The sequence below is a fragment of the Halomonas sp. E19 genome, from assembly GCF_052439355.1.
In the GTDB taxonomy this organism is placed as follows: domain Bacteria; phylum Pseudomonadota; class Gammaproteobacteria; order Pseudomonadales; family Halomonadaceae; genus Halomonas.
Genome location: NZ_JBNFWU010000001.1, coordinates 1367955 through 1425152, shown reverse-complemented (window position 1 = coordinate 1425152; position 57198 = coordinate 1367955). Strand labels below are relative to the sequence as shown.

Annotated in this window: 42 protein-coding genes, 1 tRNA gene and 21 pseudogenes (1 of these 64 cut by a window edge); 38 read left to right on the top strand and 26 right to left on the bottom strand. The window is 63.4% G+C overall.

The window, feature by feature from the left end; all coding sequences use genetic code 11:
- The 8 genes and pseudogenes from ectB to yidD form a co-directional block, all read left to right on the top strand.
- Window positions 1-132, top strand: partial view of a diaminobutyrate--2-oxoglutarate transaminase gene (ectB, locus tag ACUDAL_RS07650; protein ID WP_444677714.1) — the end only. Its footprint begins 1134 nt before the window's first position; only the last 132 of its 1266 coding nucleotides appear in the window; its start codon lies beyond the left edge, outside the window; it ends in the stop codon at window positions 130-132.
- 107 nt (window positions 133-239) lie between these two features.
- The gene (locus ACUDAL_RS07645; RefSeq protein WP_444677713.1) at window positions 240-638 is read left to right on the top strand and encodes an ectoine synthase; all 399 of its coding nucleotides are present in this window, start codon (window positions 240-242) and stop codon (window positions 636-638) included.
- 299 nt (window positions 639-937) lie between these two features.
- Window positions 938-1786, top strand: coding sequence for a putative ATP-dependent zinc protease (locus tag ACUDAL_RS07640; RefSeq protein WP_444677712.1), 849 nt, complete (start codon window positions 938-940; stop codon window positions 1784-1786).
- A gap of 32 nt (window positions 1787-1818) precedes the next feature.
- Window positions 1819-3323, top strand: a pseudogene (locus tag ACUDAL_RS07635) (UUP1 family membrane protein).
- 3 nt (window positions 3324-3326) lie between these two features.
- Window positions 3327-4288, top strand: a pseudogene (locus ACUDAL_RS07630) (alpha-L-glutamate ligase-like protein).
- A gap of 69 nt (window positions 4289-4357) precedes the next feature.
- Window positions 4358-4810, top strand: coding sequence for a transcriptional repressor (locus ACUDAL_RS07625; RefSeq protein ID WP_444677711.1), 453 nt, complete (start codon window positions 4358-4360; stop codon window positions 4808-4810).
- A gap of 45 nt (window positions 4811-4855) precedes the next feature.
- Window positions 4856-5305, top strand: a complete 450-nt coding sequence (gene hisI / locus ACUDAL_RS07620) for a phosphoribosyl-AMP cyclohydrolase (protein ID WP_444677710.1) — start codon at window positions 4856-4858, stop codon at window positions 5303-5305.
- A gap of 3 nt (window positions 5306-5308) precedes the next feature.
- Window positions 5309-5659 (top strand): membrane protein insertion efficiency factor YidD, encoded by a 351-nt coding sequence (yidD, locus tag ACUDAL_RS07615; RefSeq protein ID WP_444677709.1) that lies wholly within the window; start codon window positions 5309-5311, stop codon window positions 5657-5659.
- A gap of 18 nt (window positions 5660-5677) precedes the next feature.
- Here yidD and ACUDAL_RS07610 read toward each other — a convergent pair whose 3' ends face one another.
- Window positions 5678-6103, bottom strand: a complete 426-nt coding sequence (locus ACUDAL_RS07610; protein WP_444677708.1) for a SufE family protein — start codon at window positions 6101-6103, stop codon at window positions 5678-5680.
- A gap of 28 nt (window positions 6104-6131) precedes the next feature.
- Window positions 6132-7258: pseudogene (locus ACUDAL_RS07605) on the bottom strand (tyrosine-type recombinase/integrase).
- 320 nt (window positions 7259-7578) lie between these two features.
- On the opposite strand from ACUDAL_RS07605, the gene ACUDAL_RS07600 reads away from it, so the two are divergent.
- Window positions 7579-8601 (top strand): DNA-binding protein, encoded by a 1023-nt coding sequence (locus ACUDAL_RS07600; RefSeq protein WP_444677707.1) that lies wholly within the window; start codon window positions 7579-7581, stop codon window positions 8599-8601.
- 100 nt (window positions 8602-8701) lie between these two features.
- Here ACUDAL_RS07600 and nfuA read toward each other — a convergent pair.
- A pseudogene (gene nfuA / locus ACUDAL_RS07595) lies at window positions 8702-9291 on the bottom strand (Fe-S biogenesis protein NfuA).
- Between the two features lie 248 nt (window positions 9292-9539).
- Here nfuA and metH point away from each other — a divergent pair.
- The 4 genes and pseudogenes from metH to ACUDAL_RS07575 form a co-directional block, all read left to right on the top strand.
- A pseudogene (metH, locus tag ACUDAL_RS07590) lies at window positions 9540-13236 on the top strand (methionine synthase); the annotation flags it as partial.
- Between the two features lie 227 nt (window positions 13237-13463).
- Window positions 13464-15114, top strand: a pseudogene (locus ACUDAL_RS07585) (nitrite/sulfite reductase).
- The gene (locus ACUDAL_RS07580) at window positions 15107-15334 is read left to right on the top strand and encodes a hypothetical protein (RefSeq protein ID WP_444677706.1); all 228 of its coding nucleotides are present in this window, start codon (window positions 15107-15109) and stop codon (window positions 15332-15334) included. The pseudogene ACUDAL_RS07585 and the gene ACUDAL_RS07580 overlap by 8 nt, the downstream one beginning before the upstream one ends.
- On the top strand, window positions 15331-15639 hold the full coding sequence (locus ACUDAL_RS07575) for a DUF934 domain-containing protein (protein WP_444679335.1): 309 nt from the start codon (window positions 15331-15333) through the stop codon (window positions 15637-15639). Before ACUDAL_RS07580 ends, ACUDAL_RS07575 begins: the two co-directional genes overlap by 4 nt.
- A 52-nt stretch (window positions 15640-15691) precedes the next feature.
- On the opposite strand, the pseudogene smrA reads toward ACUDAL_RS07575, so the two are convergent.
- Window positions 15692-16284 (bottom strand): annotated as a pseudogene (gene smrA / locus ACUDAL_RS07570) (DNA endonuclease SmrA).
- Window positions 16285-16422: 138 nt separating this feature from the next.
- On the opposite strand from smrA, the gene ACUDAL_RS07565 reads away from it, so the two are divergent.
- From ACUDAL_RS07565 to pdxH, 7 genes and pseudogenes are all read left to right on the top strand, one after another.
- On the top strand, window positions 16423-16860 hold the full coding sequence (locus ACUDAL_RS07565; RefSeq protein WP_444677705.1) for a gamma-glutamylcyclotransferase family protein: 438 nt from the start codon (window positions 16423-16425) through the stop codon (window positions 16858-16860).
- Between the two features lie 223 nt (window positions 16861-17083).
- Window positions 17084-17452, top strand: a complete 369-nt coding sequence (locus ACUDAL_RS07560; RefSeq protein WP_444677704.1) for an ArsC/Spx/MgsR family protein — start codon at window positions 17084-17086, stop codon at window positions 17450-17452.
- Window positions 17425-18044 (top strand): annotated as a pseudogene (gene wrbA / locus ACUDAL_RS07555) (NAD(P)H:quinone oxidoreductase). The gene ACUDAL_RS07560 and the pseudogene wrbA overlap by 28 nt, the downstream one beginning before the upstream one ends.
- Entirely contained in the window at window positions 18041-18442 is a 402-nt protein-coding gene (locus ACUDAL_RS07550; RefSeq protein WP_444677703.1) for a DUF2069 domain-containing protein, read from the top strand. Before wrbA ends, ACUDAL_RS07550 begins: the two are co-directional and overlap by 4 nt.
- A 126-nt stretch (window positions 18443-18568) precedes the next feature.
- Window positions 18569-19285, top strand: a complete 717-nt coding sequence (locus tag ACUDAL_RS07545) for an AzlC family ABC transporter permease (protein WP_444677702.1) — start codon at window positions 18569-18571, stop codon at window positions 19283-19285.
- Entirely contained in the window at window positions 19282-19632 is a 351-nt protein-coding gene (locus ACUDAL_RS07540) for a branched-chain amino acid transporter permease (protein ID WP_444677701.1), read from the top strand. The genes ACUDAL_RS07545 and ACUDAL_RS07540 overlap by 4 nt, the downstream gene beginning before the upstream one ends.
- A gap of 79 nt (window positions 19633-19711) precedes the next feature.
- Entirely contained in the window at window positions 19712-20353 is a 642-nt protein-coding gene (gene pdxH, locus ACUDAL_RS07535) for a pyridoxamine 5'-phosphate oxidase (RefSeq protein WP_444677700.1), read from the top strand.
- A gap of 73 nt (window positions 20354-20426) precedes the next feature.
- Here the strand turns inward: pdxH and ACUDAL_RS07530 are convergent.
- Window positions 20427-23172, bottom strand: a pseudogene (locus ACUDAL_RS07530) (bifunctional acetate--CoA ligase family protein/GNAT family N-acetyltransferase).
- A gap of 110 nt (window positions 23173-23282) precedes the next feature.
- Between ACUDAL_RS07530 and ACUDAL_RS07525 the strand changes: the two are divergent.
- The 5 genes and pseudogenes from ACUDAL_RS07525 to ACUDAL_RS07505 all read left to right on the top strand — a co-directional run bounded on the left by ACUDAL_RS07525 (window position 23283) and on the right by ACUDAL_RS07505 (window position 27031).
- Window positions 23283-24217 (top strand): annotated as a pseudogene (locus ACUDAL_RS07525) (histone deacetylase family protein).
- 83 nt (window positions 24218-24300) lie between these two features.
- Window positions 24301-24931 (top strand): annotated as a pseudogene (locus ACUDAL_RS07520) (helix-turn-helix domain-containing protein).
- A gap of 60 nt (window positions 24932-24991) precedes the next feature.
- Window positions 24992-25312: a DUF1244 domain-containing protein gene (locus tag ACUDAL_RS07515; protein WP_444677699.1), complete on the top strand. Its 321-nt coding sequence runs from the start codon at window positions 24992-24994 to the stop codon at window positions 25310-25312.
- Complete coding sequence (moaB, locus tag ACUDAL_RS07510; protein ID WP_444677698.1) at window positions 25309-25830, top strand: molybdenum cofactor biosynthesis protein B; 522 nt, start codon at window positions 25309-25311, stop codon at window positions 25828-25830. The genes ACUDAL_RS07515 and moaB overlap by 4 nt, the downstream gene beginning before the upstream one ends.
- Window positions 25823-27031, top strand: a complete 1209-nt coding sequence (locus tag ACUDAL_RS07505) for a molybdopterin molybdotransferase MoeA (RefSeq protein ID WP_444677697.1) — start codon at window positions 25823-25825, stop codon at window positions 27029-27031. Before moaB ends, ACUDAL_RS07505 begins: the two co-directional genes overlap by 8 nt.
- A gap of 12 nt (window positions 27032-27043) precedes the next feature.
- Here ACUDAL_RS07505 and ACUDAL_RS07500 read toward each other — a convergent pair.
- The 6 genes and pseudogenes from ACUDAL_RS07500 to ACUDAL_RS07475 form a co-directional block, all read right to left on the bottom strand.
- Window positions 27044-27615, bottom strand: a pseudogene (locus ACUDAL_RS07500) (acyl carrier protein phosphodiesterase).
- A gap of 4 nt (window positions 27616-27619) precedes the next feature.
- A complete protein-coding gene (locus ACUDAL_RS07495; RefSeq protein ID WP_444677696.1) occupies window positions 27620-27973 on the bottom strand; it encodes a TusE/DsrC/DsvC family sulfur relay protein in 354 nt (117 codons plus the stop codon).
- Window positions 27973-28263, bottom strand: coding sequence for a sulfurtransferase complex subunit TusB (gene tusB / locus ACUDAL_RS07490; protein ID WP_444677695.1), 291 nt, complete (start codon window positions 28261-28263; stop codon window positions 27973-27975). The genes ACUDAL_RS07495 and tusB overlap by 1 nt, the downstream gene beginning before the upstream one ends.
- 41 nt (window positions 28264-28304) lie before the next feature.
- Window positions 28305-28684, bottom strand: a pseudogene (gene tusC / locus ACUDAL_RS07485) (sulfurtransferase complex subunit TusC).
- Window positions 28685-28694: 10 nt separating this feature from the next.
- Entirely contained in the window at window positions 28695-29087 is a 393-nt protein-coding gene (gene tusD, locus ACUDAL_RS07480; protein ID WP_444679334.1) for a sulfurtransferase complex subunit TusD, read from the bottom strand.
- A gap of 68 nt (window positions 29088-29155) precedes the next feature.
- Window positions 29156-29824, bottom strand: a complete 669-nt coding sequence (locus ACUDAL_RS07475; RefSeq protein ID WP_444677694.1) for a Bax inhibitor-1/YccA family protein — start codon at window positions 29822-29824, stop codon at window positions 29156-29158.
- A 256-nt stretch (window positions 29825-30080) separates the two neighbouring features.
- Between ACUDAL_RS07475 and ACUDAL_RS07470 the strand changes: the two genes are divergently transcribed.
- The 3 genes from ACUDAL_RS07470 to nhaD all read left to right on the top strand — a co-directional run bounded on the left by ACUDAL_RS07470 (window position 30081) and on the right by nhaD (window position 32451).
- A tRNA-Ser gene (locus tag ACUDAL_RS07470) sits at window positions 30081-30170 on the top strand.
- Window positions 30171-30306: 136 nt separating this feature from the next.
- Window positions 30307-30849: a YaeQ family protein gene (locus ACUDAL_RS07465; protein ID WP_444677693.1), complete on the top strand. Its 543-nt coding sequence runs from the start codon at window positions 30307-30309 to the stop codon at window positions 30847-30849.
- Between the two features lie 123 nt (window positions 30850-30972).
- Window positions 30973-32451 (top strand): sodium:proton antiporter NhaD, encoded by a 1479-nt coding sequence (nhaD, locus tag ACUDAL_RS07460; RefSeq protein ID WP_444677692.1) that lies wholly within the window; start codon window positions 30973-30975, stop codon window positions 32449-32451.
- A 205-nt stretch (window positions 32452-32656) separates the two neighbouring features.
- Here nhaD and ACUDAL_RS07455 read toward each other — a convergent pair whose 3' ends face one another.
- Window positions 32657-32851 (bottom strand): hypothetical protein, encoded by a 195-nt coding sequence (locus ACUDAL_RS07455; RefSeq protein ID WP_444677691.1) that lies wholly within the window; start codon window positions 32849-32851, stop codon window positions 32657-32659.
- A 103-nt stretch (window positions 32852-32954) separates the two neighbouring features.
- Window positions 32955-34659, bottom strand: a pseudogene (locus ACUDAL_RS07450) (potassium/proton antiporter).
- 396 nt (window positions 34660-35055) lie between these two features.
- Between ACUDAL_RS07450 and ACUDAL_RS07445 the strand changes: the two are divergent.
- Window positions 35056-36093 (top strand): ABC transporter substrate-binding protein, encoded by a 1038-nt coding sequence (locus ACUDAL_RS07445; protein WP_444677690.1) that lies wholly within the window; start codon window positions 35056-35058, stop codon window positions 36091-36093.
- An 8-nt stretch (window positions 36094-36101) separates the two neighbouring features.
- Here the strand turns inward: ACUDAL_RS07445 and ACUDAL_RS07440 are convergent, their stop codons facing one another.
- The 3 genes and pseudogenes from ACUDAL_RS07440 to ACUDAL_RS07430 all read right to left on the bottom strand — a co-directional run bounded on the left by ACUDAL_RS07440 (window position 36102) and on the right by ACUDAL_RS07430 (window position 39630).
- A complete protein-coding gene (locus ACUDAL_RS07440; RefSeq protein WP_444677689.1) occupies window positions 36102-36881 on the bottom strand; it encodes an alpha/beta fold hydrolase in 780 nt (259 codons plus the stop codon).
- Window positions 36882-36908: 27 nt separating this feature from the next.
- Window positions 36909-37580, bottom strand: a complete 672-nt coding sequence (locus ACUDAL_RS07435) for a 7-cyano-7-deazaguanine/7-aminomethyl-7-deazaguanine transporter (RefSeq protein WP_444677688.1) — start codon at window positions 37578-37580, stop codon at window positions 36909-36911.
- Between the two features lie 140 nt (window positions 37581-37720).
- Window positions 37721-39630: pseudogene (locus tag ACUDAL_RS07430) on the bottom strand (propionyl-CoA synthetase).
- Between the two features lie 342 nt (window positions 39631-39972).
- On the opposite strand from ACUDAL_RS07430, the gene ACUDAL_RS07425 reads away from it, so the two are divergent.
- The gene (locus ACUDAL_RS07425; protein WP_444677687.1) at window positions 39973-40293 is read left to right on the top strand and encodes an ArsR/SmtB family transcription factor; all 321 of its coding nucleotides are present in this window, start codon (window positions 39973-39975) and stop codon (window positions 40291-40293) included.
- Between the two features lie 11 nt (window positions 40294-40304).
- Here the strand turns inward: ACUDAL_RS07425 and ACUDAL_RS07420 are convergent, their stop codons facing one another.
- The 3 genes from ACUDAL_RS07420 to ACUDAL_RS07410 are packed head-to-tail and all read right to left on the bottom strand — an operon-like array spanning window position 40305 to window position 41343.
- Window positions 40305-40775 carry a S49 family peptidase gene (locus ACUDAL_RS07420; protein WP_444677686.1) on the bottom strand — a complete coding sequence of 157 codons (471 nt, stop codon included), beginning with the start codon at window positions 40773-40775 and terminating at the stop codon, window positions 40305-40307.
- Window positions 40772-41143, bottom strand: a complete 372-nt coding sequence (locus ACUDAL_RS07415; protein WP_444677685.1) for a hypothetical protein — start codon at window positions 41141-41143, stop codon at window positions 40772-40774. Before ACUDAL_RS07415 ends, ACUDAL_RS07420 begins: the two co-directional genes overlap by 4 nt.
- Entirely contained in the window at window positions 41125-41343 is a 219-nt protein-coding gene (locus ACUDAL_RS07410; RefSeq protein WP_444677684.1) for a hypothetical protein, read from the bottom strand. Before ACUDAL_RS07410 ends, ACUDAL_RS07415 begins: the two co-directional genes overlap by 19 nt.
- A 143-nt stretch (window positions 41344-41486) precedes the next feature.
- Here ACUDAL_RS07410 and ACUDAL_RS07405 point away from each other — a divergent pair, with 143 nt between their 5' ends.
- Complete coding sequence (locus ACUDAL_RS07405) at window positions 41487-41798, top strand: SCP2 sterol-binding domain-containing protein (RefSeq protein WP_444677683.1); 312 nt, start codon at window positions 41487-41489, stop codon at window positions 41796-41798.
- A 116-nt stretch (window positions 41799-41914) separates the two neighbouring features.
- On the opposite strand, the gene nudC is transcribed toward ACUDAL_RS07405, so the two are convergent.
- From nudC to ACUDAL_RS07385, 4 genes and pseudogenes are all read right to left on the bottom strand, one after another.
- A complete protein-coding gene (gene nudC / locus ACUDAL_RS07400; protein ID WP_444677682.1) occupies window positions 41915-42706 on the bottom strand; it encodes an NAD(+) diphosphatase in 792 nt (263 codons plus the stop codon).
- Window positions 42693-43465: pseudogene (gene dnaQ, locus ACUDAL_RS07395) on the bottom strand (DNA polymerase III subunit epsilon). The gene nudC and the pseudogene dnaQ overlap by 14 nt, the downstream one beginning before the upstream one ends.
- Before the next feature lie 16 nt (window positions 43466-43481).
- A pseudogene (rnhA, locus tag ACUDAL_RS07390) lies at window positions 43482-43972 on the bottom strand (ribonuclease HI).
- The gene (locus ACUDAL_RS07385) at window positions 43965-44738 is read right to left on the bottom strand and encodes a methyltransferase domain-containing protein (protein WP_444677681.1); all 774 of its coding nucleotides are present in this window, start codon (window positions 44736-44738) and stop codon (window positions 43965-43967) included. Before ACUDAL_RS07385 ends, rnhA begins: the two are co-directional and overlap by 8 nt.
- A 197-nt stretch (window positions 44739-44935) precedes the next feature.
- Here ACUDAL_RS07385 and gloB point away from each other — a divergent pair, with 197 nt between their 5' ends.
- The 6 genes and pseudogenes from gloB (at window position 44936) to ACUDAL_RS07355 (ending at window position 52645) form a co-directional block, all read left to right on the top strand.
- Window positions 44936-45703: a hydroxyacylglutathione hydrolase gene (gloB, locus tag ACUDAL_RS07380; protein ID WP_444677680.1), complete on the top strand. Its 768-nt coding sequence runs from the start codon at window positions 44936-44938 to the stop codon at window positions 45701-45703.
- A 61-nt stretch (window positions 45704-45764) separates the two neighbouring features.
- The gene (locus tag ACUDAL_RS07375; RefSeq protein WP_444677679.1) at window positions 45765-46925 is read left to right on the top strand and encodes a transglycosylase SLT domain-containing protein; all 1161 of its coding nucleotides are present in this window, start codon (window positions 45765-45767) and stop codon (window positions 46923-46925) included.
- A 91-nt stretch (window positions 46926-47016) separates the two neighbouring features.
- A pseudogene (locus tag ACUDAL_RS07370) lies at window positions 47017-48851 on the top strand (extracellular solute-binding protein).
- Between the two features lie 30 nt (window positions 48852-48881).
- Window positions 48882-49954: pseudogene (locus tag ACUDAL_RS07365) on the top strand (microcin C ABC transporter permease YejB).
- A 24-nt stretch (window positions 49955-49978) separates the two neighbouring features.
- Window positions 49979-51055 (top strand): annotated as a pseudogene (locus ACUDAL_RS07360) (ABC transporter permease).
- Window positions 51048-52645 (top strand): annotated as a pseudogene (locus ACUDAL_RS07355) (ABC transporter ATP-binding protein). The pseudogenes ACUDAL_RS07360 and ACUDAL_RS07355 overlap by 8 nt, the downstream one beginning before the upstream one ends.
- Window positions 52646-52700: 55 nt before the next feature.
- Here ACUDAL_RS07355 and ACUDAL_RS07350 read toward each other — a convergent pair.
- A complete protein-coding gene (locus tag ACUDAL_RS07350) occupies window positions 52701-53396 on the bottom strand; it encodes a pseudouridine synthase (RefSeq protein WP_444677678.1) in 696 nt (231 codons plus the stop codon).
- Entirely contained in the window at window positions 53396-54211 is an 816-nt protein-coding gene (locus tag ACUDAL_RS07345; RefSeq protein WP_444677677.1) for an amidohydrolase, read from the bottom strand. The genes ACUDAL_RS07350 and ACUDAL_RS07345 overlap by 1 nt, the downstream gene beginning before the upstream one ends.
- A gap of 150 nt (window positions 54212-54361) precedes the next feature.
- Between ACUDAL_RS07345 and rarD the strand changes: the two genes are divergently transcribed.
- A complete protein-coding gene (rarD, locus tag ACUDAL_RS07340) occupies window positions 54362-55300 on the top strand; it encodes an EamA family transporter RarD (RefSeq protein ID WP_444677676.1) in 939 nt (312 codons plus the stop codon).
- Window positions 55301-55428: 128 nt separating this feature from the next.
- On the opposite strand, the gene ACUDAL_RS07335 is transcribed toward rarD, so the two are convergent.
- Window positions 55429-56967, bottom strand: a complete 1539-nt coding sequence (locus ACUDAL_RS07335) for a methyl-accepting chemotaxis protein (protein ID WP_444677675.1) — start codon at window positions 56965-56967, stop codon at window positions 55429-55431.
- Between the last annotated feature and the right edge of the window lie 231 nt (window positions 56968-57198).

Genomic DNA, 57198 nt, shown 5'->3' with positions numbered 1-57198 from the left:
GGGCTGATCATCGAGACCAGCGGTCAGGATGGTGAAGTGGTGAAGTGCCTGTGCCCGCTGACCATTCCCGATGAGGATCTGCTCAAGGGGCTGGATATCCTCGAGGAGAGCGTCAAGGAAGTTGTCGGCTGAGGGGTGGCAACACAACAAGCAGCGCGATCGGCTGCCACGGCAGCCGATCGTTGCAATATTATGTTTCGAACTTTTGTTTCGATATTTTGAGCGGAGCTACGTGAACCATGATCGTTCGCAATCTCGAGGAAGCGCGCAAGACGGACCGACTGGTCAAGGCGGAAACCGGCACCTGGGACAGCACGCGGCTGGTACTGGCTGGCGATGGCGGTGGGTTTTCCTTCCACATCACGCGTATCTACGAAGGTACCGAGACCCACATTCATTACAAGCATCACTACGAGTCGGTCTACTGCATCGAGGGTGAAGGCGAAGTCGAGACCCTGGCCGACGGCAAGATCTGGCCGATCAAGCCGGGTGACATCTATGTGCTGGACCAGCATGACGAGCATCTGCTGCGCGCCCACAAGACCATGCACCTGGCCTGCGTGTTCACGCCGCCGATCACCGGCAAGGAAGTGCACCGCGAGGACGGTTCCTACGCACCGGCGGACGATGGCTCCTGACCCGAAGCGAATGTCCCGCCAATGAAACCCCGGCATGCCGCCGGGGTTTCTCGCTTGCAGGGTTTCTTGGTCGCAGGCAAGGCGTTCCCGGCATGGCCAGGGTTGGTGATGTCTATAGCAAAGTGCGCATAATGTATATTATGTTAAATGATGAATTCGCCAAGGCGTTGGACAAAACCGTAGCTTAATCCTTATCATCTCTCGTCACTTTCTTGCGCTAGGCTGGGTTGTGCCTCTCCCGCCGTTTCGCCTCGTCACCCATCGTTCTCGGTTCTGTCCCCGGAGGTTTTTGATCCATCATGCGACCACGCACGCTGCTGACACTCGCCCCCTGGTTGCTGACCTCCTTGGTACTGACAGGTTGCGCCGTTGCTCCTCAGGCAGAGCCCGAGCCCACCCTAAGCCCGGATGCCTTCGAGGCCCGCATGCAGCAGCTCGAACAGCAGCTCGCCCTCAGCTGCGATCGCCTCGATGACCGCCTGAAGCGCCAGGATCTTTACCAAGACACGCTGTTCCGCGAACTGCGTGACTCCGGCGCCACGCTGCGCGAGATCAACTTCAACCTGGCTCGCCTGGAGCAGCGTGGGGAAGAGCCTATCGTGGTCACGGCTGAATGCCGCGAAGAGATCAGCGAAACGCTCAACGACAAGGAGCTCGTTGGGCGTTCGGAGTGGATCGGCCTGCCCGACGTGGGCACCTATCTTCGGGCGCGGATCGATTCCGGGGCCAACACTTCGTCCCTGTCGGCCAAGGACCTGACACGCTTCGAGCGCGATGGTGAGGACTGGGTGCGCTTCCGCCTGGGGCTGACCGACGACGATGTGGTGGTGGAAGGCGTCAAGAATGAGTGGATCGAGCGGCCGGTGATTCGACGCGTGCGCATCGTGCAGGCTTCCGGCAGCGAAGCTCGCCCGGTCGTGAGCCTGATGATGACCCTGGGTCCAATTCGCGAGCAGGTCGAGTTCACCCTCAACGATAGAACGCACCTCAACTATCCGGTACTGCTCGGGCGCCGCTTCTTGATGGATATCGCCCTGATCGACGTGGCCGAAACCTACCTGCATCCTCGACCTGAATTTCCCGGCGGGCGGCCCGCCTCGGAAGCCGCCGAGGACGAAATCGTCGACCGAGACGATGACGAGATCTAAATCCGCAGCCCACGCCTGACCAAGGACGCTTCATGTCGCGCTTGCCTTTCTACCTTATCGTGGGCCTGCTGCTGGTGCTGGGGTTGGCACCAGCCTGCATCGTCACATTCAGCTCGAGGTTCCCTGGACACCGGGCGAACAGCGTCTGGTGTGGGAGGTGGAGGCCGTGGTCGATTTCACCGCGCTCGGCTCTCCGGTACGGGTCGACCTCGCCCTGCCCTCCCACCAGCGTGGCTACCGCATTCTGACCGAGAACACCGCCTCCCCGGGGTACGGCCTCTCCTTCCTGCAGGATGAAACCGGTCGCCGCGCCCAATGGTCGATTCGCGAAGCCGCCGGTAGCCAGCAGCTCTACTACTCCGTGCGCCTGCAGGTGACCGAGGACCGGCGGCGCCAGAATATCCGCCCCCCGGCGCTGCGCGACATCAGCTGGGAGCGCCCCTACGACACCGCCGCCGCCAATGTGATCGAGCGTGCCTGGGCCCGCAGCGCTGACCCTTATACCTTCGCCCGTGAGCTGATCCACGAACTCAGCGGCGAGCGCCAGGGCGAGAATGCCCGCCTGCTGCTGACCCAGTTCGAGCGCAGCCCACTGGTGGTAAGGCTGCTCAACGAGGCCGGCGTACCGGCACGCGAAGTGAGCGGGCTGCTGCTGGACGACGGCCGTCGTCGTCAGACGCTGACCCCATGGATCCAGGTGTTCGAGAACGACGAGAGCTGGACCCTGTTCGACCCGATGACCGGTGCCCAAGGCCAGCCGGAGAACCTGCTGCTGTGGGAAACCGGCGGGCGGGCGGTGCTGGAGGTCCAGGGCGGGACCAATTCACGCGTGACGTTCTCGATGCTGTCGCGCAGCCAGCCGGCGGCGGCTGCCGTTCGCAGCCAGCTGGCTGACGACACCCTGCTCAACTTCTCGATTCACAGCCTCCCGCTCGAAGAGCAGGCGCTGTTCCAGACCATCCTGCTGATCCCCATTGGCGCGCTGGTGGTGGTGTTCCTGCGCATCCTCGTCGGGATCAAGACCTCGGGCACCTTCATGCCGGTGCTGATCGCCCTCGCCTTCATTCAGACCACGCTGCTGACGGGGCTGATCGGCTTCCTGCTGATCGTCTCGGTCGGCCTAGTGATCCGCAACTACCTGTCGTACCTGAACCTGCTCTTGGTGGCACGAGTCTCGGCAGTCATCATCACGGTGATCGCCATCATCTCGATCTTCTCGGTGCTCTCGTACCGGGTGGGCCTCAACGCCGGTCTGACCATCACCTTCTTCCCGATGATCATCCTGGCCTGGACCATCGAGCGCATGTCGATCCTGTGGGAGGAGGAAGGACCCAAGCAGGTGCTGATCCAGGGCGGCGGCAGCCTGGTCACCGCGGTGCTGGCCTACCTGGCGATGAACAACCCGTGGATACGGCACATCACCTTCAACTTCCTGGGCGTTCAGCTGATCATCATGGCGATGATCCTGCTGATCGGCAACTACACCGGCTACCGCCTGCTCGAACTGCGGCGGTTCAAGCCCGTCACCGAGGATTGAGCCATGTGGGCAAGGCCAGGCCAGCTCCTTCGACGCGGCATCATCGGCATGAACCGCCGCAACATTCGCTACATCGGCCGCTACAATAGCCGGCGGCTCTACCCCTGGTGGATGACAAGCTGAAGACCAAGCTGCTGGCCGAGCAGCATGGCATTACCACCCCGGCGCTGATCGGCACGGTGACGACCCAGTTCGGCATCAAGGGGCTGCAGGAGATGATCGCGGGGCATTCCGGCTTCGTGATCAAACCGGCCAAGGGCAGCGGCGGCAAGGGCATCCTGGTGATCGAGCACGTCGAGAATGAAGGCTACATCAAGCCGAGCGGCGTGCGCCTCGAGCTGGAAGACCTGCACCGGCATATCTCCAATATCCTGTCGGGCCTCTATTCCCTGGGCGGCACGCCTGACGTGGCGATGATCGAGGCGCTGATCAACTTCGATGTCCAGCTCTCCGAATACACCTACGAAGGGGTGCCCGACATACGGGTCATCGTCTTCTTGGGGTATCCGGTGATGGCCATGATGCGACTTTCCACGGCCGCCTCCGACGGCAAGGCCAACCTGCACCAGGGCGCGGTGGGCGTGGGGCTGGACATCGCCACCGGAACCGCGGTGCGCGGCGTGCAGTTCGACCGCTCGCGACGCGACCACCCCGATACCGGCCATGAGCTGGCCAGCCTGCGCATTCCGGACTGGACCAATCTGCTCAAGCTGGCGTCGGGCTGCTACGAGATGACCGGACTGGGCTACCTGGGCACCGACATGGTGATCGACCAGAACCGCGGCCCGATGCTGCTTGAACTCAATGCGCGCCCCGGCCTTGCGATCCAGATGGCCAACGGCGAGGGGCTGCGCCCTCGGCTGGACCTGATCGAAAAGCAGCCGCCCGGCCTTGATGTCGAGGCGCGAGTGGCCTTCGCGCAAGCGCATTTTGCCCGTCGCGGCGAGCTCAAGCCCGCCGTATGAGCCGGGCGCTGGTGACTGCCTGGCGCAACGCGTAGAATGCCTACTTGTCCTGAACCTGCCGGTTTCCTCATGACCGACTCCAGCGCCCTGCTTGTGCAGGCGGAAAGACAGTGCCAGCGAAATGGCGTGCGTTTCACCCCCATTAGGCGGCGAGTGCTCGAGATGATCGCCTCGACCGCCGGCGGCCTGAAGGCCTACGATCTGCTTGATCGCCTCACCGTCGAACATGCGGCGGCGCGCCCACCCACCGTCTATCGCGCCCTCGACTTCCTGATCGAGCAAGGCTTTGTGCATCGCATCGAATCGCTGAATGCCTATGTCGCCTGCCCCTGCCCCGAGCACAGGCATGGCTTCCAGCTGCTTATTTGCCGCCATTGCGGGCGCGTGGAGGAACTGCACCTGGACGAGGTGAATAGCCAGCTCAGCGAGCATGCACGCGCGCTCGGCTTTCGCGTGGAGCGGCAGACCATCGAGCTACTGGGCAGCTGCCAGCACTGCCTCGGCCAGGCGGTAAATGCATGAGGCTGATTCGGCCTGCCAGCTTTCAGTAAGAATAGGAATGACGACATGACCACCTTCAAGGCGCTTGAACGCGGCAGCCAGGGCGAGACTCACCCGCTGGAACAGGTACTCGATGCGGCGCTGTTCAACGCCGAAGGACTGATTCCCGCCATTGCTCAGCAGTACGACACCGGCGAAGTGCTGATGATGGCCTGGATGACCCGCGAAGCGCTGGAAGAGACGCTGGCCACCGGGCGTGTCTGCTACTGGTCGCGCTCCCGAGGCAAGCTGTGGCGTAAGGGCGAGACTTCGGGCCAGCAGCAGCAGCTCAAGGCAGCCAGCCTCGACTGCGACGGCGATACCCTGCTGCTGCAGGTCGACCAGACGGGGCCGGCCTGTCATACCGGTCGGCGCAGCTGCTTCTATGTGGCGCTGGAAAAACCCGCGGCAAGGATCAGCAGCGATCCCTTGATCGACCCCGAGCAGCTCTACCCCACTGCTACTGCGGCGCGCTGACGGATGCCCTGCCTTGCCGCCTGGCTGTATCGTCTGGGTCGGCTGGCCGGGCGCGGACTGGGGCTCGTTCTGATCGGCCTGGTTCGTATCTATCAGTGGGTAGTGAGCCCCCTGCTGGGGCCACGCTGCCGTTTCTGGCCCAGCTGTTCGCACTATACCGTGGAGGCCATCCAGGTCCACGGCCCGCTGCGCGGAGGCTGGCTGGCCGCCAGACGTATCGTGCGCTGCCACCCCGGCAGCGCAGGTGGCATCGATCCGGTGCCGGGCGGGCCTAGCGAGCGGCTCTGTCGCGACGATCCCGAGCTCGACCAGCACTTTCGCTGCCGCCATGGCCAGCATCCCGAAAAACGCTGACCCGCCTACAGGCTTCGCTCAGGCGGCTTCGCTCTCCGCCACCTCGTAGATCTTTGCCAGCATGGCATGCAGCCCGTTGCTACGTGTCGGCGACAGGTGCTTGTCCAGCCCCAGGTCCTGCAGGAAGTGGGGGCTGGTCGCACGGATTTCTTCCGGCGGGCGGTCGTTGTAGATGCGCATCAGCACGGCGATCAGGCCAGAAACGATGGCGGCATCGGAGACCGCCTCGAAGTGGATCACGTCACCGTCTCGGCGGTGGTGTACCCAGACGTTCGACTGGCAGCCCTGAATCTTTAGCTCCGGGGTTTTCCACTCTTCGGGGAACGGCGGCAGCTGCTTACCCATGTCGATGATGTACTGATAACGATCCATCCAGTTGTCGAACAGCTCGAACTCTTCCCGTAAGGCCTGCTGGGCCTGCTCGGCCGTGGCTTCGGTGGTCATGTTGCCTCCCATGTTGGCTTGATCGCCATTATACCGATTCGTCGGCCCGGCCGGGCAAGCCATGGGCGGACTGCTGGCGATGCCACTCCTCGTCCTCCGTGTGCAAGTACCTGGCCGTGGTATCAAGGCGAGCATGGCGTGCGGTGCTGGCGAGATAGCGCAACTCCACGCCGGCCTGGGCCTGGTGGGTCAGCGCCGTATGTCGCAGCCAGTGGGGTGTGGCGGCGCGCAGCCTGGCCACCTGGGCCATGGCCGGCTCACCCGCTTCCGCCTTGAGTGCCTCGGCGGCCTCGCGGAAGGTATCGCGTATCAGCCGGTAGAGCTGGTTGTCACCCAGCCCGCGGCAACCATCCAGTCCCCGCAGCACGGGACCCTCCTCGCCTGGCCGCGGCAGCGCCACAAGCCCAAGTACGGTTCGCCATTCGCCTAGCAATGCCAGCATGTCGGCGGGCACCGGGATGCGTGCTACCTTCCCCCCTTCCCCACTACCCGCCACCACCAGCGCCCTTCACGCTCGAAGAAATCACCCATCTCGGCCGTTGCCATCTCGCTGAGGCGGGGTGCCAACAGGTAGGCAAAGCCGAAGAGAATGCGCCGCCGCTGCCAGGCATAGCGTTGCCGCCCGTCGCTTTCGTCACTAAGCGGGCGTTCCAGCCACTGCCATAGCCACTCCCATAGCGGCCGTTCGAGGTAGCGCTCGATGCCTGCCTGGCGGTTGTCGAGCCGGCGGCGCTTGTCGCGCATAAGTCGGAAGGGGTTGTGCTCGACCCACCCCGCCTCAACCAGCCAGGCAAACAACCCCTGCAGGATCACCAGGCTCTGTCGACGACTGGCGGGCGACAGCGGCCCGCGGAACGGGCGCCAGTCCGGCGCATGGCGCGGCCGCGGCGGCCCGATCCAGCGCTCTTCCGGCATGGGGGCAGCCAAGAAACTCTCGAATGCATCCAGGTCATAACGGCGCAGCTGTGCAAGACCGCGACCTTGTGGTTCGAGCCACAGCAGCAGACGTTCGGCTTCACGGCGATAGGCACGCAGCGTCTGCGGGCTGGCACGAAACTCCGCCAGCCACTGGGCCACAGCTTCGGCATCGCTGCGGGCTGCAATACGCTGGGCCTCGCCCTGTCGGTACGAAGGTGAAACTCTATTTGAATCAATTACCTGGGAATAATTTACGGCAGTGATAACCGGCCTTTTCGCATCTCTTTCTGGCTTGTCTGGCGGCACCATCTGCTGGGCTCCTTAAACGCTGTGCCCTTAGTCTCAGGTGTAGCGAGCATTAATTCAAGATAAGGCGGGTAATCTTGAATTTATTGCCGAGCATTATTCGTAATTACATATTACGTATAATGTAATTTACTTCCCCTTTCGTCGAATGGCGCTATGCTGCGATTTGCGGGCGCAGGGAAGTGAAACAACAAGCGACGCCTGCGGCATAACTCAAGGAGCAAGCGCTTGTTCTTTCAAGGAGAGCCGTGATGGCACGCAGCGGTGTGCAATATGAAGACGTTCAGCGGGCAATCGAGGCCCTTCAGGCCAAGGGGGAAGCGCCGAGCGTGCAGAAGATTCGTGAAGTATTGGGAACCGGCAGCTTCACGACCATCAGCGATCATCTGCGCGAATGGCGAAACCGTCGTGAAACCAATCGCGAGAGCCCGACTCCCCTGGCATTGCCGGAATCCGTACAGCGGCTCGTCGAAGGGCTATGGGGCAAGGCGCAGGAAGAGGCCGGCGAGGCCCTTGGCCGCTATCGTGAAGAAGCGGATCGCCAGGTCGCCGACGCCAAGGAGGCCATGCTCAGCGCCCAGCGGCTGGTCGAAGATGCCGAGCAGCGCGAAACCGCGCTGGCGGCACACCTGGCCGGCACCGAGCAGCGCCTGGAGCAGCGCAGCGCCGCTTTGGCGAAGGCCGAAGCCGAGCGCGAGCAAGCGCTGGAGCGAGCCAGCCAGCTAGCCGAGCGACTGACCCGCAGCCTGCAGCAGCTTGATCAGCTCCAGGTCGACAGCGAGCAGCAGGCGCAGGCCTACCAGCAGGGGCTGGCCGAGCGGGACGCCCAGCACCAGGCTCGTCTTAACCAGGAAGAGCAGCGCCATGAATCGGCGGAAGCCCGCCTGATGGGGCTGCTCGACGAGGCGCGACAGGAGCGGCTGTCGAACGAGAAGCGACACCAGGCAGCACTGCAGCAGATGGAAAAGCGCCAGGAAGCCCTGCAGCGACAGCTGCACGAGACGCAGGCGGTGTTGGCGCAAGAAGAGAAGCGTCATCGGGAGACCCAGTGGGCCAAAACCCGCGCCGAAGAGCGAATCGATACGCTACGCCACGAGCACTCGCTGCTGCAGGCGCGCATCGATGACCAGAAGCGTCATCTCGATGAGCAGGCGGGGCGAATCCGGGCGTTGGAGCAGGAACTGTCGCGGCGCATCTGGCAGGAGCCGGGCGAGCGGCACCGCGAGGAGGCTGCGGAAAGCTCGGAGACGGAGCCCTCCGCAACCGAGCGCTGAGACTCTTCGGGATGCTTTCAGCGTTTAGATTCTTTCAAGACACTCGGAGTCTATCCTCATGGCGCCTCTGGTGCGCCATGAGGGTGCTGCGATGAGAAGCTCAGCGGTAGTAGGCGTTGCTGGTGTCGGTGTGATCGGTGACGTCGCGGATGCCGGCGAGCTCGGGAATGCGCTCCATCAGGGTTTTCTCCACCCCTCCTTCAGCGTCAGGTCGACCGCAGCGCAGCCCTGACAGCCGCCGCCGAAGGCGAGGATGGCCACGTTGTCGTCGGTCAGCTCGATCAGCTTGATCTCGCCGCCATGGGCCGCCAGCCCCGGGTTGATCTCGCTGTAGAGAATATAGTTGACCCTGTCTTCCATGGGGCTGTCGGCATTGACCTTGGGCATCTTGGCGTTGGGTGCCTTGATGGTGAGCTGCCCGCCCATGCGGTCGGCGTTGAAGTCGACCACCGCCTCCTCGAGGAAGGGAATGCTGTTCTTGTCGACGAAGACCTTGAGCTTGGTGAAGCCCAGCGCCTGATCGGTAGGTTCTTCCTCACCGGGACGACAATAGGCAAGGCAGGTTTCGGCGTAAGGGGTACCCGGCTGGGTGATGAAGATGCGCACCGCGATTCCCTCGACGTTCTGCTTCTCGAGCAGTTCGGCAAGGTAGTCCTGGGCGCTGTCGGTAATCTGGATGATCTCGCTCATGCTGTTCTCGCTGGTCGGGCCGGCGCCGTCGGTGCCGACCATAGGTGACATGCCTAGTATGGTAAGCAAAACCCCGGCACGACACAATCCCGACCAATTTGGTCGGTTTTTGATCAGCCCTGCCCCCAGGGCCCTGTTTTTGCTACCATGAGCGGCCAAACTGACCGCACCTGACAAGACGCCCTTCCTCAAGGCGCCCCTGCGGTCGACCCTATGGACCGTGATTTCGCTGGAGACCGACTCGACCCATGGCCGCCCAACCCTCTGCACTGACCGCCTCTCTCACCGAGCGTCTCGGCGAGCGCATCCTCATGCTGGATGGCGGCATGGGTACCATGTTGCAGAACGCCCGACTCGATGAAGCCGACTTTCGGGGCGAACGCTTTCGCGACTGGCCTTCGGACCTGAAGGGCAACAATGACCTGCTGGCGCTGACCTGCCCCGAACTGGTGGCGCGTATTCACCGACAGTATCTGGAGGCCGGCGCCGACATCATCGAGACCAACACCTTCAACAGCACTCGCCTCTCCCAGGCCGACTACGGCATGGAGGCGCTGGTGGTTGAACTTAACCGCGAATCGGCACGCCTGGCGCGTGAGGTGTGCGATGCCGTGGCGGCCGAGACCGGCGTGCCGCGCTACGTAGCCGGCGTACTTGGCCCGACCTCGCGCACCGCTTCGCTGTCGCCCGATGTGAATGACCCGGCCAAGCGTAACGTCACCTTCGACGAGCTGCGTGACAATTACTATGAAGCCGCCGAAGCGCTGATCGAGGGTGGCGCCGACCTGATCCTGATCGAAACGATCTTCGATACACTCAACGCCAAGGCGGCCATCTTCGCCCTCGAGACCCTGTTCGACGATCGCGGCGAACGGCTCCCGGTGATGATCTCGGGCACCATCACCGATGCCTCCGGGCGCACCCTCTCGGGCCAGACCACCGAAGCCTTCTGGAACTCGGTGCGCCATGCCAAGCCGCTCTCCGTCGGCCTTAACTGTGCGCTGGGGGCCGAGGAGCTGCGCCCCTATCTGGAAGAACTTTCCAACAAGGCCGATACCTTCGTCTCCGCGCACCCCAACGCCGGGCTACCCAACGAGTTCGGCGAGTACGACCAGACCCCGGATGAGATGGCAGCCATCGTTGCCGAGTTCGCCCAAAGCGGCCTGGTCAACATCATCGGCGGCTGCTGCGGCTCGACCCCGGAGCACATCGCGGCGATCCACGCCGCGATTCGGGACGTAGCGCCACGCAAGGTGCCCGAACGGCCGCGGGCGTGCCGCCTGTCCGGCCTGGAGCCGTTCAACATCGAGAAGAGCTCGCTGTTCGTCAACGTCGGCGAGCGTACCAACGTCACCGGCTCGGCGCGCTTCAAGCGCCTGATCGTCGAGGAGGACTTCACCACGGCACTGGAGGTGGCGCTGGACCAGGTCGAGAACGGCGCCCAGGTCATCGACATCAACATGGACGAGGGCATGCTGGAATCGCAGGAAGCGATGGTGCGCTTCCTCAACCTGATCGCCGGCGAGCCCGACATCGCTCGTGTGCCGATCATGATCGACTCCTCCAAGTGGGAGATCATCGAGGCCGGCCTCAAGTGCGTTCAGGGCAAGGCGGTGGTCAACTCCATCTCGCTCAAGGAGGGCGAGGCGTCCTTCATCGAGCAGGCCACGCTGTGTCGCCGCTATGGCGCCGCGGTGGTGGTCATGGCCTTCGACGAGACCGGCCAGGCCGACACCTTCGCACGCAAGACCGAGATCTGCCGGCGTGCCTATGAGCTGCTGGTCGAGCGGGTCGGTTTCCCGCCGGAAGACATCATCTTCGACCCCAACATCTTCGCCATTGCCACCGGCATCGAGGAGCACGACAACTACGCCGTCGACTTCATCGAGGCCACCCGCTGGATCCGCGAGCACCTGCCCCACGCCATGGTCTCGGGCGGTGTGTCCAACGTGTCGTTCTCCTTCCGCGGCAACGACCCGGTGCGCGAGGCCATCCATTCGGTCTTCCTTTACCACGCCATCCGCGCCGGCCTGACCATGGGCATCGTGAACGCGGGGCAGCTGGCGGTCTATGACGACCTGCCGGAGGAGCTGCGCGAAGCGGTCGAGGACGTGGTGCTCAACCGCCGCAGCGACGGCACCGAGCGCCTGGTCGACCTGGCTGAAAAATACAAGGGCGACGGCAGCGGTGCGGCGAAGAAGGAAGATCTCGAGTGGCGCTCCTGGCCAGTCAACAAGCGCATCGAGCATGCGCTGGTGAAAGGCGTGACAGCATTCATCGAAGAGGATACCGAGGAGGCCAGATCGCAGGCCGCACGCCCCATCGAAGTGATCGAAGGGCCACTGATGGACGGCATGAACGTGGTCGGCGACCTGTTCGGCGCCGGCAAGATGTTCCTGCCTCAGGTGGTCAAATCGGCGCGGGTGATGAAGCAGGCGGTGGCCTACCTCATTCCTTATATCGAAGCCGAGAAGAGCGAGGACAGCCAGGCCAAGGGCAAGATCGTCATGGCCACGGTGAAGGGCGACGTGCACGACATCGGCAAGAACATCGTCGGCGTGGTCCTGCAGTGCAACAACTACGACGTGGTCGACCTCGGCGTCATGGTGCCGGCGGAGAAGATTCTGCAGACCGCCCGTGAGGTGAGCGCCGACATCATCGGTCTCTCGGGGCTGATCACACCCTCGCTGGACGAGATGGTCCATGTGGCCAAGGAGATGCAGCGCCAGGGCTTCACGCTGCCCTTGCTGATCGGCGGCGCCACCACCTCCAAGGCACACACCGCGGTGAAGGTCGACCCCCAGTACGCGGAGCCGGTGATCTACGTGGCCGACGCCTCGCGGGCGGTGGGCGTAGCCGGCAAGCTGCTCTCGCCGACGCTGAAGCCCATCTATGTGGCCGAGATCAAGGCAGAGTACGAACAGGTGCGCGACCGCAACGCCAAGCGCCGTCCCAAGGCCGCGGACCTGAGCTACGCCGAGGCGCGACAGCGCAAGCTGCCCATCGCGTGGGATAGCTACACGCCGCCGCGCCCCGCCGTCACCGGACTGATGACATTCACTGGCTACGATATCGAAGAGCTGCTCGAGCGCATCGACTGGACGCCCTTCTTCATGAGTTGGGAACTGGCGGGCAAGTACCCGAAGATTCTCGACGATGCCGTGGTAGGTGAGGCGGCGCGCAACCTGTTCGCCGATGCCCAGCGCGATGCTGCGCAAGCTGATCGACGAGAAGCGCGTCGAGGCGCGCGGGGTAATCGGCCTGTGGCCGGCCAACAGCGTCGACGATGACGTCGTCGAGGTATATGCGGACGAGACGCGCAGCGAGGTGATCGAACGACTGCACCATATTCGTCAGCAGACCACCAAGAACCGAGACGGCGTCTGCTACAGCCTGGCCGACTTCATTGCGCCGAAGGAGAGCGGCAAGCCCGACTGGATCGGCGGCTTTGCCGTGACCACCGGGCACGGCGTCGAGGCGCTGGCGGAGCGCTACAAGGCCGCCGGTGACGATTACAACGCGATCATGGTGCAGGCGCTGACAGATCGCCTGGCCGAGGCCTTCGCCGAGCGCATGCACGAACGCGTGCGTAAGGAGTTCTGGGGCTACGTGCCCGACGAAACGCTCGACAATGACTCGCTGATCGCCGAGAAGTACCAGGGTATCCGGCCGGCACCAGGCTACCCCGCCTGTCCCGACCATACCGAGAAGCGCACCCTGTTCCGCCTGCTCGACGCTACCGAGAACGCCGGCATCGAGCTGACCGAAAACTTCGCCATGTGGCCGGCCGCGGCGGTATCGGGCTGGTACTTCTCGCATCCACAGTCGAAATACTTCTCCACCGGCAAGATCACCCGAGACCAGGTCGAGGCGCTGGCGCAGCGCAAAGGCATGACCCTGGAAGAGATGGAGCGCTGGCTGTCGCCGGTGCTCTCCTACGACCCGCCTGACGAGGAAGACGTCGCCCGTGCCGCTTTCGTCACGGGCTTCGCTCCCTTGCGGCCATTGCCCGAAGGCGCATCGCGCTCCGGTAGAGGCGATGCACCGAGGTTGACGTCTTATATTACTTTTCGTATAAAAAATATGAAGATTTATTCTTTCATAGAATAATGCTGGGGCGTTAAGGTGCTCCCTGACGCTTCGCCAATCCCCTAAGCAGCAGGACCGGCTGAATGTATCGCTATGACACCCATGACCAGACCCTGGTCAATGAACGCGTTGCCCAGTTCCGTGACCAGATGAATCGCTATCTGGCCGGACGCCTGAGCGATGAGGAATTCCTGCCGCTGCGCGTGCAGAACGGGCTCTATGTCCAGCGCCACTCGCCGATGCTGCGCATCGCCATCCCCTACGGCATGCTGGCGTCCTACCAGCTGCGCAAGCTGGGGGACCTGGCGCGCGACTACGATCGTGGCTATGGCCACTTCACCACCCGTACCAACCTGCAGCTCAACTGGCCGAAGCTGGAGACGGTGCCCGACATGCTGGCCGAGCTGGCCAGCGTGCAGATGCATGCCATCCAGACCAGCGGCAACGACATTCGCAATACCTCGACCGACCAGTTCGCCGGCGTAGCCGAGGATGAGGAGGTCGATCCACGCCCCTGGTGCGAGCTGATTCGCCAGTGGTCGACTTTCCACCCGGAATTCACCTACCTACCGCGCAAGTTCAAGATTGCCGTGACCGGTGCCGCTGAGGATCGCGCCGCCATTCAGGTTCATGACGTGGGGCTGCGCCTGTGGCGCGACGACAAGGGCGAGGTGCGCGTGCGCGTGCTGGCCGGTGGCGGCCTGGGCCGCACGCCGATGATCGGCGAAGTGGTGCGCGACGACCTGCCGTGGCAGCACCTGTTGACCTACCTGGAGGCGCTGGTTCGCGTCTATAACCAGTTCGGTCGCCGCGACAACAAGTTCAAGGCGCGCATCAAGATTCTGGTCAAGGCGCTGGGCGTCGAGGAGTTTCGTCGCCGGGTCGACGCCGAATGGGCGCACCTGAAGGATGGCCCGCAGACGCTGACCCACGAAGTGGTGGAGGCGATGCAATCACACTTCGTCGACCCGGATCGTCGCGCCATCGGCGCAGAGGCGATGGCCGAATTCGAGCGCCTGCGCGGCGAGAATCGTGCCTTTGCGCGCTTCGTTACCAATAACGTCCAGGGGCACAAGGTGCCGGGCTACAAGTCGGTCACGCTGGCACTCAAGCGCCGCGGCCATTCGCCGGGCGACCTGACCTGGGAGCAGATGCATCAGGTGGCAGACCTGGCCGACGAGTTCAGCTACGGCGAAATCCGCGTGACTCATGAGCAGAACCTGGTGCTGGCCGACGTGGCCGTGGATCGGCTCGAGGAGCTCTGGCATCGCCTGGAAGCGCTTGGTCTGGCCAACCCCACCGTGGGCACCCTGGCCGACCTGATCTGCTGCCCGGGGGCGACTACTGCTCCTTGGCGAATGCCAAGTCGATTCCCGTCGCTCAGGCGATCCAGGAGCGGTTCGAGGACATCGACTACCTCTACGACCTGGGGCCGCTGGAACTCAACATCTCTGGCTGCATGAACGCCTGCGGTCATCACCACGTCGGCCATATCGGCATTCTCGGCGTCGACAAGAAGGGCGAGGAGTGGTATCAGATTTCGCTCGGCGGCGCCCAGGGCAACGACTCCTCGCTCGGCAAGATACTCGGCCCTTCCTTCGACCGTGAGAGCGTTCCCGAGGTGATCGACAAGGTCCTGCAGGTCTATGTCGGCGAGCGTGCCGAGGAGAGACCTTCATCGAAACCTATCGCCGAATCGGCCTCAAGCCTTTCAAGGAGCGGGTATATGCCTGATCAGAACGCTGCGACGCGCCCTTTCATTCGTGACGGTCAGCCGGCCGAGGACCGCTGGGTGTTGATCCGCGAGGATGAGGCCGTGCTGCCGGATGCTCCGGCGATCGTGCCGCTGGCGCGCTGGCAGGCGCGGGAAGAGGGCCGTGTGCTTGCTCCCTGGCTTGCCAGCGGCACCGAGCTTACGTCTGAGCTGGCCGCGGAGCTGGCTGAGGCCCCCTGATCGCCATCGACTTTCCGAAGTTCACCGACGGTCGCGGCTACAGCGTCGCTCGCCTGCTGCGCGAACGCTACGGCTACACCGGTGAGATTCGCGCCATCGGCGATGTGCTGGTCGACCAGGTGTTCTTCCTGACCCGCTGTGGCTTCAATGCGCTGTCGCTGCGCGAGGATCAGTGGGTCGAGGACGCTCTGCATGCCCTCAACACCTTCAGCCGCGCCTACCAGCCGGCGGTGGATGTGGACGAGCCGCTGTTCCGCCAGCGCATGCGCGATGGTGTGAAACGCGCCGAGCCGGCTCTCGTCTAAGCGCCGCCAGCCTGCCGCACAAGCCGCACTCTACCGGCTTGTGCGGCCCTTCTCATCCTCGGCGCTTCTGCTGCCGTTCGCGATTCTCCGCCTTCGCCCGCGCACTCTTGCGTAGCATCACCCAGGTGGCACCCAGCCCACCGTCGGCTGGCTGCGCCGAGACGTAGGCCTGCACCTCATCGAACTGGGCCAGCCATTTGGCCAGGTAGGAGCGCAACACGTTGGCGGCACTGTCGACCTCATGGCCGCGGCCGTGCACGATCAGTACCGAGCGCAGGTCATGGGCGTAGGCTTCATGGATGAACGATGGCAGCATCCGGCGACACTCGGCCAGGGGCGGCGCAGCAGGTGCAGGCGCGACTGCGCGGTATAGCCGCCATGGCGCAGGCGATCGACGACGCCGTGCTGGATGCCGTCGCGGCGAAACTCCATGGGGTCGAACGGCGGTAGCAGTTCGACGAAGTCATCCGACAGGAAGCTGTCCTGGCCCAGCTCCGCCTGGGCGCTCTCGCGGCGGGCAAGCTGGGCCTCCGTGGGGCGACTGCGGCGCGGGCCCGGGCTGGCTCGATTGGTGCCCCTGCGCAGCGGCTTCACATCGCCCACCAACGCCCTGAAGTCCTGGTCCTCGAATGCCGACGGGTTCATGGGCTACCTCCGCTGTGATCAAGGCTGGGAAGTGACACGACTAGTCATCCTAGCAGAGCGCTAACCAAGGTTAGAACAACCGGACATGGCCGCCGTCGGCGTGGCAGGATAGCGAGGACTTCATTGCAAGGAATGCGCATGCGCCCCCGCCCACGCGATATCGTGCTGAGCCTGCTTGTCCTCCTGCTGGGAGCGCTGAGCTGGCTGTGGCTTACCATGCTGAGTCCCTTCACCTATGATCGCCCCGCCCACCTGCCTGAGGTCGACGAAGGGCCTCACGCCGTGTTCGTCTACGGCACCCTGCGCCTGGCCCCCGTTCGCTGGCTGGTGATGGGGCGCGCCGGAGAGACCGAACCGGCGGTACTCGCCGGCTTCCGCCGCGATGGCCTCGACCTGGTCGAGGCGCCGGGGAGCGAACCGCAGGTGAGCTGGTCATCGTGTCTGCCGAAGAACTCGAGCAGTTGGATCGCTACGAGCGACTGGGCATTCGCTACCAGCGCGTGCCCTGCAGCTCGCCGATGGTCGCACCGCCTGGGTTTATCGCCGCTTGAACGACGCCGAGGCTCCCGCCGGTGAAGGCGCCGGCGGCTAGAAAGGTGATGACTACGCATGAGCATGAGAGAGATTCAGGCAAGCACGGCAAGGCAACCAAGGCGCTGATCGCAGGGCTCCCTTCCCTGGCTGCGGTTGTGGCCGGCAAGGCTGCCCTTCTACAATGCCGGTACCTTTCAAGGAACGAGGAGTCTCGCATGGCCATTACGCTTTACCACAACCCCGCTGCTCCAAGTCACGCCAGGCATTGGCGCTGCTGGAAGAGCGCGGCGCCGACGTGACGGTGCGACGTTATCTCGACGAGCCGTTGAGCGAGGACGAGCTGCGTGACCTGATGTCGCGGCTAGATGCCGACGGCGAGGCGCTGGTGCGTACCCAGGAGCCTGAATGGCAGCAGGTCGAGGAGGACAACCTGCAGGACCAGGAGCAGGTGATTCGTGCTATCGTCGCCCATCCCAAGCTGCTGGAGCGCCCCATCGCCGATGATGGCAAGCGGGCCGTGATCGGTCGTCCCCCGAGGACGTCCTCGCCCTGCTCCATGCAGACGACTGATCTCCGTTCTTTCTGGCCGGCTACTCTGGAGCAACGATGCGCGACTCCCTGCCCTACGTGTTGATCCTCTACTACTCACGCCACGGTGCCACGCGAACCATGGCCGAACAGCTGGCGGCCGGCGTTGAGTCGTGCTCCGGCATCGAAGCCCGCCTGCGCACCGTGCCCCCGGTATCGCCCACCTGCGAGGCCGTCGATCCCGAGATCCCGGCCGAAGGGGCCATCTATGCCGAGCTGGATGATCTGCGTCACTGCGCCGGACTGGCGCTGGGCAGTCCGACCCGCTTTGGCAACATGGCGGCTCCCTTGAAGCACTTCATCGACTCGACCAGCGCGCTGTGGCTCAACGGCGCGCTGGTAGATAAGCCTGCTACCGCCTTCACCTCCACCTCGAGCCTGCACGGGGGCAGGAGACCACGCTAATCTCTATGCTGCTGCCGCTACTGCACCACGGTATGGTCTATGCGGGACTGCCTTACAGCGAAATCGAACTGATGTCCACGACATCAGGCGGCACTCCCTATGGTGCCAGCCACCTGGCGGGGCAGCGCAACGACCAGCCGCTGACCGACACCGAGCGTTCGCTGGTGCGTGCCCAGGGCAAGCGCCTGGGCCGGCTGGCCCTGGCGATGACCAGCCTGAGGGAGCCGTCATGAGGCGATGGGTGGAATCCCTGGAGGCGCGCCATGGGCTCGACCCGCTCACCGAGCGCAGCCGCCAGCTGGTGCTGGGTAGCTACGTGGTACTGCTGGCCCTGCTGATCTGGAGCGGCCTGGCCATGGAGGCCGGTACCAACCCGCTTACGCCTATCCTCATCCGTGTCCTGCCGTTGGTCCTCTTCCTGCCCTCCATTCTGGGTCGACGCCCGCGTGGACATGCCTGGCTCGCCTTCGTCAGCCTGCTCTACTTTATCCAGGGCGTAATGGTGGCGACCCTGCCCGGTCAGGGCGTGCTTGGCATTGCTGAGGCGCTGGCGTCGCTGGGTCTGTTCACCGGCTGCATGTTCTATGCGCGTTTCCGCAGTCGACAGATGAGAGAGAACGGAAATCCCTAAACTCCTGGCTGGGTTTACTACGAAGTTGGAAAATAACGATGGTATCCACTGGAATTTGGCCCAACGTGCCATAAAATAGGCCGCAAGGCACGTTGCCACCGGCGTCGCACAAGGAGGCCGCCCCCAGTGTCCCCATCGCTTTCCCCTTCCGCTTGGCGCAGCGCCGGCGCGCGTACGGTGCCGGTCATGTTCGGTTACCTGCCCTTGGGTGCCGCCTTCGGCATCCTCGCCATCGAGCTCGGCATGCCTTGGTGGGCCGCCCTGCTCATGTCGCTATTCATCTATGCCGGAGCAGGGCAGTTTCTTGCCGTCGCACTGCTCGCGGCCGGTGCCGGCCTGGTGGAAGTTGCCGTGGCCACGCTGATGCTCAATTCCCGCCACCTCTTCTATGGCTTATCCCTGATCAAGCGCTTCCAGGGCGCGGGCTGGCGCAAGCCATATCTGATCTTCTCGCTCACCGACGAGACCTATTCCCTGCTAACCACCCAGCCGGCAGCGGAACAGCGTGACCATGGGCTGGCGTTTCGCATCAGCGCGCTCAACCAGCTGTGGTGGGTGTTGGGTACGCTGACGGGCGTCATGATCGGCAGCGCGCTCGATTTCGACAGCCGTGGCATCGAATTCGCCCTGACGGCGCTGTTCATCGTCCTGACGCTTGAGCAGGCGCGGCGTTTGCGCCAGGGCCTGCCCTTCGTGATCGCCTTGCTGGCCGGCGTAGGCGCCATCCTGCTGGTGCCGGACCAGCACATGCTGCTGACGGCCATCGCCGCCGCCAGCCTGATGCTGCTGGCGCACTACCACCACGGTCAGCGCGGCGCTCGGGACGAGGTGCCGACTGTATGAGCGCAATAGAGCTGGGCATCTTCATCGCCGTCTGCGCAGTGGCCACGCTTGCCACCCGCCTGCTGCCCTTCGTGGCCCTGGCGCGCCAGGCCGATCACCCCCTCATCCTGCACCTGGGACGCTACCTGCCCCCGGCGATCATGCTGATTCTGGTGATCTATGCGCTGCGCGACTTCCGCCCCTTGATCCAGGCAGAACTCAACGTCGGGCCCAACGGGCTCCCTATGCTGGTGGCCTCGCTGGTGGTGGCGACACTGCACCTCTGGCGGCGCAATGCTCTGCTGTCGATCATGGTCGGCACCGGCGCCTATATGCTGATGGTGCAACTGGGCTGGGCCGTCGCTTGAGCCGTTCGGCCGGCAGGTTTGCGCTTGTGATGGACAGCCACAGCGGCGACCATAGACAAAAATTCGAAAGGAGAACGCCATGACACGCAATATTGCCGACATTCGCCGCGATTACGAAGGCGGACGGCTCGAAGAGGGCCTGGTTCCCGCCGATCCGCTGGTGCTGTTCGATGAGTGGATGGCCCTGGCCGTGGACTCGGAAGGCGACGACGCCAACGTCATGACTCTGGCGACGGTGGACAGCCAGGGGCTTCCCCATGCCAGAATCGTGCTGCTCAAGGGCTACGATGAGCGTGGCATGGTGTTCTACACCAACTACCACAGTCACAAGGGCAGCGAATTGGCCAATGTGCCGCATGCCGCCCTGGTGTTCTGGTGGCCCTCGCTGGGCCGCCAGCTGCGGGTCGAAGGCCTGGTGGAGCAGGTCAGCGAGGAGGAATCGAACGTCTACTTCGACAGCCGACCCCGCGCCAGTCAGCTTGGCGCCTGGATCGCCACCCAAAGCGTGGTCATTCCGGACCGCCACTGGATCGAAGAGCGGCAGCACCGCTTCGAGCAGGCCTACGAAGGCCAGGAGATTCCACGGCCGGGCCACTGGGGCGGCTATCGGGTCATGCCGCAGATGCTCGAGTTCTGGCAAGGCCAGCCCAGCCGGCTGCATGACCGCATCCGCTACGAGCAGCGCGACGGACGCTGGTCCTCCTTCCGCCTGGCTCCCTGACGGGTTTTACGCCAGGCGCCTCTGATGGCGCCTGGCGGCATAGACTGGAGGTGTCAGGCGCCACCCGCAGGGCTCAATCGGGCAGGCTTTCCAGGCGTAGCCGCTGCCACTCGCTCTGGGGTTCGTTCAGGCGCATCACCGCATCGACGACTTGCTCTTCCATGTTGTAGCGACAGGTGAAACCCAGATGCTTCATCAGGGCGCGCATCGGGTGGTTGTCGACCATCACCTTGCCGATCATCTCCAGCGTGCCGATGCTCCTACAGTAGGCGATCATCTTGTTCATCAGCAGGCTGCCGAGCCCCTGCCCGGCCATGTCGTCGCGCACGATGATCGAGAACTCCGTGCGGATGTTGTCGGGGTCGTTCCAGACGCGCACCACGCCTAACATCTCCTTGCCGCCTTCTTCCTTGTGATGCTCGGCGATGAAGGCCATCTGGCGGTCATAGTTGATATGCGACAGGATCGACAGGTCGCGCTGGCTCAAGTCCGACTTGTTGTGGAAATAGCGGAAGCGGATGCTCTCCTCGGAGAGCTGCGCGTGGAAGCTGGTGATCAGCGGAGCGTCTTCGGCGCGTATGGGGCGCACCTCCACCTGCATGCCGTTGCGCAGGGTGGTCCATTCGCGCAGCTCTTCCGGATACGGCATGATCGCGAAGCGCGCCGGGTGGCCAAGGTCGAGGGCGAAATCCACCGCCACCAGGCCGTCACGATTGAGCAGCAGCGGATTGAGCTCCAGGCCCCGCAGCTCCAGCAGATCGGAGGCCATCTGCGAAAGCTTGACCAACAGCTGGCACAGCCGGGTAAGGTCGCGTTCGGGATGCGAGGAGTGCTCGCGGATCAGCCTGGCCGCATGGGTGCGGCCTATGACGTCGGCCGCCAGCGTCATGTTCAACGGCGGCAGCGCCACTTGGCGGTCGGCCAGCACGTTGACCTTGTAGCCGCCGATTCCGAACACGATGAGCGGGCCGAACACCGGGTCGCGGGTGATCCCGGCACACAGCTGCATCGAATGCTTGCCACGCTGCATGGGCTGCAGGCAGTACTCGCGAATCTTTACCGGAGGGAATTTTTCGCGCAGCTTGTCGCCCAGCACGACCAGTCCTTCCGCCACCTGCTGGGCGTCATGCAGGTCCTGCATCAGCCCGGCCGACAGCTTGTGCGGATGCTTGCGATAGCGGAACGGTCGACAGTTGCCTTCGTGCACGATCTTGAGCGCCCAGGGCCCTCGAACGCCTGGCTGGCCTCGGCGGCCTCTTCCGGCGTATGCACGTAGCGGCTGGGCGCGGTGGGGATACCGTAGGCTTCGAGCACCTTGGCCGTTTCGGAGTGCGACAGAGTCTCGCGCCCTTCCGCTCTGGCCTGCTCGATCAGCTGGCGGCACTGGGCGCGGATATCGGCGGTGGTGGAAAACGGCAGGCTTGGTGGAGTCTCCTGCAGCAGCGCTTGCACCCGCTGGTAGTCCACCATGTGCATGAAGGCCTTGACCGCCTTTTCCGGCGATACATAGGTCGGAATGCCCGCCATGCTGCATTCATGGCGGGCATACAGGGCCCCTTCCAGCCCCATCCAACTAGTCAGCAGGTTGCGGCGAAAGCGCTTGCGGTTGGCGATGATCGCCTGGGCCGTGACCTTCGACGGCGCCAAGCGCGTGGGGGCGTGAACGACCAGTACCGCATCGACATTTGGGTCTCCGGCCACAATCTCCAGCGCCTCGACCATCTTTTCAGGGTGCCGTTGCCGCCTAGGTCCACCGGGTTATCGCCCGGCTTACTCATGTCGAAGTCGCCCTTCCTCAACGCCCGACGCGTCTCATCGCTGAAGCGGGCCAGCCGACCGCCCGAGCTGATCAGCTTGTCGATCGCCAGCATGGCGGGCCCCAGGCCGTTCGACACGATGGCCAGCCGGTCGCCCTTCAGCGGCTTCATCTGGGACAGCGTCATCAGCGCGTCGAAGAGTTCGTCGGAATCGTTGACCCTGACCACGCCCGCCCGCGACAGCGCGGCGTCGAACACCATGTCGCGGTTGGCAATGCCCGGCGTGGGCGGCAGGTTGGTCAGGTCCGACTCCGGCGTACGTCCGCTCTTGATCGCGAGCACCAGGCGGTGGCGCGAGGCGTCGCGCAGCGCGGTCATGAAGTGCTGGGAGTCCTGGATACGCTCCAGGTGCAGCAGGATCGCCTGGGTGGGGGCGTACTGATTGATGTAGTCGATGAGGTCGGGAAGCATCACGTCGACGCTATCGCCGACCGTGATCAGATGCGAGAAGCCGATGCCGCGGCCTGCCGCCCAGTCGATCATGGCATTGCCGAGCATGCCCGACTGACCGAGGTAAGCGACCTTGCCCGGCTTGACCGGCTGGCTGGCATAGGAGGCGTTGAGCTTGCGGCCCGGCACGATCAGGCCCATGCACTCCGGCCCAAGCACCCGGATACCCGACTCCATCGCGGCGCTGAGCATGCGTTCGCGGATCGAGCTCTCGCCCTCTTCGGCATCATCGAGATCCGATCCGCCGGACAGAACCAGGGTCGCCTTCACGCCGATGCGCCCGAGCTGGCGAATCAGCTTTGGCAGGGTGGGCGCGGGCGAGCAGATCACGGCAAGGTCTGGGGCTTCCGGCAGGTCGCGGACACGCGCCACGCAGGGCTGTCCGAACACGCTTTCGTACCCTCTCAGGTTGACAGCCCAGAGCGTCCCCGGGAAGCCTGCTTCCTGCAGGTTGCGAATCACGATGCCACCGATGGAGTGGGGCTTCTCCGAAGCACCGATCACTGCGATGGTGCGAGGTTCGAAGAAGTGCCGCAAGAACCGGGTACTCAAATCGCTCCCTCCGCCTGGTCAGGTTTTCCTACTCTGTGTACGACTTATTGACAGTGTTATGCAAGGGGTTACGCGGATTATGGTGATCCAAGTCACTCTGGAGCCACCCAATGATCACGGCGTATATCACTCACCCTCACTGCCACCTTCATCATATGGGTCCGGAGCATCCCGAAAGCCCCTTGCGCCTAGAGGCCATCAGCGCCCGCCTGGCGCTGAGTGGCCTGCTGCAGCAAACCATGCAGTCCGACGCCCGAGAAGCGACCGAGGAGGAGCTTGCCCGTGTGCATCCGCTGCGGCATCTGCGCGCGCTCGACAAATGCGTGCCCGAAACGGGGATCGTAACGCTCGACACCGACACCATGATGAATCCGGACAGCCTCGAAGCCGCACGCATGGCGGCGGGCGCGGTGATCCGTGGCGTCGACCAGGTCTACCGCCGCCAGGCGGATAATGTCTTCTGCGCTGTCCGCTCCCCGGGGCATCACGCCGAGGCTACCGACGCCATGGGCTTCTGTTTCTATAACAACGTGGCAGTCGGGGCCGCACACGCCAAGGCGAAATACGGGGCACGGCGCATTGCCATCCTCGATTTCGACGTCCACCAGTGCAACGGCACTATCGATATCTTCAAGAACGACCCGGAAGTCCTGATCTGCACCAGCTTCCAGTTCCCTTCTATCCCTGGCGCTACCTGCGCAGCGAATGGCAGAACGTGGTCAATACGCCGCTGGAGGCCGGCACCGACAGCGCCGCCTTCCGCCGCGCGATCGAGGATGACTGGCTGCCGGCGCTGCATGCCTTCAAGCCGGAGCTGGTGCTGGTCTCGGCCGGCTTCGATGCCCACCGCGAAGACGCGATGGCCGAACTCTGCCTGGAAGACGAGGACTTCTATTGGGTCACCCGCCTGGCCCTCGACATCGCGGCACTGTATGCCGACAACCGCCTGGTTTCGGTGCTGGAGGGCGGCTACGACCTCGACTCGCTGAGCCGCAGCGCCGAAGCGCATGTCAAGGCGCTGCTTGGCCTGCCCTTCGAGGATTGACATGCGGCGGGAGTCAGCCAAACAAGGCACGGCAGGCGTCTTGTGGTAGGCTTCGGGGAAATCTGTTTCCTATAGTGAAATCCATGCCCGCCAAAACCGACCAGCAGGCCGCGCTGAAGATTGCTGCCGGCCGCAAGCCCTTCGTCGAGCCCCTGCGTCTGGGTGAGCGACTCAAAGAGATTCGCCTGGCCAATCACTGGACACTTGAGGATGTCAGCCAGCGCACGGGGCTGGCTCGCTCGACTCTGTCGAAGATCGAGAATAATCAGATCTCGCCGACTTTCACCGCCGTGCAGAAGCTCATCAACGGCCTCGGCATAGACCTGCCCCAGCTGCTGACACCGCCACGCGTGCAGCCGCGCACCATGGGGCGCCGCGACCTGACCCGCCAGGGTGAGGGGCAGCATCATCCGACCCCACCTATGAGCATGAACTGCTCAGCTGTGAATTGGCCCAGAAGCGCATGATTCCTTCAAGACGATCGTGCGTGCGCGTCATTTCGATGAGTTCAGCGAGTGGGTTCGCCACGACGGCGAGGAATTTCTGATGGTGCTGCAGGGCGAGATTCAGCTCTATACCGAATTCTACGAGCCCTTGCAGCTCGCCCAAGGCGACAGCATCTACTTCGACAGCGACATGGGACATGCGCTGGTCTCCGTCAGCGAGGAAGATGCCGTCGTGCTGTCGGTCTGTACTCGCGGGGATGCCGCCTGACCCCGGCCCGTCTGCCTTCGGCAGTTCGCGCCGCAGCCATGCAACACAAGGAGCGACACCATGCAGCATCTCGACGATGCCACCCGTACCCAGCTCGAAGCCGCCGCGTTCCGTCGCCTGCTCAAGCACTTGGACGCCAACAAGGACGTGCAGAACATCGACCTAATGATCCTTGCCGATTTCTGTCGAAATTGCCTGGCGAAATGGCTGGTTGCCGCCGCCGAGGAGCGTGACGTCGCGCTCGATGACGAGGCGGCGCGTGAGCATGTCTACGGCATGCCGTACGCCGAGTGGAAGTCGCGCTACCAACAGGATGCCACGCCGGAGCAGCTGGCGGCCTTCCAGGCACGGCAGGCTGGCAAGCAGGAAGACAAGTCATGAGCGAGGCGATGATTCCGCTGCGTATCGCGGTGCTGACTATTTCGGACACCCGCGATCTCGGCAGCGACAAGAGCGGTGCCCTGCTGATCGAAAGCCTGACGGAAGCGGGTCATCGGCTCGTCGAGCGGCGCATCGTCATCGACGACATCTACCAGATCCGCGCGGTGGTGGCCGAGTGGATCGCCGACCCGCAGGTTCAGGTCATCCTGACTACCGGCGGCACCGGCTTCACCGGGCGGGATTCCACGCCCGAGGCGGTGTCCGTCCTGCTGGACAAGCGTATCGAAGGCTTCGGCGAGCAGTTCCGCCAGCTTTCCGCCCAGGAAATCGGCAGCTCCACCATCCAGAGCCGCTGCCTGGGCGGCCTGGCCAACGCCACGGTAATCTTCTGTCTGCCCGGCTCCAGCGGCGCCTGCCGCACCGCCTGGGAAGGCCTGCTGGCCGAGCAGCTCGACAGCCGCCACAAGCCGTGCAATTTTGCCAACCTGGTGATTCCCGAGCGAGGCCAGCATGGCTGAGCTGCAGTCCGTCGAAGCAGCGCTGGCCGCGCTGCTTGACCAGCTCGTGCCCGTGGAGTCGGAAATCGTGCCCTGTGAGCTGGCAGCACAGCGCGTGCTGGCCGATGAGGTCATTGCACGGCTCGACGTGCCGCCCTTCGCCAACAGCGCGATGGACGGTTATGCCTTGCACCACGCAGACGCTGGCCAGACCCTCCCTATTGCCCAGCGCATTGCAGCTGGGAGCGTTCCGCAGCCGCTGGCACGGGGAACCTGTGCCAGGATCTTTACCGGCGCCCCGCTGCCGCCAGGCGCCGACTGCGTGGTCATGCAGGAAAAGGCCGAAGCCGCCGGCGAGGCGGTGATGATGCCTGCCAACGTGCCGCTCGATAACAACGTTCGCCACCGGGGCTGCGACGTGACCGCTGGCAGCGTGCTGCTCGGCCGCGGCCACCGCCTGAACGCCGCTGCCCTCGGCCACCTGGCCAGCCAAGGTATTGCCAAGGTGGCGGTACGCCGCCGCCCCCGTGTTGCCCTGCTCACCAGCGGCGACGAGATCGTCGAGCCCGGCCGACCTTTGTTGCCGGGCCAAATCTACAACAGCAATCGACCGATGCTGAGCGAGCTGTTGCAACGCTTCGGCGCCGAACTTACGTTCGTCGCCAGCATGCCCGACGACGCCCAGGGTACCCGCAATACCCTCCGGCACGCGGCGGAGCTAGCCGATGTGGTGGTCACCACGGGCGGAGTCAGCGTGGGTGAAGAGGATCACGTCAAAGCGGCCATCGAGGCGATCGGTCGGCTCGACCTCTGGCGTCTGGCACTGAAGCCCGGCAAGCCGCTGGCGCTGGGGCGCCTGGAAGACAGCCGCGGGCGCGAGGTGCGATTCGTCGGCCTTCCCGGCAACCCCGTTTCCAGCTTCGTTGCTGCCTGGCTGTTCCTGCGTCCGCTGCTGGGCGCTCTGCTCGACTGCCCCGAACTCGCCAACCTGCCTACGCTCAAGGCGCGTGCCGGCTTTGCCACACGTACTGGGCCGCGGCGGCACTACATGCGTGTGGCCCTGGCCATGGACGATGACGGCATCACGGCACAAGCCTACGCCGACCAGGGCTCGGGCGTGCTCTCGTCGTGCGTCGTGGCCGACGCGCTGGCCGTTATCCCGGCAGACAGCCGGGTCGAGGTGGGCGACCCGGTCTCCTGCCCGTGGCTTCGGGCCGACTGAAGCGCGGGTGGCTCAGGCCCCGGGGGCGACCTCGAGCTCGGCGGCAACCGCCGGCCAGAGCTGCATGAAATCCTCTCTCAGCTGGTCATAGTCCGCTTTCAGCCAGGGAACGAGAGCCTCCAGGTGATTCGGTCCCGACAGGCGCTGGCCGATGCCGCTGACCGCCCGGCAGGTGAACGCAAAATCGGAATAGCGATGCAGCCAGTCCTGTGCGATCAGGGCCGGAATCATGCCCGCCAGTCGCGCCGGCGCTGGCCGCTGACGTAACACTCGGTAGCTGCGAGCCACCAGCTCGGATTCGCGGCGGTGCAGCGACAGCTGGCGTGCCACGAAATGGTCCCATACCAGGTCGAGCGCGATACCAGCGTAACGACGATGCGGGTGAGGGCACGACGACGCGCCGAGAGCACCGTGGGATGTGCATCCACGAAGGCATCGACCCGGCGGTGATGGCGTATCCCCAGGGCCACGTCCTGCGGCCAGGCAGAAAGGTCGCTGCCCTTGACCCCGTCGGCGATCAGGTTGCCGTAAAGGAAGGCATCGCTCCCTGCACGGGCCAGCCAGGCATGGGCAAGAAAGTTCATCGCATCAGAGGCAGTTGGCCGGCTTGGGCAGCCCGGCCAGACGTGCCGCGACCTTGGCCGGGCTATCGGGAAAAAGCGTCAACAAATGCACCGAGCGGCCCTTTTCGGGGCCTAGCGCCTGACCCACCGCCTTGACCAGAGGGCGCATGGCGGGTGCCGCCTCGTAGCGCTGGTAGAAGTCGCGCAGCACCCTAATGACCTCCCAGTGCTCTTCGGTCAGCGCCCGCCCCTCCTCTGCGGCAAGAGCCTTGGCCACGTCCGGCGTCCAGTCGGCGAGGTCAACCAGGTAACCTTCTGGGTCGAGGGCAATCGGGGAGCCGTCGACATCGAGATAACGATCGGTAGCGGTAGAAGCCATCAGAACCAGCTCACTGTCTTGTCGGCTTCTTCGGTCAGGGTCACGAAGCCATCGACGTCCACCACCTGGACGCCTGCATCGCAGCGCCCCTCCAGGCCACGGGCGACGAGATCTTCACGCAGGGCAAAGATGCGACCTTCTACCGCCTGAAAATGGGGAACCTGTGTAGCCAATGCCCCGAGCACGCCATCCTCGACCAGCAGCAGGCGGTCATCGGGTCCCATCCCGGCCAGCGCATCGCGATAGGCGAGACTGGTGCCAGGCGAGCGGTTCAGTATGTGTAGGATCATGGGCTGCCTCGCATCGTGCTGATGTGCCGGATCGTAAGACGTCAGAACGTCAGGACCAGGGCATGCCCGTCGATCAGCCGGGCAATGGCCGCACTGTCGACCAGGTGGCAGGCAAGCGACAGGTCCTGTACCGAAAGGGCCTGTGCGGCCCTGGCCGAATCGTCCACGTAGATCGACTCGATGTCGTACATGGCCAGCATGTCGAGCGTGGCGGCCGTACCTTTCTGGCCCAGAGCTCCCGGGCCTTGGCCTTTGGCCAGCGCCGCCACGCCATCCCCTGGAACAGCAAGCTTACCTGCTGCCCGAACGCCGCGGCGACCAGGGCGGCGTCCAGTCCTTCACGTAACCAGCTGCTGCCATGGGGCGCATGCCGAAGCACGACCAGCAGGTCGCCGTACCGGGCCGCATCTCGTTGGCTCATGGCGGCCTCCTCAGGGCGCAAAGGTGACAAGGCGATCAACCTCCTGACCCAGACCAATCAACTGGCCAAGGCCGGTCAGCTCGAAGGGCGCTTCGACGCTGTGGCCGCTCTTGCCGTGTCGCAGCGCCTCGCGCTCATCGAGCAGGCCGCGGCGCAGCGCTGCGGAAATGCAAACCTGTAGCTGGGTGCCATGCGCCTGGTGCAGTTCGCACCAGGCATCGTAAAGGTGCGGTTCGTCCTGCGGCGGCGCGGCCAGTCGGGCTGCGTTGTACACCCCATCATGATAGAAGAACACGGCCTCAAGAACGTGTCCTCTGGCAAGCAGCCCGGAAGCAAAGCGCAGCGCGGAATGGCTGGCCTGGCTGCTGTAGGGCGCCCCTTGGACGAGTAAGGCATATCGCATGGAGAAAGCTTCCATCAAAATGCGCAGGCCCGCTTGTGCGGGGCCTGCGAACAGCTACCGCTTTGCGATCAATCGTTGCTCATGATGCCGAGCAGTGCCAGCAGGCTGACGAAGAGGTTGTAGATCGAGACGTAGAGCGTGATGGTGGCAAGGATATAGTTGGTCTCGCCGGCGCGGTGCACAATCTCGCTGGTCTGGTAAAGGATGGCCGCCGAGGCGAACAGCACAAAGCCAGCCGAAACCATGAGCATCAGGGTCGGGATCTGGAAGATCAGCCCCGCCACCATGGCCAGGATCAGTACGATGGCACCGGCCATGAGGAAGTTGCCGAGGAAGCTGAAGTCCTTCTTGCTGACCAGCGCCACGGCGGAAAGGCCGATGAAGGTCAGGCCGGTCATGGCCAGTGCATTCATGATCAGCGCCGCGCCGTTGGGCAGGGCCAGGTAAGCGCTGAGAATGGGGCCGAGCGTGAAGCCCATGAAGCCAGTAAAGGCAAAGGTTGCCAGCAGGCCGGCGGCCGAATTGGCAGTCTTGTGGACCAGGAACATCAAGCCGTATGCGCCGATGAAGAACACGAAGATGTTCATCCGTTCGACGCCCATGGCCATGGCGGCACCCGCTGTGACGGCGGAGAACAGCAGTGTCATCGCCAGTAGCGCATAGGTATTGCGCAGCACCTTGTTGGTGCTGACGGCTTGGGACGAGTGCTGGGCCACATGTGTGTCGTGGTAGGCCATTGATCCAGAGCTCCCTGTGGTTGATCTTTGTTGATCTCTGCAGTGGACCAAGAATGCCGTTCGTTGGTTCCCGACGCAACCCCTTAGTACTGCAAGGATCAACGCCTGATCATCGCAAGCACTTGCGGCAACTGTATACCGTCGTCTTGTTGCCTTGCCGGCGGTTGCCGGCCTCGACTGGCGCTTTCTTGGGCGGAGCCTGGCGCGAACCCCTTGACCTACAGAGCAAAACTGGTAATATTCGCCCCCGTGAGCCGGAGGGATGGCAGAGCGGTTGAATGCACCGGTCTTGAAAACCGGCAAGGGTTAACGCCCTTCCAGGGTTCGAATCCCTGTCCCTCCGCCATTACATGAAGAAAAGCCACTGTCATCAGTGGCTTTTCTTTTTCTGGGGGTTATTCCCAAGCATGGCGGTCTGGCCACCGCTTGCAAGGTGGCGTTGGCAAAGGCTGGGCGAATCCCTTTTTCAGGAGGCTCCCTGAATGGCACTGAAAGCCACTATCTTCAAGGCAAGGCTCCAGATAGCCGACATGGATCGCCATTACTACGGCGAGCATGCCCTCACTCTCGCCCGCCACCCCTCGGAGACCGACGAGCGCATGATGCTGCGCCTGCTTGCCTTCGCTCGCCATGCCGAGGAAGACCTGGCCTTCGGCCGCGGCGTCAGCGCCGACGATGAGCCAGACCTTTGGCTGAAGAACCTGAGCGGCGAGATCGATCTGTGGATTCAGCTTGGCCAGCCGGAAGAGCGTGAGGTACGACGCGCCTGCGGCCGGGCCAAGCAAGTCGTTCTCTACACCTACAGTGGCCAGGGCGCCAGGATCTGGTGGGAGCAGCTTGGCAACAAGCTCGCCGGGCTTGCCAACCTCTCGATCTACGATATTTCGCCGGAGAGCATGTCGGCGCTGGGGCAGTTGGCGGCTCGCAGTATGGTTCTGAACATAACGCTTCAGGATGGCGCGCTCTGGGTGAGCGATGACAAGACGTCTGTTGAGGTGGAACTTCACGCACGCCTGGCCCATTGACGGATACCTATACCTTCGTCGCAAATTTTCTAGATTGTTAGCCGCCTTATCACTATTGCAGTGCAATAACGCATGTTAAGATTTTGGGGTTTTTCCCTCCCCTTTCCATGCAGGAACGACCCCATGCCGACTGGCAGCTGCTACCTCCCCAGACTTCGGGCGCAAGCCCGGTGGTCGAGTCTTCTATTGCTGTTATTTCTTGCTATTACGTTCAGTCCCGATGCCTTGGCTGCAACAGGCTCGCTTGACTTAACGGGCTCCACGGTGGGCCTGATCGCCGTCGCCATCTTCGTCCTGGCTTATGCGCTGGTCATGGGCGAAGAGAAATTGCACATGCGTAAATCGAAGCCGGTGCTGGTGGCGGCCGGTCTGATCTGGGCCATGATCGGCTGGGTATATGTCCAGTCGGGAATGCCTGCCGACGCAGAGCACGCCTTTCGCGAAACGCTTCTCGAGTTCACCGAGTTGATGCTGTTCCTGCTGGTGGCGATGACTTATATCAACGCCATGGAGGAGCGCCGCGTCTTTGATGCCCTGCGCTCCTGGATGCTACGCAAGGGCTTCAGCTACCGCCAGCTGTTCTGGATCACCGGTGGGCTGGCGTTCTTTATTTCTCCCATCGCCGACAACCTGACTACCGCCATGCTCATGTGCGCCGTCGTCACCAAGGTGGCCGAAGGTGACCGACGCTTCATTAACCTATGCTGTATCAACATTGTGATCGCCGCCAACGCGGGCGGAGCCTTCAGCCCCTTTGGTGACATCACCACGTTGATGGTGTGGCAGGCGGGCATCATCCAGTTCTCGGAATTCTTCACCCTGTTGCTGCCGTCACTGGTCAACTTCCTGATCCCGGCCTCGGTGATGAGCTTCTTCATCAAGGCTCACCGGCCGGAAGGCGTATATGAGGATGTCTGGCTCAAGCGCGGAGCCAGGCGCATCGTGCTGCTGTTCCTGCTGACGGTGGCCACGGCCGTGGCCTGTCACACCCTGCTGCATCTGCCCCCAGTGCTGGGCATGATGACGGGACTTGGCTACCTGCAGTTCTTCGGCTACTACCTGCGCCGCAGCCTGCCACGCTCGATAGAGCGCAAGCGCGAGCGCTACACCCGGCGAGGAGACGAACGCAAACTGGCCCAGTTGGGTAGCGTCGTGCCTTTCGATGTCTTCAACCGCGTCGCACGCGCTGAATGGGATACGTTGCTGTTCTTCTATGGCGTAGTGATGTGTGTCGGAGGACTGGGCTTCATGGGCTATCTAGGGCTGCTTTCCGAAACCCTTTATACGGGCTGGAGCGCCACCTGGGCCAATATCACGCTGGGGGTGATTTCGGCCGTGGTCGATAACATTCCGGTCATGTTCGCCGTGCTTACCATGCAGCCGGAGATGTCGCACGGCCAGTGGCTGTTGATTACCCTGACCGCCGGCGTGGGGGGCAGCCTGCTCTCGATTGGCTCGGCGGCAGGAGTCGCCCTGATGGGCCAGGCAAGAGGAAGCTATACGTTCATGGGGCATTTGCGCTGGGCACCGGTGATCCTGCTGGGCTATATCGCCAGCATTGTCGTGCACCTGTGGCTGAATGCGGCAAGCTTTGCCAACTAAGGCTCCTGCCAATGACTGCGCCCGGCTTAGGCCGGGCGCAGTTGTTTCGAGGGTCTTTACAATTGTGGCTTTGCGAATGGGTCTTGCCGTTAGCAGGCTTGTAAAACGGTTTCGTCGAATGAGGCGTGGCTAAGTCGCCACGGTCAATCGAGTAAAGCCGGTCCTGCCTTTTGCAGCAGAAACGCCCATGCCCCAATGTATAACGTCAGAAAATGAGCATCAGCAGGCCAATGACCACAAGCAGGCCAATGAGAAAGATGATACCGGCTGTGCTGGCGAGAAATTTGAGCATGGTGTGACTCTCCTTGTCGCTGTGAAACGTCGTTGCGGGAAACGTTGAGGCATCCAGGCCGTGGCCAAAGGCTCGTTGGTTCTGCCGACACGACACTGCGAGTGGCATCGGCCATGTTCCGCTGTTCCCGGTTCGGCAGGCGTCGATGCAGCTGCACGAAGGCTCACCCTGAAGATAGAGCCCACCCTAGGGGGCGCAAGCGAAGCGGCGGTTAGTAAAGGCGCAGCCCGACCCGAGTGATCCGGTTACCTTCCATGGCACTGACGACCCAGTGGATGCCATGCCAATCCACGTCATCGCCGACCACCGGGTGGCCTCCGACTCGCAGCGAAACAAATTCCGCCAGCGTCATTTCGCTCTCTCCCGGGCTCAGGGTCAGGCCGTATACAGCGGCGATATCGCGCATCAGGGCATCCCCATCGAAGGTGAAGGTGCCGAAGAAGGCCCGCTCCTGCTTCAGCTTGGCGTTGCCGCTGAACAGGCGATTGAGCGCCGGCAGATCATGGCTACGCCCGATCACGCAGATCACATCCCCCACCTTCAGCCGGGTGCTGCCCTTGGGGTGCAACATGGCGTGCTCGCGAAACAGGGCGGAGATCACCGCGCCGGAAGGAAAGCGCAGCAGGCGTATCGGCACGTCGTCGAGGTCTTCGTTGTCCACGACATAGACGAACATCTCGAAGTCGTTTTCTGGCAAGATGCCCAGCGGCCCGCGGTGATTGGGCGAGACGCCCAGGGGCACCTCGACGCGCATCCAGCGGGCCATCAGCGGCAAGGTCCCTCCCTGGATCAGCAGCGACATCAGTACCACCGCAAAGGCCACGTTGAAATAGAGCGCGGAGTTCTCGACCCCCCGATGACCGGGAAAATCGCCAGCACGATGGGTACTGCACCGCGCAGCCCCACCCAGGAAATGAAGCCGATCTCTCGCCAGCGGAACTTGAAGAAGGGCTTGATGGTGATCAGTACCGCCAGGGGGCGCGCAATGAAGATCAGCGCCAGAGCCACCAGCGAGGCCGGCAGGGCAAATTCCAGCAGCCCCGATGGACTGACCAGCAGGCCCAGGATGAGGAAGAGTCCGATCTGGCTCAACCACGCCAGGCCATCGTGCACAGGCAGGATGAAATTGAGGTGACGACCGGGCTGGTTGCCGATCATCAGCCCGGTGAGGTAGATGGCCAGGAAGCCTGACCCGCCGAGCAGGCTGGTCAGGCCGAAGACGCAGAAGCCAAGCGCCAGGGCCAGCAGCGAATAGAGCCCAGGCGCCAAGTCGAGCGAGCGCAGCAGCTTGGCGCTCAGCCAGCCGCCCCCAGGCCGATGACCAGGGCCAGGCCGAACTGCGATACCAGGAACAGTACCGTCGAGGCTGCGCCTCGAATGTCCCCTACCAGCATTTCGACCAGCAGCAGCGTGAGGAAGATCGCCATGGGGTCGTTGGTACCCGACTCGATCTCTAGGGTGGCGCTGACGCGTTCGTTGAGATGCACGCCGCGCCCACTGAGCATCGAAAACACGGCCGCCGCATCGGTAGAACCGACGATGGCACCCACCAGCAGTCCCTGGATCAAGGTCAAGTCAAAGACCCACATGGCGATCAGGCCGACTACCGAACTGGTGACGAAGACCCCTAGCGTAGCCAGCGACAACGCGGGCCTGAAGCCGACGCGGAAGGTGGTGAGGCGCGTGCGAAGCCCGCCATCGAGAAGGATCATGGCCAGCGCCAGGTGACCGATCAGGAAGGCTAGCGAATAGTCATCGAATTGAATGCCCAGCACGCCGTCTTCACCCGCCAGCATACCGAGCCCAAGGAAAATCAACAGCAAGGGCAGCCCGACCAGGGAGGAGAGGCGACTGGCAAGTACGCTCAGGGCGATCAGGAAGCCCGAGAGCAGAAAGAGCGTGTTGATCGTATCCATACCGTTCCCCGCTGGCGAAGGGGTCATTATGACATGCCACACCCGCCGGCACAGGGGTAGCTTTGCTAGCCAGCGAGGAGCAGGCGACGCTAAACTGCCGTTTTACGAAGATTTACACTGGCGCCGGAGACCCGCCATGGGCAGTCCACCTCATGCTCGCTGCTACCATTTAGGGCGCCTTGCTGCGCTGCTGCTGCTGTGCTTGCAGCTGACGCCTGCCGTCGCCGAAATGGAAGGCGAAGCAGCGCAGGCTCTAGCGGTCCCGCAGGCCAGTCAGGAGAGTGAATCAAGGCTTGCCACCGGGCCGCTGCCGACGGAAGCCTTGGCCTCTCCGCCGCCCACGCCTCTGGTTGCGGTGCCCCCGTAGTCGACGGGCCCTCGTTCCTCCGCCTGCTCGTGCCCAGCGCTGCGCTGAGTGCAAGGCCAGCCGAGAAGACAATACTCGAAGACGCGCCGGCCACCGTGGCAAGCCCTGAAGTGCCACTGGTGATCAGCGCGCCCGCCGAACCACTGGTGCCCCCGCCGGTTAAAAGGCTGGAGGTGACGCTTGACTGGTACCCGGGCCCTGAACACGCCTTGCTGCTCATCGCGCGCGAAAAGGGTATGTTCAAGCGCCGCGGGCTGGAAGTCGCCCTGGCCACCCCCGCCGACCCCAGCGTACCGGCGAAGCTGCTGGCGGCCGGCAGGACCGACCTGGTCGTCGGGCGCCAGACGCAGCTGCACCTGCTGGCCGACCAGGGGCTTCCGCTCGTTCGCGTGGCTACCCTGGTCGACACGCCCATGGCAGGCCTGGCCTTGCGGGAATCCGTCCTAGCGGGCTCTCCCTCCGAAATCAGTTACGAGACGCTGACCTTCGGCTATATCGACCAGGACGGCCGTGACATTCTGCTGGCACGCGCCCTTGCCCACTTGATGGATATCAGCGCGGCCCTCGACCTGGTCGAGACGCGCGAGGTCAACTACGGTGTGCTCACTGCGCTTCGTGAAGGCGAAGTAGGCGCCATGCTGCTGCATAAGCGCTTCCTGCCACCGCGCCAATGGGCGGACGAGGGCATCGCGACCCGACTGCTGCCCGTTGAGGAACTGGGCCTTCCGCCGCATGATGGGCTAATCCTCATGGCCAATCGCGACCAGATCAACGGCAAGCGCGACGCCATACGGTATGTGGTCGCCGCACTGGAAGAGGCCGCCATGTGGATCGTTAACCATCCTGAGAAAGCCTGGTCGATCATGGCGGAAGCGGAGCCCTTGCTGAATGACCCCAACCTGCGTGAAACCTGGAAGGACATCATGCCGCGGCTGGCATTGCGCCCCGCCGCGGTCGACCTGGGCCGGTATCGGCGCTTCGACCACTATCTGCTGGAGGCGGGCCTGCTGGAGCGAGGCACGCCGGCAGAACGCCTGACTGTCGATCTCGACGGCCAGGCGCCCTGAGCAGCGGGTTACGCCCGCTGCTGCGCCAGGAAGGCGTTGACTTCGGCCTGGAAGGCCTCAGGCTGCTCGGCATGCAGCCAGTGCCCCGCCTGCTCCAGCGTGCGAATTTCCGCCTGGGGCAGCACCGCCAGGATCTCCGGGCGCATCGCGTCGGTCACGTAGTGGGAGCGCCCGCCCCGCAGCAGCAGGGTTGGCCCTTCATAGGCTCCCTCACCGGCCGGCCCCTGCATGATATCGCTGTACCCCGCTTCGATCTGCCGCAGGCCGATACGCAATTCAAGGCCCTGCTCGCCGCGCTCCAAATTGGTGGCAAGGAACAGCCGCGTCGCGCGGTCCTCAACGTGCTCGGCCAGCAGCTCATCGGCCTCCCGCCGCGACGCCGGCTTGCCCGCGTCGACGGAGCGAAGCCCGGCGAACACGGCGTCATGGCCGTGGGAATAGGGCAGAGGCGCAATGTCGGCCACGATCAGCGAGGCCACCCGCTCAGGAGCCAGTCGTGCCAGGCTGATTACCACCTTGCCGCCCATGGAGTGCCCGAGAAGGTGGGCGCGCTCGATAGCCAGCGAATCCATCAGAGCCAGCAGGTCCCCTGCCATCTGCGCATAGTGCATGCCCTCGGCATGGGGTGAGCGACCATGGTTGCGCAGGTCAACGGCCACGACGCGCCGCGCCTGCTGCCACTGCTTGACGTGGGAGCGCCAGTTGTCGGCGCTGCCCAGCAGCCCATGGACCACCACCAGCGGAATGCCCTCTCCTCCGGTATCGGTAAAAGCGAGTTCGACCGTCATGCATGTCTCCCTGGGTCGGTTGTGGGGTCAGGTGCGCTGGGGTGTCAGCTCCTGCTTCCCGGTGAGGTCTACCAGCCGGCGGCTGAGCCATGCCAGCAGCACGCCGTAAAGCGGCAGGAAGAACAGCAGGCTGATGGCGAGCTTGATCACATAGTCGACCACGGCGATTTCCATCCAGTTGGCCGCCATGAAGGGGTCGGGGCTGCGGTAGAAGGCCATCGAGAAGAAGGCCGCCGTATCCGCCAGGTTGCCGAATACGGTCGATACCGCTGGCGCCACCCACCAGGCGCGCAGTCCGCGCAGCCGGTCGAACACCTGAACGTCCAGCAGCTGACCCAGGACATAGGCCATGAAGCTGGCCAGGGCAATACGTGCCACGAACAGGTTCCACTCGCCCAGCGCCTCAATCCCCGCATAGCCGCCGCGGGGAAATACCACGGATACGACGTACGAGATGATCAGTGCCGGCAGCATGACGCGAGTAATGATAGCCCGCGCCGGCTCCTTGCCGAACAGGCGTACCGTCAGGTCGGTGGCCAGGAAGATGAAGGGAAAGCTAAAGGCTCCCCAGGTGGTATGAAAACCGAATAGCGTGAAGGGAAGCTGGACCAGATAGTTGCTGGCGGCAATGACGACAATATGAAACGTGACAAGCAGCGCAACGCAGCGTCGCTGCTGCACTTCGGTCAGGACGAACATGAGCTTTCCTTTTTTGCGGATGAGGGGTAAGGGAACCCTCGGTTTCTCGAGGCGCGGATTATACGCACTGCCGTGGAGCGTGGCCAATCCACCCTGACGTGAAACGCCGCCCCGGGGGCGGCGTTGCAATCCCGGCAGGCTCAGACCTGGCGGGCTTGGTGCGCGGCTCCGATTTCGCGCGCCTTCATGGCTTCGTGAACATCCTGCAGGCTCGCCGGGTCATCAATGGTCGACGGTACGCCGAATTCCTGGCCATCGGCGATATTGCGCAGCAGCTTGCGTAGGATCTTGCCCGAGCGGGTCTTGGGCAGCCGGTTCACCACCAGCACCTGCTTGAAGCAGGCGATCGGGCCGATCTTGTCGCGGACCAGTGCGATCAGCTCGTTTTCCAGCGCCACTTCATCGCCGTCGAAGCCATCCTTGGGGATGACCAGCCCGACCGGAAGCTGGCCCTTGAGCGCGTCATGGATGCCGATCACCGCGCACTCCGCGACGGCCTTGTGGGCACCAACGACCTCTTCCATCTCGCCGGTCGAGAGGCGATGGCCGGCGATGTTGATCACGTCATCGGTGCGGCCCATGATGAAGAGGTAGCCATCCTGGTCGAAATAGCCGCCGTCACCGGTCAGGTAATAGCCCGGGTAGGCCGCCATGTAGGCACTGTGGAAGCGCCGTGGGTCTCCCCATACACCGACCAAGCATCCGGGCGGCAGCGGCTGCTTGATGACCACGCTACCCTGCTCCATCGCCTTGGCTTGCTCGCCTTCGCGATCGAGGATCTGCACGTCGAAACCGGGCACCGGCACCGTGGCACTCCCGGCCTTGGTCGGCATCGGGTCGAGGCCATGCAGGTTGGCAGCGATCGGCCAGCCGGTCTCGGTCTGCCACCAATGGTCGATCACCGGCACGTCGAGCAGGTCATCGAGCCAGTGGAAGGTCGGCGGATCGAGGCGCTCGCCGGCCAGGAACAGCGCCTTCAGGCAGGAGATGTCGTACTGCTCCAGCAGCTTGCCGTCCGGGTCCTCCTTCTTGATCGCCCGGAAGGCGGTCGGGGCGGTGAAGAAGCTCTTGACCCGGTATTCGCTGATCAGTCGCCAGAACGCCCCAGCGTCGGGTGTCTTGACCGGCTTGCCTTCGTAGACGACCGTGGTGCAACCGCGCAGCAGCGGGGCGTAGACGATGTAGGAGTGCCCCACCACCCAGCCCACGTCGGACGCCGAAAAGAACACGTCGCCCGGCGCCACGTCGTAGATCGCTTCCATGGAGTAGTGCAGCGCCACGGCATAGCCGCCGGTGTCGCGCACCACGCCCTTGGGCTTGCCCGTGGTGCCCGAGGTATAGAGTACGTACAGCGGGTCGGTTGCCTTTACCGGCACACACGCTGCCGGCGTGGCCTGGGCCGTGAGCGCCGCCCAGTCGTGGTCTTTTTCGCCCAGCGCCGCCTGGAGCTGTTCCCGCTGCAGCACGACGCAGGCCTGGGGCTTGTGCTCGCTCTGCTCGATGGCAGCATCGATGATGGGCTTGTAGGAGATGACGCGATCAACCTCGATACCGCACGATGCCGCCACCACCACCTTGGGCTGTGCATCGTCGATACGCACCGCCAACTCATGCGGGGCGAAGCCCCCGAATACCACCGAATGGATCGCACCCAGGCGGGCACAGGCATACATTGCCACCAGCGCTTCCGGCACCATCGGCATGTAGATGACCACACGGTCGCCCTTCTCGACCCCGAGCGACTGCAATGCACCGGCGAACAGGGCCACCTCGTCGCGCATTTCGCGATAGGTCAGGGTGCGCTTCTTGCCGCTGACGGGGAGTCCCAGTAAATGGCCGGCTGATCGGCGCGACCATTATCCACATGGTGGTCCAGGGCGGCATGACACAGATTGAGTTCGCCGTCGACAAACCAGCGGGCATGGCCTTGGTCATCGTAATCAAGGATCTTGCTGGGCGGAGTGAACCAGGGTATGCGACCCGACTGCTCCTGCCAGAAGGCTTCAGGCTGATCAATCGACTGACGAAAGGTGGCGTTATAGGTTGTCATGAGCGTCTATCCAGCATCGTGGCGTTACAGGAATTGTTGACACTCTAGAGAAATCCTGAGGAATTACCTTCATACCATCGGCTAATCTGGCGCTCTCCTCCCTTTATCCAACCTAAATTGTCGACAATATTGCAGCTATCGAGACGCACCTTGCACCACTTAAGTTGAATCTTCGTTTGACAGCCGTCGCTTCCCTATCAATGATAACTAAATCAGTAATGGCATGAATCATGTGTGCTGCACCCGAGCTGAAGCAGGAGCACCGGCCAGCAGCGCCTGCCTTCACGCCATTGACACGTCATTCGCCTGGGGAGCCCTCCGGGCCCGTTCGAGGAGATGACCATGAGCACTTCGCACAGCGCAGCGACGCGTCTTCTCGCCGCCGGCGACCCGGCCATCGACCAGGCCACCGCGCTGCTGAAGGCGCTGGCCAACGAAAACCGATTGCGCATCCTGTGCCTTCTCGACGACACGGAGCTCTCGGTCACCGAGCTCAACCAGCGCCTAGCGCTTAGCCAGTCCGCGCTTTCCCAGCATCTGGCGATTCTCCGCCGCGAAGGCCTGGTCAACACGCGAAGGGCATCGCAGACCATCTACTATTCGCTGCTGGGCGAACAGGCACGCAAGGTGGTGGAAACGCTGGCCAGACTCCAGCAGCTCTAGCGCACGGCGCATCACTTCTTTTCCCAGCGTCCCGCGTCAAGGCGCTCCAAGATGCGCTCCAGACCTGCCTCGATGCCATTGGACACCGCCATGCCCAGTCGCCCTCCCAGGTTATTGCGCGCCTCCAGCCGGACGCTGAGCACACGCGCTTGCGGCAGGCGTGACATCAAGTAGGCCTCGCTGGTACCCAGCGCATCGATCATGCCCTTTTCCAAGGCATCGCGACCGTACCAAATCTCGCCGGTAGCAACAGCTTCGATATCCAGCCCCGGTCGATGCCTGGCGACATGCGCCTTGAAAAGTTGGTGGGTGTGCTCCAGGTCGGACTGGAACTTATCCCGTCCCTCGTCGGTATTCTCGCCGAACACGGTCAGGGTGCGCTTGTACTCACCAGCGGTCAGCAATTCGACGTCAATATCGTGGCGCTTGAGCAGGCGATGCAGGTTGGGCAGCTGGGCAACGACGCCAATCGAGCCAATCACGGCGAAGGGGCAGCACGCAACTGGTCGGCGGCACAGGCCATGAGATAGCCGCCGCTGGCGGCGACCTTGTCCACGCATACCGTCACGGTGAGACGGGCCTCCTTGAGCCGTTCCACCTGGGCGGCGGCCAGGCCATAGGCGTGTACCAGCCCGCCTGGCGACTCCAGGCGCAGCACCACCTCGTCACCATCGCTCGCCGCTGCCAGCACGGCCGAGATTTCTTCGGCGAGGCGCTGCACCCCGTTGGCCTTGATGTCACCGCGAAAATCAAGCACCCACACGGTCGCCCTCGGCTTCGCCTGCTCTTTCGAGGCCTTGAAACGCTGCTTGTCGTCGCGCCGAAAGCCCTTCAGCAGGCGCTTGCGCAAGCTGGGTTCGGCAGCCGCCAAGCCAGCCGGCGGCGGCGATGTTCGTAACGCTGGTTCAGCTCTTCAATGCGCAGGCGCAGCCTGTCGCTTCCCGCCTCGCTTCTGGCGCGCGCAAGCACCGCGATGACTATGCCCAGCACTAACGTCAGGATTGTCAACTGGGCGGCAAACCGACCGATATCCATCAACCATTCATTCACTGGCACGACTCCACTTTCTCAGCTTTTCATCATCCTGACGCGAGGCGTCGGTCAGCACAATGGGCTTGATTGAAACGATTGTTTGAAATACCCTCCTAACCCTCTAGCCTTATGCCCAAACCCCTGACGGAGGAATGCCTCACATGTCGAACTCGATCTTTGAAAAGCTGCAGTCCCGCTTCGATCCCCAGGCTGCCAAAGGCATGGATGACGTGTTCCAATTTCACTTCAGCGACAACGGCAGCCATTACCTGGTGGTGAAGGATGGCAGCCTGAACATCGAGGAAGGCGAGCACGATGACCCCTCCGTATCTCTTTCGATGAGTTCCGAGACGCTGAAAGGCATCATGAATGGCGAGGTTAACGGCATGACGGCCTTCATGACCGGCAAGCTCAAGGCGACCGGCAACGTGATGCTGGCTACCAAGCTGACCAGCCTGTTCCCCAAGCGCTGATACACGACGCCAAGCCGGGCAGCTTTAAAACAAAGCCGGGAAAAGCAAAGCCAGACAAAACAAAGCGGGCCACCTCTGGGCGGACCGCTTTGCTTTATCCCTCCTTTCGCGCTATCTCATGTCGTGGCTGCGCTTGGGCGCGGCTGACCGCTTACTTCGGCAAGGTGCGTCTCGATCAGCGCGCGCGAGATGGAATAGGGTGGCGGCAGCTGAGGCAGCCGGCTCGGCATGAACCAGGCCGCATCGTCGATTTCCACCCCATCGATGCGAATGCGCCGGCTGGCCGCCTCGGCAAAGAAACCCAGCATCAGCGCATGGGGGAACGGCCACGCCTGGCTGCGAAAATAGCGCACTCGGCCTACCGTCACGCCCACCTCCTCGAACACCTCTCGGTGCACGGCCTCCTCGGCCGATTCCCCCGGCTCGATAAAGCCTGCCAGGGTGGAAAAGCGCCCCGGCGGAAAGCGTGGGCTGTGGGCCAGCAGCATGGCATCTCCATGGGTCACCAGGGTGATGATGCAGGGTGAGATGCGCGGGTAGTTGCGGTGTCCGCACTGCTGGCAATGCATGGCGAACTCGGCATCCAGCGGAGCGGCGGCAGTGCCACAGCGGCCACAGAAACGATGGTCGTTCAGCCAGGCGGCAACCTGCAACGCCGTGGAAATCAGCGGAAAGTACGACTCCGGCAACCGAGCCAGCCAGTCGCGCCCGCTGGGCCAGTGCGTTTCAGCACAAGTATCGAGTGCCAGGGCAACAGGTTCATCATGCCAGTAACACAGCGGCTGCATGGCCGCGCTCCAGGGTTGAGCAGGCTGCAGTAGCAGGCCCTCCGGGCCGGGCGCTATGCGGCCTTCCGCAATGCGTATCACCCTGCCAGCACGCTCCAGGGGCAGCTCACGGCGCAGCATCAGGCACCACTTCCGTTGTGCTGGCCTCAGCGTTCAATGCATCCCAGTGGCACACCCCGGCGACCTTGCGGATCTGGGCCAGCTTGGCCTCATGAGCAGTTAGCTCAACCGTAGCCGGCCGAACCACTCGTAGTGCGCCCGCCGGCAGCGACAGGCGTCGAATGGCGTGGCCTTTGGCCATGGCCTCGCCCCTGCCCCTTCGTCCGCGTCCAGCGTCAGTGCGGTCTGGCCGCCCGTCATGGCCAGATACACTTCCGCCAGGATTTCAGCGTCAAGCAGGGCGCCGTGCAGCACCCGACGACCGTTGTCGATCTCGTAGCGTTTGCACAGCGCATCGAGGTTGTTGCGCTGGCCCGGATGGCGGTCGCGGGCCAACTGCAGGGTATCCAGTACCTCGCAGTGTGCAGCGACAGGGCCGAGCCGAGGTTCACCGCGCTGCGCCTGCAGCCGCGAGAACTCGTGATCAATGAAGCCGACATCGAAGGCGGCATTGTGAATCACGAGCTCCGCACCGCGCACGAATTCCCAGAACTCATCGGCAATGGCGGCAAACACCGGCTTGTCGGCCAGAAATTCGTTGGTAATGCCGTGCACCTGGATGGCCTCGGCTTCAACTTCACGCTCTGGGTTGATGTACTGATGGTACGTCCTGCCCGTAAAGCGCCGGTTGATCATTTCGATGGCGCCAATCTCGATAAGGCGATGTCCCTCGCGGGGATCGATACCGGTCGTTTCGGTATCCAGTACGATCTGACGCATGACGCTGCTCTTTCGTTTACGTAGGGTTGCGTACGGTACGCCTGGCCGGTCCGTGGGCATCGATAGCGGCGTTGGCCAGCGCGTCGGCACGCTCGTTGCCAGGGTGGCCACTGTGGCCCTTCACCCAGTGCCAGGACATGTCGTGGCGCTGGGTTTCTTCCAGTAGGGCCTGCCACAGCTCGGCATTCTTTACCGGCTGGCGTGCCGCGGTCTTCCATCCGCGCTTCTGCCAGCCATGGATCCACTCGGTGATGCCGCGCCGCAGGTACTCCGAGTCGGTCCACAGCTGTACCTGGCAGCGCCGCTTCAGCGCGCGCAGCGCCATGATGGCAGCCATCAGTTCCATGCGGTTGTTGGTGGTGGCCGGCTCGAAGCCATTGAGGGTCTTTTCATGCTTGCCGCTGATCAGCACGGCCCCCAGCCGCCGGGCCCGGGGTTGCCGCGACAGGCGCCATCAGTGTAGACGATGACGTCGGGAAGCGGCGTAGCGTTTGGGGTGTCACTCAACCTCTGCGGTCCTTTTGCTGGTGGTTTCCTGGGCGCGCCGCGCCACCCGAGAGGAGGCATGTCCCAGCGCACCCCCGCCTAGCGCGCTGCCCAACCGCAGCCGCGGACGCTGGATCTGAGCCAGCTTGGTGCTGCGCCTTGCACGGATGATGTAGCTGTCTCCAAGGGGCACATTGTGTCGACGCCCCAGGGTTTCCAGCGACGCATTGCCGGGCATGCGGCCCGGCAGGTGAAAGCCGCAGTAGTCTACCCGTTCGATGCGGAAATCGACAAACGCAAGCCAGTCGCGCAGCTTGGCCGGGGTACGCCAGCTGCCGCGCCAGGGCAGTCGGTCACGGCGCCCGGGATAGAGTCGCGACAGGCCGGACAACCCCATCGGTGCCCAGCCGAGGATGATCAGGCAGCCGTCGTCGGCGGTGATCCGAGCGGCCTCCTGCAGCAGGCGGTGAGGGCTCGGTGCGACTTCCAGCAAATGATGCACGAGCACCAGGTGAAGGCTCTCGTCGGGCAGCGGCAGCGCATCGGGCTCGCAGACCAGGGTGGAGGGCTGTTCGGAAAGTTCGACGCTGGGTGCCCAGCGCATGCTATGGCGGATCGGTGACATATCAATCAGCGAAGGGGCCATGCCGAGCTCCAGGCTGTGGCCGCCGTGCAGGCGTTCGCAGACCGGGCCCAGACAGGCTCGTTCACTCTTCCAGTGGGCGATGCCGTCCGCACTCGACCAGTAGCGCCGTCCCTCGCGGTAGAGTTGCGCGAGAGTCAGCATGGCTTGCGGATTTGACATTGACGACCAAAGCCTCCAAGATCAGCGGTTTTGCAACCAAGATAGATGACATTGGCGATTTCCACCGCCTTCGCGATGCCCCTCGGCCGCTCTCTTCGTCGTTCCACTGCAACGGAGCCATGCTGCGGCCGCACGACCCGGCACAAAACGGTTGACGACGCGACGAGGACAGTCTGACCATGCTCAGCGTGACACCGATTCCCGCTTTTAGCGACAACTATATCTGGCTGTTGCGACAGGATTCGAGCCCCGACGTATGCGTCGTGGACCCCGGCGATGCCCGCCCGGTGATCCAGATGTTGGAGCGAGAGAACCTATCGCTAACCACTATTCTAGTCACACATCACCACCCGGATCATATCGGCGGCCTAACGGAACTCATCGAGCGCTATGCCCCCCATGTGATCGGCCCCCGTAATCCGCATATCCAGGGTATCGACGAACACGTCGGCGAAGGCGACAGCTGCCGCGTGCTCGGCCGACAATTCGATGTGTTCGAGGTGCCGGGCCACACGTTGGACCATATCGCCTTCTTCACTGCCGGCATTCCACCGCTACTGTTCTGTGGCGACACCCTCTTCTCAGGTGGCTGCGGCCGGTTGTTCGAAGGCACGCCGCAGCAGATGTTCCATTCGCTGCAGCGTCTTGCCGAGCTGCCCGCCGATACGCTGGTGTTCGCCGCTCACGAATACACGCGCGCCAATCTTGAATTTGCGCGTGCGGCCGACCCCGACAACAGCGATGTGCGCACGGCGCTAGCCGACACGATGCTCGCCAGAGAGCTCGACCGCCCCACGCTGCCCAGCAATTTGGCTCGTGAAAAGCGCATCAATCCGTTTCTGCGCACTGCCGACGCCGGGGTGCGGGCCGCCGCGGCACAGCATGGCGGAACCGATACCGACGAAGCCACCTTCGCCACCCTGCGTGCCTGGAAGGATAGATTCTGATGCGCCACACCATTGCCACCCGCCCTTCAGCCAACCGCAGCTGCGAACTGGAGAGGGAAACATGACGTTTCGAACGACTCGGCGCCGGGCCATTTGCCTTGCCAGCCTGCTGGCGGCGCTCGGCGCTACCGCCTTACCCGGACTAAACGTACAGGCGGCCCCGGCGTTCGGGGCCTTGCAGCCGATCCCCACCCACCACTTCTGGGACGATCTCCAACTGAGAGCGCAACCCGGCGACACCTGGGAGCGACTGCGCGACAATCTGCAGTGGCAGGATCGCTACCAGCATGAACGCGTGCAGCACTGGATCGATTACTACCGCTCCAACCCGGCCAACGTTCTTGGCATTGTCGAGCGGGCCCGCCCCTGGCTCTTCTGGATCAATGAACAGGTGGAGCTGAGGGGCCTGCCGGGCGAAATCTCCCTGATTCCTTTCATCGAAAGTGCCTTCGACCCCCACGCGCTGAGCCATCGCGGTGCCGCGGGCCTGTGGCAGTTCATGCCGGGAACGGCAACGGCCCTGGGGCTGCGCAGCCAGGGTGGCTACGATGGCCGCCTCGATGTTATCGCTTCCACCCAGGCGGCGCTGGATTACATCGAACTGCAGGCCGAACAGTGGTACGACGGCGATATCGAACTGTCGCTGGCGGCCTACAATGCCGGAGCGGGTACGGTGAACCGGGCGCGCCACAGTGCGGCGGCACAGGGTGCGCCGAACGACTACTGGCACCTCAGCCTACCGAACGAGACCATGCACTACCTGCCCAAGCTGTATGCGATCGCCGCTATCATCGCCGAGCCCGAACAGCACGGCGTTGTGCTGCCCGATATCGACGATGCACCCGCCTTCGCCAAGGTGCCGGTCGAAACGGTAATCAATCTGCAGCAGCTTGCGGCGGCCACGGGCGTGGACAGCCGCGAGCTGCGTGCGCTCAATCCCGGGCTGACCAACGGCCAGGCCAGCCCCGCAACGGCAGAGGTGGTGCTGGTGCCCATCGAGCATGAAGAGGCAGTACTGGCACGCCTCACCGCACCGAGCGTCGAGCCTGGGCCCGGCAGCACGGAGCGTTACATCGTGCAGCGGGGAGACAGCCTGTCGGCGATTGCCTCGCTCCACGGCGTGAGCCTGGTGGAGCTGCGACAGCACAATGGCCTAAATGGCGATGTCATCCAGATCGGCCAGGCGCTGGAGATTCCGCGCCGCAGCCTGGCCGCACGCTGAGCGGGACTGAAGTAAAGGTTTACAATGCACAGTGGGCCTGACACCTTATGGCCATTGCCTGCATGGGCGGTGGCCATCAAGGAAGTCATTGATGCGGTTTGTCATTCATAGCCTTTTCCTCAGCCTTTCACTTATCGCCTGGGCGCCACTCGCTCTGGCGGACGAGGCCACAGAGGCCGTTACCGTTCACGGCCTGTCGTTGTACGACGAACCGGCGCTCGCCGCCGACTTCCCCACTTCCCGTATGTGAACCCCGAGGCACCCAAGGGCGGCACCATGACCCAGGCCGCGGTGGGCAGCAGCTTCGACTCGACCAACCCCTTCATCATTCGCGGCACCCCTGCCATCGGTGTGGGCGAAATCTACGACACCCTGCTGGTCGAGAATCTCGACGAGCCTTTCAGCGTCTACGGCCTGCTCGCTTCAGGAATGCGGCTCGACCCCGAGCGCTACTGGATCGAGTTCGACCTTCGCCCCGAGGCCCGCTTCCACGATGGCGAGGCGGTGACCGCCGAAGACGTGGTCTTCAGCTTTTACCTGCTGATCGAGCAGGCCAACCCCTTCTACCGGGCCTATTACGCCGACGTAGAGCGCGTCGAGGCGCTCGATCGCCACCGGGTGCGCTTCGAATTCTCCAACAATGACTCCCGCGAGCTGCCGCTGATCGTCGGCCAACTGCCAATCTTGCCGAAGCATTACTGGGAGTCGCGCGATTTCACCGCACCGACGCTGGCGCGTCACCCGGGTTCCGGCCCCTATCGCATCGCCGAGGTGGAACCCGGCAGGCGCATCGTCTACCAGCGCGTCGAGGACTACTGGGCTCGCGACCTGCCGGTGAACCGCGGCCGCCACAACATCGACCGCCTGGTCTTCGACTACTACCGGGATCGCGACATCGCCTGGGAAGCGTTCAAGGCCGGCGTGATGGACTATCGCATCGATGCGCGGGCCGCCACTTGGGCGATCGGCTATGACTTTCCTGCCTACCGGGACGGCCTGGTCCGCCGAATCACCGTGCCCGATGGCCATCCGTCCAGGATGCAGGCCTTCGTCTTCAACCTGCGCCAAGAGAAGTTTCAGGACCCTCGCGTCCGCGAAGCGCTCAACCTGACGTTCGACTTTCCTTGGCTGAACGCCAACCTCTTCTATGACTCCTACTATCGCACCGAGAGCTATTTTCAGAACTCGGTGATGCAGGCCGAGGGGCTGCCGAGTGAAGCGGAGCGGGATCTGCTGGCGCCATTCGCCGACCGACTGCCGTCGCGGGTCTTCGATGAACCGCTGCCCATCGGTCACCCCGAGGACCTGCGCGAGCGCCTGAGGCTCGCCTATGACCTGCTGCTGCAGGCAGGCTACGAAGTACGCGACGGGACACTGGTGAACGCCGAGACCGGGCGCCCGCTGACCATCGAGGTGATGCTGTTCGATAGCGGGCTGGAGCGAGTCGTCCAACCGATGCTGCGCAACATGTCGCGCCTGGGCATCCAGGGCCGCTTGCGCATCGTGGACATCAATCAATACCTCAATCGCCTGCGCAGCTTCGACTTCGAGATCATTACCGGGCAATTTCCGCAGTCGAACAATCCCGGCAACGAGCAGCGCGAATACTGGACCAGCGAGTTTGCCGAGAGCCCTCAGAGCCGCAACCTCATGGGACTCCAGCATCCGGTAGTGGATCAGCTAGTGGACCGGCTGATTCGCGCGTCGAGCCGCGAGGAGCTGAACACAACCGCGCAGGCGCTGGATCGTGTGCTGCGCTGGGAGTTCATAACCATCCCCCACTACCATTCGGGCGAGACGCGTATCGCGATATGGGACAAGTTCGGCTATCCCGAGCCCTTCCCGACCTACGGGCTCGACCTGTCGGCCTGGTGGGTGGACATCGAGCGAGAAGCGGAGCTCAATCGACGCCTGCGGCGTCGCTGAGGCCACTGCCGTTTATATCAGGGAGCCAATGTGAGCCGTTATATTCTCCGACGCCTGCTGCTCATGGTACCGACGCTGATCGGCATCATGCTGCTCAACTTCATCATTGTGCAAGCAGCGCCCGGCGGGCCCATCGACCAGATGCTGGCCCGCTTTGAAGGCATGGATGGCATGGCCAGCACCCGCCTGGATGCCGGCGGCGGCGACGTGGTGATACGCGATGAATCCCGCGCCGCACGCGGGATCGACTCCCGCTTTATCGAACAACTCGAGCAGCAGTTCGGATTCGACAAGCCCGCCCATGAGCGCTTCCTGACCATGATGCGCGACTACGCCACCTTCGATTTCGGCAACAGCTTCTTTCGCGACCGGCCGGTGGTCGATCTCATGATCGAGCGGCTTCCGGTGTCGATCTCCCTGGGCCTATGGACCACGCTGTTGGTTTATTTGATCTCCATCCCGCTGGGCATACGCAAGGCGCTGCGGCACGGCTCGCGCTTCGATGTCTGGAGCTCCGGGTTGGTCATCGTCGGCTATGCCATCCCGGGCTTTCTGTTCGCCATTCTGCTGATCGTACTGTTCGCGGGCGGCAGCTACTGGGATCTCTTCCCGCTGCGCGGGCTGACCTCGCCCGATTTCGACGAGCTGTCGACCTGGGGCAAGATCAAGGATTATTTCTGGCACATCACCCTGCCCGTCACGGCCATGACCATCGGCAGCTTTGCCACCTTGACCATGCTGACCAAGAACAGCTTCCTGGACGAGATCCACAAGCAGTACGTGCTGACCGCTCGTGCCAAGGGGCCAGCGACCGCAGGACGCTCTACGGCCATGTCTTTCGCAACGCTATGCTGATCATCATCGCCGGCCTGCCCGGCGCGTTGATCACCATCTTCTTCACCGGCTCGCTGCTGATCGAGGTGATCTTCTCGCTGGAAGGACTCGGGCTGCTGGGCTTCGAGGCCGTCATGCAGCGCGACTATCCGGTCATTTTCGGCACCCTGTTCCTCTATACCCTGATCGGGCTGATCCTCAAGCTGGTGTCTGACCTCACCTACGTGTGGGTGGACCCCCGCATCGATTTCGAGACACGGGAGTCCTAACCGATGGCATGGTTTTCACCGCCAATGAAAGGCCTTTCCTCACTCTCGCCGATCACGCAGCGCCGCATTCGCGTGTTTCGCCAGAACCGCCGGGCGCGCGTGTCGCTGTGGATCTTCCTGGCGCTGTTCATCGTCAGCCTGGGTGCCGAGCTGATCGCCAACGACAAGCCATTGCTGCTGCGCTACGACGGCCAGTGGTACACGCCGCTGCTGGTCGACTATCCCGAGACCGAGTTTGGCGGTTTCCTGCCGACGCGGACGGACTACCATGATCCGTTCATCCAGGCGCAGATCGCGCAGCACGGCTGGGCCATCTGGCCGCCGATTCCGTTCTCCTACCAGACGCTGGACATGCAGATGATGCGGCCCTCCCCTTCGCCACCGGATCGCCGCCACTGGCTTGGTACCGATGACCAAGGCAGGGATGTGCTGGCCCGCGTCATCTACGGCTTTCGCCTGTCGGTATTCTTTGCCCTGGTACTGACCGCTGGCTCGTTGGCCATGGGCGTGGTCATCGGGGGATACAGGGCTATTTCGGCGGCAAGACCGACCTGATCGGGCAGCGGCTCACGGAGATCTGGTCCGGGCTGCCGGTGCTGTTCCTGCTGATCATCCTGGCCAGCCTGGTGCAGCCCGGGTTCTGGTGGCTGCTCGGCATCATGCTGCTGTTCTCGTGGCTAGGGCTTGTCGATGTGGTGCGCGCTGAATTCCTGCGGGCGCGAAACCTGGAATACGTGCGTGCCGCCAGGGCCATGGGCTTGCCGTCGCGGCTGATCATGTGGCGCCACGTGCTGCCCAACGCCATGGTAGCCACGCTCACCTTCATTCCGTTCCTGTTCACCGGTGCCATCACCACCCTGACCGCGCTCGACTTCCTCGGTTTCGGCCTGCCGCCCGGCTCTCCTCGCTGGGCGAACTGGTGGCCCAAGGCAAGAACAACCTGCATGCGCCCTGGCTTGGCATTACCGCTTTCGTCAGCCTTTCACTGATGCTCTCGCTGCTGGTCTTCATCGGCGAGGGCTGCGCGACGCCTTCGATCCGCGCCATATCCAGCACGCTCCCACCGCCACTCCGTTGACCAGGACCCAGCCCAATGCCTGATTCCGCCTCTCGCGACCTGCTGCACCTCGACAGGCTCACCATCAGCTTCGACGGCAAGCCGGTCGTTCAGGAGCTTTCGCTCCACGTCCGGCGCGGTGAAACCGTGGCCCTGGTAGGCGAATCAGGATCGGGCAAGTCGGTGTCGGCACTCGGCACCATGAACCTACTGCCCGACAATGCCCAGGTCAGCGGTGACCGTTGGCTGGGTGAGACGAACCTGGCCAACCTTAAATCCCGCGACTGGCAGGCGCTGCGCGGCGGCCGCGTCGGCTTCGTATTCCAGGAGCCCATGACGTCGCTCAACCCCTGCACACCGTGGCCAAACAGATCGGCGAAACGCTGCGGCTGCATCAGGGTCTGACGGGGCGCGAAGCCAGGGAGCGTACGCGCGTGCTGCTTGAACAAGTGAAGCTGCCCCGCCCCGGCGAACTGCTCGATGCCTGGCCACACCAGCTCTCCGGCGGCCAGCGTCAGCGCGTCATGATCGCGATGGCCATCGCCAACGACCCAGAACTGTTGATCGCCGATGAGCCCACCACGGCGCTGGATGTGACTGTGCAGCAGGAGATCCTCGCCTTGCTGGCGGAGCTGCGCGACCGTCACGGCATGGGCATGCTCTTCATTACCCACGACCTGAATCTGGTACGCCGCCATGCCGATCGCGTCTGCGTGCTGTATGCAGGCAAGGAGCAGGAAACCGGGCCTGTGGCCGAGGTGTTCCAGGCCCCTCGCAGCGACTACACCCGGACCCTGCTGGCTGCCGAGCCGGTGGGACGACCGCAGCCGGTGGCCGACGCCGCCCCGCTGCTGCAGGCACGCCAGCTGTCGGTCAGCTTTCAGCGACCCAAGCGGCTTTTCGCCAAGCGGCCGCCTGCGTTCGAGGCCGTCAAGCCGCTCGACCTCACGCTTGCGCCGGGAGAAACCCTGGGTATCGTGGGGGAATCCGGTTCGGGGAAGACGACGCTGGCGATGGCACTGCTGCGCCTGGTCGAAAGCCGTGGGGAGATCGTGTTCGACGGCGAGCGGCTGGACTGCCTGCGCGGAAATGCTCTGCGTGCGCGTCGTCGACGCTTTCAGGTGGTGTTTCAGGACCCCTACGGCTCGCTGTCTCCGCGCCTACCGGTATCGGATATCGTCAGCGAGGGGCTGCGGTTCCACTGCCCCGAGCTAAGTGAGCAGGACGTAGTGGCCCGCGTACAGCAGACGCTGCAGGAAGTTGGCCTGCCGAGCGACTGTGCGGCCCGCTATCCGCATGAATTCTCAGGTGGCCAGCGCCAGCGGATCGCCGTGGCCCGCGCCCTGATTCTCGAACCTGAGCTGGTGGTGCTCGACGAGCCCACCTCGGCCTTGGATCGTACCGTACAGAAGCAACTGGTCGAGCTGCTGCGTGAGCTGCAGGCGCGACGGGGTCTGAGTTACCTGTTCATCAGCCATGACCTGGCGGTGGTACGCGCGATGGCACATCGAGTCATGGTTTTGAAGGAAGGTGCGTTGGTCGAAGAAGGTGAATGCCTGTCGCTCCTTGAAGCGCCATCCCAAGACTATACGCGTGCTCTGGTGGCGGCCGCAGGCCTGACGACTCAGGCTTGATTCCACCCAAATTGGCGATGTCTGTGAGGACAAGAATGATAACGGTATAAATGTCTTAACGAAACGCTTCAACCTCCGCATCCGTCAGCGTACGCCACTCGCCTTCTGCAAGATCATCCAGCGAAAGTGGCCCAATTGCCACCCGCTGCAGGTCAACCACTGCATTGCCAAGCGCGGCGAACATGCGTTTCACCTGGTGATAGCGGCCTTCGTACAGTGTCAGTGCCACTTCGGTCGGCGACAGCACGTCGAGCTCTGCCGGCAGCGTCGGCTTCTCTTCACCTTCGAGCAGGATACCCTCATGAAAAATCACCACGGCGTCGTCTGGGTGCGCCAGGGGTTCGGCCAGCCTGGCGCGATACACCTTGCCACAGCGTTTTCGCGGCGAGGTGATCCGGTGCGCCCACTGTCCGTCATCCGTGAGCAGGACGAGTCCGGTGGTATCCACGTCAAGCCGGCCAACCGGCTGTAGGCGCTCCGCCTTGGGCAGGTCAATGAGATCGATGGCACGCGGATAGAGTCCCCTGCGGGAAGTGCATTCCACCCCTGCCGGCTTGTGCAGCATCACGTAACGCAGCCCGACCAGTTCCAGAAGTTCATCGTTCCAGTGCACCCGATCGGTGGGATCGAGATGTGTCGCCGGCTGCTTGACGATCTCACCGTTGACGCGAACCTCGCCACGCTGCATCGCCTTTTTGGCCAGGCTGCGGGTCAGGTCGGTCGTTTCCGCCAGGAAGCGGTCGAGGCGCATCAGAACCCCACTCCGTCGGCCAGGGAAAAGTGGTCGGCATCGCGCCAGGCGGGAAACTTCTGGCGAAACTCCTCGAGCTCGGCGTGACGCAGCGTGGCTGTGCGAATGAAGCTGCTGCCCTGCGGTTCGTCAATGATCGGCTCGCCCTTGACATCCACCAGCATGGAATCGCCGCTGTACTGCATGCCGTTGGCATCCTCACCGACGCGATTCACCCCGATGACGGGGCACAGATTCTCGATGGCGCGCGCCTGCAGCAGGATACGCCAGGGATGACGCCGCGGCGCCGGCCAATTGGCCACGCACAGCAAGGCATCGTATTCGAAGTGCTCACCTGGCGCCGGGCTCTGGCGAAGCCAAACGGGGAAGCGCAGGTCGTAGCAAACGCTCAGCAGGATACGAAAGCCCTTGAGCGTGACGATCACACGCTCATGCCCCATGGAGTAGCGCTCATGCTCACCCGCCATGCGAAACAGATGCCGCTTGTCGTAATAGACGATGCTGCCATCCGGGCGGGCCCACACCAGGCGGTTGAAGTAGTGGCCGCCCTCTTGCACCGCCACGCTGCCGGTCACCACGCAGTTGCGCTGCGCTGCCTGCTGCTGCAGCCAGGCCACCGCACGGCTCTCACCCATCGGCTCGGCCATTTCGCGTGAATTCATGGTGAAGCCGGTGGAGAACATTTCGGGCAGCACGATCAGATCGGTGTCTTCACCGCTCAGATCGCCCAGCAGCGCCTCGAGTCGTTGGCAGTTGGCCTGCGCATCTTCCCAGCGCAGATCGCACTGCACCAGGGTGGCACGTAAGTCGCTCATGTCGGTTCCCTTGCAGGTATCACTCGTGGGCTCAGACTAACCCAGCGGGCGCGTGGCGTCAGTACATCGCCAATAGCTGCACGAGCAATGTCGGCATGGTCAGCCATCGAATAGCCTGCTAAGTTGGTGGTTTTACGCGAGAGAGCCCCCATGACAGCGCGCCCGGCCAGTGAACAAGACGCCACTCGCGGTGTGGCATATGGCTTGGGCGCCTATGTGATGTGGGGTTGCTTTCCGCTGTTCTTCGCCCTTTTCGACGGCGTGCCGGCTTTTGAAGTCCTGATTCACCGGATCATCTGGTCGTGCCTGTTCCTGGCGGGGCTGGTTACCCTGCTGAAACGCTGGGCTCCCATTCGCCAGGCGCTGGGCGAGCCGAGCCGCCTGGGTGCAGTCTTGGCCTGTGCCCTGCTGATCGCCTTCAATTGGGGGCTGTACATCTATTCGGTGGAAACCCGCCAGGTACTGCAGGCAAGCCTTGGCTACTTTCTTACGCCGCTAGTGAATGTAGCGCTGGGGATGCTGGTGCTGCGTGAACGTATCTCGGGCCTGCAGGTACTGGCGATAGGCCTGGCCGGGCTGGCCATCATCATTCAACTCTCGCTGCTTGGCGTGCTGCCCTGGATCAGCCTTGCACTGGCGCTCAGTTTCGGCACCTATGGCCTACTGCGCAAGCGGGTTCCGCTCGATGGCCTGTCCGGCCTGTTCGTCGAGACCCTGCTGCTGCTGCCGCTGGGCCTGCTAACTCTTGCGTGGCTCTCACTGGTTGGCCAGTCGCACTTCCTGGAGGCACCCCGCACCTTGATACTCTTGGTCGCTAGCGGGGTCATCACCGCACTGCCACTGCTTGCCTTTGCCGGCGCGGCACGGCGCCTGCGCCTGGCCACCCTGGGTTTTCTGATGTACCTCAACCCCAGCATCCAGTTCTTTATCGCCCTGTGGGTCTTCCATGAGCCGTTGACCACCGCTCAGCTGCTGACCTTTCTGCTGATCTGGCTCGGCTTGGCACTCTACTCGTGGTCAGCATGGAGCACGCGACCACGCCCAGTGCTGGTACCCACCGGTACGGACGAACCGCACAAGCCGCAGTGAGCCGCCTCTCTAAGAGTCCCCACGCGCAAGCACTTCGGCCTGCCCCGTTCCCTCCGGACCAGGGCATGCCCGAGCCAGGCCTTACACCGGCATGACGGTGCGTGAACTTTCCTGACGCATTTCGAAGCTCAGCGGGATGGGGGCTCCACCTGCGGGGCAGCCGATTCCGGCTTGTAGCCCACCCGGAAACCGCCCCAGTGCTTGCCCGACACGTAGATAGGCACCGACAGGTCATGCATGATCTCACCGGTGTCACGTTTGTAGGTTTGCAGCAGCAGCGTCTGTTCATGGGTTCCGCAACGCTGGCCGGTCGTATCCTCGTAGATGCGCTTGTTGCGGCAGAATTTCAGGTCATGCTCGTACTCGCCGGTGGGCGGCCGGCTGCTCTTCATGTTGTGCGTAGGGATGTAGCCACGCCGATCGATGGCGATGGCGTAGGCCAGGCCAAGGGTTTCCAGCAGGGGCTCCTGAATTTCAGGCAAGCGTTCGTCGCAGAAGGTGTCATAGCCTGCGTGATATTGAACGGGATTGGTGCCGGGAATGGGCACGTAGCGAGGATTGAAGAGATTGGCCTCATCGAGCTCACCACGCTTGATCGCAGATTCGAGCAGAGCACCGATCTTGGTGGCTGCCCCGCGCGCCGCCTCAAAGGCCTGCTGGTGGCGCCCTTCCAGGCGCTGCTGGGCAAGGCCGGCATCGACGGCTTCAGCGCCGCCCATCAGCGCATGTGCTTGCTTGGCCAGGCCATGCATTTCCCGATTGCCCTGCTCGGTCTCCTTTTCGAGCAGGGTGAGCGTGCCGGCGACACGCTGCGAATGGCGCTGGGTGTCGTCCATGGCCTCGGCAATGGAGCGAATCTCGCTTTCCACCTGGTCGAAATGCCCGGTCATCTCGGTCAACTGCTCGCCTACCTTGCCCATTTCGCTGGCACGCATGCCCACGCGCTGCATGAGATGACCGATGGTGTCCACCACGCGATGGCTGCTGTCGCCAATATCCGCCACCAGCGCCTCAACGTTGCGAGTGGCATCCGACGTACGGCCGGCAAGCTGACGCACTTCACCCGCAACCACGGCAAAACCGCGGCCATGCTCGCCGGCTCGGGCCGCCTCGATGGAAGCGTTGAGCGACAGCAGGTTGGTCTGCTCGGCAATCTCTTCAATCAGCGAGGTGACGTTGCGCACGCTCTCGGCCTTCTGACCGAGTACGCTCAACAGCTCCAGCGCCTCCTCCGAACGCTCTGCCAATGCACGCATCTCGGTGATCACCAGCTCCAGCGATTCACGACTGACATGGCTGGCGTCGCGCGACCGGCTGGCCAGGCTAGCCACATTGGCCGCACTCACGGCCACTTGCTCGATGGCTGAGGTGATCGCCGCCATGCTCGAGGACGCCTCGCTGACCGTGCGCTCCTGACGCGTCAGGCGCTGATCCATGCAATCGGCATGATGCGATACTTCCGCCGAGGCAATGGCGGTAGTACTCGCCTGGTGGATAAGACCGTTGGCCATGCGGCGCAGCGACAGGTAGTCGCGGGTGACCGGCAGCCACGCCGAGACGCTGCCTTGCTCAAGGGCTTGCGCGCCCGCCCGATAAACCCCAACCAGGCCTGCCTGCGCCAGGATGCCTCCGCCAAGCGCCCCCAGGAGGACAGGCAGCAGCGCCATCCAACCGGCGTCAATGGAGAAAGAAAGCAACAGCCCCCGGCCAGCGACCCCATAGCCAGCAAGTACATCAGAATTCGCATGGCGTCTTGTCTCTTTGTTATTGGAGTGGGATGAGAGTAGCGCCATGTGGGTAATGAACGCACCCCCACTTTCGACTCACAGACCAAAGCTCGACTCAAGCTGGGCCGGCTTTGGCCGACAACCTGGGGCCCGCCCGGGGCGGCGGCACTC

Coding starts and splice junctions, on each gene's coding strand:
- ACUDAL_RS07465 (WP_444677693.1), top strand. CDS start 30,307: ATGGCACTGAAAGCCACTATCTTCAAGGCAAGGCTCCAGATAGCCGAC.
- ACUDAL_RS07455 (WP_444677691.1), bottom strand. CDS start 32,851: ATGCCACTCGCAGTGTCGTGTCGGCAGAACCAACGAGCCTTTGGCCAC.
- ACUDAL_RS07425 (WP_444677687.1), top strand. CDS start 39,973: ATGAGCACTTCGCACAGCGCAGCGACGCGTCTTCTCGCCGCCGGCGAC.
- ACUDAL_RS07580 (WP_444677706.1), top strand. CDS start 15,107: ATGCCTGATCAGAACGCTGCGACGCGCCCTTTCATTCGTGACGGTCAG.
- ACUDAL_RS07435 (WP_444677688.1), bottom strand. CDS start 37,580: ATGTTCGTCCTGACCGAAGTGCAGCAGCGACGCTGCGTTGCGCTGCTT.
- yidD (WP_444677709.1), top strand. CDS start 5,309: ATGCCCTGCCTTGCCGCCTGGCTGTATCGTCTGGGTCGGCTGGCCGGG.
- ACUDAL_RS07375 (WP_444677679.1), top strand. CDS start 45,765: ATGACGTTTCGAACGACTCGGCGCCGGGCCATTTGCCTTGCCAGCCTG.
- ACUDAL_RS07625 (WP_444677711.1), top strand. CDS start 4,358: ATGACCGACTCCAGCGCCCTGCTTGTGCAGGCGGAAAGACAGTGCCAG.
- moaB (WP_444677698.1), top strand. CDS start 25,309: ATGAGCGAGGCGATGATTCCGCTGCGTATCGCGGTGCTGACTATTTCG.
- ACUDAL_RS07345 (WP_444677677.1), bottom strand. CDS start 54,211: ATGAGCGACTTACGTGCCACCCTGGTGCAGTGCGATCTGCGCTGGGAA.
- ACUDAL_RS07405 (WP_444677683.1), top strand. CDS start 41,487: ATGTCGAACTCGATCTTTGAAAAGCTGCAGTCCCGCTTCGATCCCCAG.
- tusB (WP_444677695.1), bottom strand. CDS start 28,263: ATGATCCTACACATACTGAACCGCTCGCCTGGCACCAGTCTCGCCTAT.
- ACUDAL_RS07565 (WP_444677705.1), top strand. CDS start 16,423: ATGCGCCCCCGCCCACGCGATATCGTGCTGAGCCTGCTTGTCCTCCTG.
- gloB (WP_444677680.1), top strand. CDS start 44,936: ATGCTCAGCGTGACACCGATTCCCGCTTTTAGCGACAACTATATCTGG.
- ACUDAL_RS07600 (WP_444677707.1), top strand. CDS start 7,579: ATGGCACGCAGCGGTGTGCAATATGAAGACGTTCAGCGGGCAATCGAG.
- ACUDAL_RS07610 (WP_444677708.1), bottom strand. CDS start 6,103: ATGACCACCGAAGCCACGGCCGAGCAGGCCCAGCAGGCCTTACGGGAA.
- nhaD (WP_444677692.1), top strand. CDS start 30,973: ATGCCGACTGGCAGCTGCTACCTCCCCAGACTTCGGGCGCAAGCCCGG.
- ACUDAL_RS07350 (WP_444677678.1), bottom strand. CDS start 53,396: ATGCGCCTCGACCGCTTCCTGGCGGAAACGACCGACCTGACCCGCAGC.
- ACUDAL_RS07385 (WP_444677681.1), bottom strand. CDS start 44,738: ATGCTGACTCTCGCGCAACTCTACCGCGAGGGACGGCGCTACTGGTCG.
- rarD (WP_444677676.1), top strand. CDS start 54,362: ATGACAGCGCGCCCGGCCAGTGAACAAGACGCCACTCGCGGTGTGGCA.
- tusD (WP_444679334.1), bottom strand. CDS start 29,087: ATGCGATATGCCTTACTCGTCCAAGGGGCGCCCTACAGCAGCCAGGCC.
- ACUDAL_RS07475 (WP_444677694.1), bottom strand. CDS start 29,824: ATGGCCTACCACGACACACATGTGGCCCAGCACTCGTCCCAAGCCGTC.
- ACUDAL_RS07550 (WP_444677703.1), top strand. CDS start 18,041: ATGAGGCGATGGGTGGAATCCCTGGAGGCGCGCCATGGGCTCGACCCG.
- nudC (WP_444677682.1), bottom strand. CDS start 42,706: ATGCTGCGCCGTGAGCTGCCCCTGGAGCGTGCTGGCAGGGTGATACGC.
- ACUDAL_RS07495 (WP_444677696.1), bottom strand. CDS start 27,973: ATGGCTTCTACCGCTACCGATCGTTATCTCGATGTCGACGGCTCCCCG.
- ACUDAL_RS07645 (WP_444677713.1), top strand. CDS start 240: ATGATCGTTCGCAATCTCGAGGAAGCGCGCAAGACGGACCGACTGGTC.
- hisI (WP_444677710.1), top strand. CDS start 4,856: ATGACCACCTTCAAGGCGCTTGAACGCGGCAGCCAGGGCGAGACTCAC.
- ACUDAL_RS07440 (WP_444677689.1), bottom strand. CDS start 36,881: ATGACGGTCGAACTCGCTTTTACCGATACCGGAGGAGAGGGCATTCCG.
- pdxH (WP_444677700.1), top strand. CDS start 19,712: ATGACACGCAATATTGCCGACATTCGCCGCGATTACGAAGGCGGACGG.
- ACUDAL_RS07335 (WP_444677675.1), bottom strand. CDS start 56,967: ATGGCGCTGCTGCCTGTCCTCCTGGGGGCGCTTGGCGGAGGCATCCTG.
- ACUDAL_RS07515 (WP_444677699.1), top strand. CDS start 24,992: ATGCAGCATCTCGACGATGCCACCCGTACCCAGCTCGAAGCCGCCGCG.
- ACUDAL_RS07640 (WP_444677712.1), top strand. CDS start 938: ATGCGACCACGCACGCTGCTGACACTCGCCCCCTGGTTGCTGACCTCC.
- ACUDAL_RS07540 (WP_444677701.1), top strand. CDS start 19,282: ATGAGCGCAATAGAGCTGGGCATCTTCATCGCCGTCTGCGCAGTGGCC.
- ACUDAL_RS07505 (WP_444677697.1), top strand. CDS start 25,823: ATGGCTGAGCTGCAGTCCGTCGAAGCAGCGCTGGCCGCGCTGCTTGAC.